We start from the raw sequence: 57,671 nt of genomic DNA on the forward strand, positions 1-57,671 counted from the left end.
AAAAGCAATNGATGGTCATACAATCACAAACCAAGGTAAANANAAAGTTTCTGATATTGCGAAAGACATCGATAAAGCCGCATCAGTTAAAGATAAATTAGATATCCTTAAAAACCACGGTGTTGATATACCAGAATCAAAAAATGGAACAACAGTTACTGGTGTTACTGTAACTGCAAAACCAGATGGAACATTAAAAATTGAAGTAACCACAAATACTCCAAACGCAACAAAAGCAGATCAACCTACATCAGGAACAGCAACTGGTAAATCGGATGCTGAGATTAATCAAATGGATAATATTGATTGATTTAAAAAACTATTTGAAAACGCTAGATTAATCCACCAAGGTAATAGAACTACCGCAAAAGTGGCTAAATCAATGAATAAAGGCTCACTAACTGATAAGATCAAAGCTATTGAAACAGAAACAGGTATTAAAGTTCCGACAACAGTTAATGGAACAAAAATAACAAGCATTCAAATAACAAAGAAAGCAGATGGTGTTATTAGAGTTGCTATAACCACAGAAACTCCTGGTGCACCAAAAGCACAAATAACATTTGATGTTGAAATTAATGGAAAGAAAAAAAGTAAAGTTAATAGCAAAGTTGTTCAACCAGCTAAGAAAACTCCAAAAAAACCAAAAAGAATTAAAGCGCACAAAAATGCAAGTGTAAAAAGTAAAGATGATAATAAAAAGCCAATGAAAACTATTTTAGCGGTATTATCTGGTTTAGGTGGGGGAATCGTAGCAGCCGTTGCACTCTTATTAGCTAAGAAATTCAAGAAATAGAATGAATACGAAACGAACCTATTTTAGGTTTGTTTTTTTTAAAAAATCATTTTTTACGCCCTTTATAAATGACAAAAAAGGTTTGAAATTAAAACCATTTTCAAGAGGGGTGTTCTTTAAAAAAACGTGGAATACTTGACTTTTTTAATGTTATTTTTAAATAACATATGCTATTACTTTTATTTTCTAAAAATAGTTATTAGTAACTATAATTGAATATATGAAAAGTAAATTTAAAAAATTAGTAGCAAGCTTTGCAGTTATGGGTTCAATAGCAGCGCCAGTCACTCTGTTGGTGGCGTGTTCTTCATTATTAGGTTCTAATGGAGCATATGATTCGATAGATGATAATAAGATTGTTATCCAAACAACTTGATCAGCTAGTGGGTCAGCGATAGATGCCTTAGAAGAAACTGTAGCTAAATATAATGAATCACAAAAATACACAACAGGATATATTCCTGTTGTTGTTGAGCATGTTGAAGGTGGTTATGGAACAATTCCTTCACAAGCGATTACTAAAATTCAATCACATGATACAAGAACTTTACCAAACCTATACATTGATTACCCGTCAGCAGTAGGGCAAATAGTTCCTTATAAAATGGCTTTCGACATGGGGGATATTGTTAAAAGAGAATGATTTGTTGACCAATTTGTTAAAGTTAACGACAAAATAGCTGGAATAAAACCAGGTAAACTATTTTCAGCACCTCTTTCAAAATCCACAGAAGCTTTAATTGTTGATAAACCATTAATGAAATATATATTCCAACAATTAAAAGATAATGGAGCAACCATAAAACAAACTTCTGGTTCAACAATTGAAAAAATAATGAATTCACCTTCAAATGATGAGTCTGCAATTAAATCACAATGAGGTGGCGTGAAATCAAGCATGAAAAACAAAGCTCATGCTATTGAAATAAATGATGATATTTTCACTTCTTATAAAGGTCTTTTTGAATTTGTAACGGAAGCTCAAAAATTCTTTGAAGCTCCTCAAAAACCCAATTTACTAGGATTAGATTCTCCATCAAATACAATATATGAATTATCAACACTATTAACTCAAAACCAAGATAAAGATTTCTTATTTACAAAGAATAAAAAAACTGGTTATGTTGATTTTAACTTTTTAGAAAAAGGTAAAAAACAAGCAAAAGTGTTCAAGGATTCTTATTCATATATCAAAAAAGCAATTGACACTAATTCTATTTGAATTGGTGGAGGTGGTGCTTATGGATCAACTAGACTTCAAAAGCATAAAATGGCCATTTCAATTTCTTCATCAGCAGGTTTAGATAAAGCTTACTCAAGAAAACCATCAAATTCAGAACTAGGTAAAGATGAAACAATGTTCTTATCTCCTATTAATAAATTGCAAAATTTCACTTCTCCAGCACCTTACGACCTTAATGGTAAAACAATTGATTTAAATAATGTTAGTGCAACCGTTGCACAAGGTCCATCATTCAATTCAATACATACCAATAAAAGAGAAGATGAAGGCGCAAAAGCCTTCTTAAAATGATTCTACACTGCAAAAGATTCTCAATCAAAAATGCAAGATGAACACAGCAATGAAAAAATGATACCTTCAGATTTCTTCGCACAGAAATCTTCATACATTGTTCCGCTTAAAGGTGCCTTTGATGCTAACTCAACAATCGGGAAGAAAGTTAGTGGTATGGATTATGATAAATTACCAGGGACATTACTTGGTGTAAAAGCTTCATTTGATGCTATTAATAGAGAAATTAAAGCTGTTGAACAACACCCTGAAACATCAGGTGTGGTTGACTTACCAGTTGATAACATGTCAGGATCAATCAGAAAAGTAATTGATTCAAATATACTTGCATCAAATAACTCGAAAAATAATGGAGCAAGTTCGTATAATGAACAGACTTTATGAGGTAATGTTCATAGACAAGCAATCATTGACCAAATAATTCCTGATGATGGTACACTGTCAACAAAATTCCATTACCCAAATATGATGAACAGAAACTTCTCAGATATTAATTGAGAGAAATTCTCATACGTAGATGCAAAAATTGCTAGTTGAATTGATGGAGATACTCCAAAGGTTATTGTAACTGGTACATCTGGCGCAGATGCGGTTAAATCAATTAAACCAGGTGATGAATTGAGTATTCGTATCCAAGGTATAGATACTCCTGAAGCACACGTTAAAATGGGTGAATTAAAATATCAAGATGCAGAAGGTAAAATGGTTGGTTTTACAGATGCTCAAATGGAAAAATTGATTAATAAATACAAAGCACAAAACAAACCTTTAGCTGTTTATTCTCATGGTCATTACAACGAACTTTCAATGGATAAAGATTCAAAATATACATACTGAAAAAATATATATGTAGACATTCAAACTGATGATAATGGGAATGCCTATGATCCTATTGAAAAAGATTCTGGACACCCTAATTCAACTTACAACTTAAGAAATGTAATGATTGAAGTTGCAAAAGGGAAGGAAGTTAAATTAGTTACAGATGAAGCTAAAAAAGAAGGATACTGAGGATTAAAAGCTGGGCAGTTTGCTAGACAACAAATGCCAGCAGGTACAAAAATAAGAATTGCAACAGATGGTAGAAAATCATACAACCGTGTTGTTGGTTCAATATTCTATGGCCCAAATGTTTCTAAGAACTGATCTGTAGAAATTCTTAAGAAGGGACTAACATTACCTTTCTTATCAAATCCAGCAGCAGTATTAGATGAAACATCAATACTTTATCATAATGGACTTGCAATTGCTGATGCATTTAACTATGCATTGGACAATAAATTAGGTTTATTTGATCCTGTAAATGGAAGAACACTTCAAGAACACCTTAAAAATACATTGGTAATTCATGGTGCAACAGATTTCGCACCCCTTATTAAATATGGTCCAAACAAACCAGTTGGATTACCAACAGATATTTATCAATACATTCAAACAAGAAGAGACAATAGAGCTCTTTATAGAGACCCAAGTGAAAGGATTAGATAATGGCAACATCAAAAACAACACAAATTAGAGTTAAAAAAGAAGTAGTGCAGTTTGCTAAAAAACACTACGAGGAAAAGAAAACCATACCAGCCATAGAAATTAAAAACCTTGTAATTGATTTCGGTGAATCAGTTGCAGTTAATAATGTTTCATGATCAATTCCACAAGGTGAATTAATCACTCTACTTGGACCTTCTGGATGTGGTAAAACTACAACACTTAATGCTATAGCGGGTTTATTAACACCAACATCTGGTCAAATTCTTTTCAACGGTAAAGATGTTACTAAATTATCTCCAAAAGAAAGAAATTTAGGGTTAGTCTTCCAAAACTATGCATTATATCCACACATGACAGTTTTCAAAAATATTGCTTTCCCGTTAGAAAATGATAAAGATTGAAAAAATGGTGTTAAAAAGAAAAACAAAATTTCAAAACTTAAAAACGATATGGTTTTATTCAAAGCCAACGGAGCTACAAAAAAAGAATTAGAAACTTATGAAGGGAAATTCTTTGATTATTATGATGTTGTTAGAGAAACAAGAAGTTTCTATGACACAACAGAAAGAGAAATATACACAAAACTAAGGGAATTAAAATCTGAATATGATTTTATTGGTCCTAAAGCAGATGCATTAATCTCAAAACTTGCGAAAGAAACTTTATTAAAACTTTCAAAACTAAGTGATGCCAAGAAAGATAAAGAAATCACAAAAGCAGAATATAAAACTTCTGTAAAAGAACTTGAAATTGAACATAAAGAAGCTGAAAAAGCAATTAAAGACGCTTCAAAAACACAAAGACAAGAATTAAAAACAGAAATTCAAGTTGAACAAGAAAACATCAAAAATAATCCTAAATTAAGCGATCTAGCATTAGCAAAAGAAAACATTAAAACACTTCCAAAAGTTTCTCTTGAAGATTTTGAAAGCTTTAAAAAAGAAATGTTTGAAAAATATGGTGATGAAAGTAAATTAACTGAAAAAGATAAAACTGAAATTGAAGAGAATAAAAAAACAATTCTTTCAATTAGAGAAGCTATCTTTAAAGAAGTTATGGCTGTTTCTGAAAAAGTTGACATCATTAAAAACCTTAAGAAAAAACCTACTAAACTTTCTGGGGGTCAACAACAACGTGTTGCAATTGCAAGGGCTATTGTAAGAAAACCAAAAGTTTTACTTATGGATGAACCTTTATCAAACCTTGATGCTAAATTAAGAATTTCAACAAGAGAATGAATTAAAAGAATTCAACAAGAATTAAATATAACAACTATTTTCGTGACTCATGATCAAGAAGAAGCGATGGCTATTTCTGACAAAGTAATTCTGATGGATGTTGGTAATCTGCAACAAATAGGATCTCCAATGGAGTTATATGACAAGCCAAAAAATGAATTCGTAGCAAAATTCCTGGGTATGCCAGAGATGAAAGTCTTTAAAGCAAATGTTAATAAAGATGGAGAAGTTGAATTCGAGAAAAAAACTCTTGGAAAACTTGAGTCGATTAAAAATACAGAAGTTCATTTTGGAGCTAGAGCTGAACACTTAATTGAAGTTAAAACTGGTGGTTTTGTTGGAGAAATCACACACGTTGACTATCTTGGAAGAGAAACTTTAGCAACAATTCAATATACTGAAGAAGATACGTTTAAAATGTTCCTATCTAAAAAAGATGTATATAAAGTTGGGGAAAAAGTTCACTTTAATTTCCCTAAAAACAAAACATACGTTTTCAATACTGAAGATGGCGAAAGAGTAGGTATTATCTAATGTTCTTTAAAAACAAATTAAAAGAAAGGGCAATGGAAAAACCAATAGATTTAGCAACAGTTAATAAAAAAACTCCATGATGGAAACCACTTTTATTAATGCTACCTGCATTAATCATAGTAATCTTATTTACTGTTATTCCATTTTTAGCTGCAGCAACAGACGCTTTTCAAGCACCAGCTGATAAGCACAAACCGTTAGAGAGGGTTGCAAGTCTTGATCAATTCAAATTCATGATGAGAGACCCTGCGTTCCATGATGCACTTTACAATTCATTGATGTACGCCTTAATATCAATTCCAATTATTATGATTCTTTCATTAGTGATTTCTGCAGCAGTTTCAAACGTTATTAGAAAAAGGTTAAGAGGTTTTTGACAAACATTATTCTTTTTACCTTATGTAACCTCAGCAATCGCTATTGGTTTAGCATTTGCATACTTATTTGATGCAGACACTGGATTACTGAATAAAATAACAGGACATAGAGTTCCTTGATTGACTGATCCGAATGGTCATTCAGCTCTTGGAGCGATGTTAATTTATGGAGTTTGAAGAGGTATTGCATTTAATGTATTAATATTCACATCAGCAATGCTAAGTGTTGATAAAAAATTATACAAGGCAGCTTCTATTGATGGAGCTTCACCAATCAAACAATTCTTTTCAATCACTTTACCATCTATTTCAAAAACAACAACATTCCTGCTTACCATGGGGATAATTGGCGCCATTAAAGTATTTCCTTTGGCACTATTCAAAAATGATGCTCAAGCAGCACTAGATAATAAGGGTTCCACACTTCTTATTTATATCTATGCCAAGCTTCAAGTTTCGCATAATTACATGCTTGCCGGAGCAGCTTCTGTAACACTGCTTATAATATCAATAATATTCTCCGCGTCTATACGTGGTGGAGTATCTATGGTTGTAAAAGCCATAACAAACATAAGGGAGAAACATGTTGAAAATAAAATTAAAAACTCAACAAAAATTAAGAACCGCAAAAGTTAAAAAGAATGCTGAAAACGTTGGTTCACAAGTTAGAACACAATCAATTATTTGAATCATTGTTTCGAACTTAATGAAAGTTTTCGCATTAGTTTTCTTTGGGGCTTTAATACTATTTCCGTTTTACTACATGATTGCAACTTCATTGATGACAAATGCAGAAGCAACAGATGCAGTTACAACGCATTTAGCGCCCGAGAAACCACAATGAGGTAACTTTGTTGATGCCTTTGCTGACGGTTATTGAATGGCGATATTATATTCATTCTTAATAGCCTCAATAACCATAATGGTTAAACTGGTTATTACGATTTTACTGGGTTATGCTTTTTCAATTAAAAAGTATAGAGGTAAAAAAATAGTTTGAGGTTTCTTCTTGTCATTAATGATGCTTCCAGAAGTTGCATTATTATCTGGTCAATATCAAATGATTGTTAGATTAGGATGATACTATGGAACAAATATCTTATTAGGATTATTCATTCCATTTGTTGCATCTGTATTTTCAGCAGTAATGTTTAAAAATGCATTTGAAGCAATTCCAGATCGTACAAAAGAAGCAGCTATGATTGATGGAGCAGGAAACGTTGGATACTTCTTTAAAGTTGCTTTACCAATGATTAAACCAACAACTTTAACAGTTATAATCCTAACTGCATTTGCTTCTTGAAACTCATATATGTGACCAGCATTATTACTACAAGGAAAAGATATACAAACTATCCCAACTTGAGTATTTACAACTGGTAAAGATTCGAATGGACAATTACTAATTCCAATTAGAATGGCGGGAACAACACTAGCCATTCTACCTATGTTACTTGTTTACTTTGTATTTAGAGGTAGAATTATGAAAGCTATTTCTAGACAAGGATCAGCGATTAAGGGATAAAAAAGCCGAGTGGCTTTTTTTATATAAATATTTATAATATTTATATTTTGGTTTATAATTTTCTTATGAAAATGATTTGAAAAGGGATAGGTATAACTTTAGGAGTAGGAGTAGTTGCCAGTGGTGTGACTGCTTTTGTACTACTCAACAAAAAAGAAGATATCAATACTGCCCCAGCAAATCAAGATATGTATCCCGTTAAAGGTTTTGAACCAGTAGCACCTATGAGTATAAATCTTAAAGATGTTAGAATTGCAAACTGAAACTTAAAAAACTTCATGGGTAATCACAACAGGGTTCAAGCAATGGCACAAATAATTGCCAACCAACAAATTTCATTACTTGGAGCTGAGGAAGTGGATAAAGCTTCTGCGCTTCATGATTTAGCAAAAGAACTAAACAGAATAACTCAATCAAATGCTTGAAGAGTAGTTGCCTCTAAATTAGCCAAAGATGGAAAAGATGGTTCTAAAACAATTCCAATGGGTGGAGTAGGAACATGAGAATATTATGGATTTTTATACAATTCAAAAGTAATGAATCCTAAAAAGTTCGAAGGTTCAAACAATAACATTGGTGAACTATACAACAACCCATATGAAGAAAATAACTATTTAGCAAATATGAAGGAAGCTGCTACAAATACAAAATCAGCTTATACAAGACCTCCATTTGGTGCGCAATTTGAAACTTCTAATGGTAAAGACTTTACGGCTGTAATTGCACACTTTGATTCTCCTAAAGCTGGTAAAGCTCATGTTGGTCATGCTGTTGAAAAAAATAAATCTTCAGGTGTTAGTGAAAAAACTTTTGAAGGTTCTATTTCTTCAAAAGATAATAAATATGAAACAACCATGGGTACGCAAGAATTATTTGAAGCTGAACACACTAAAGATGTTATGGATTATTTCAAAACTATAAATGGTGGTGATGAAGATATGATTTTCATGGGTGATACTAACATACCGTTAACAAAGAGTGGTATTTCTCCTTTTGAGAATCTAATGAATGCGGGATATAGAAAATTATTTGATCCAACTTCTCCAAATTCAAAAACATCAATGTCAATGTTTGCAAAAACAAATGACAAACTTTACTCAAATCCTTATGACAAAATTTTCACAAACTCAGAAATGATTGTTGGCGAAGGTAAAAGATTCGAAATGAGCAATGCTTGAACTCAAGAGAACAAAAAGTTATTTAAATTTTATAAATCTGGTGATTTAACTAGAATCTCAGATCATACAATGGTTTATGCTTCAATGGATACTACTAAGAAAGAAAAAGGTCATTCAAAAAGTAAGGTTGTTAAAGAATTACCTAAAACAGAGGTTGATATTAATAATGCCTCTTATTATGATCTTGTAACTCGTTTTGGTTTTTCTGAATCAGAAGCTATGAAAGTTCTGTACCACAGAGTTTTAGGTAAGGGTATTAAAGGTGATAAAGCTCTTGGTGAAATACTTGATTATCACGTAAAAGGCGGAAAACTATTTAATAGAGTTGAAGATTTATCGAAGAGATACAATATAAAAGTTACTTACGGAACTTTAAACAACAACACAAATAAAGAAATGATTAGAAACGCAAATGATTATAAAAATGGCTTAGGTCATGAAATCACTATTGAAAAAATAGATGTAAACACCTTAACTTACAAGGAGTTAATGAAAAAAGTAACTGAAGGCGTTATTTCACGTTCAACAGTTGAGAATATAATGAAGATGAGATCTAAAGGTGAAGCTATAGACGCTCCTGAAAAAATACCTAGTACATATCCTGTTTCATCTGCTGAATCTAATTTAATGAAATTTGGAAGTGCATCTAAAAAAATTGAAAATCCACTAGATTTAAATCATGCCTCTGCAAAATTGATGCTTGAAAATTTAGTTGGACCAACATATAAATTATCCCCTTATCATGTGTATGCAATTATTGCTTACAGAACAAGAAATGGTGGTATTCATGGTTTTGGAGATCTATCAAAAGCTGTTGGTAGTTATACAGCGAAAGCTTTAGGTTATAACGTGGACTATAAAGGTACACTTGTAGAAGATAAGAATTTCAAAGATAAAATAGATATCAACACTCTCAACAAAGCTGATTTTATTAAATATTTTGGAACATATCACGGACTTGGAGAAAAGATATATAACTTTATATACAATAAGGCTCTAAAAGATAGCAAACATATAGGGTTGACTTCATTAGATGAATTAGCTAAAGCGGATTACACATATAAATATTGAAAAGATCAAATTGGAATGTTATTCAAAGTTGGAACAGATACTACATTTAAAGATGCTGCAAACGCTTCTAAAAATACAATAAAGAAATATACATTTAATGAACTGAAAACAGAAGCTGCAAAAGTTGGTGTGTCAGCTACTAAATATGTCTCAAAAGATTTCTCTTCTAAAAAGGTGGAATTGAAAGTGTTTGCAAAATTTATCGCAGATCACTTAAGTCCAGTGGAAAGCAGTAATGCAGAAGCACAATATCACTTGAAATATGCATCAACATTCTTTAAACACTTTATTATCGCCTTAAATAATGCCACAACTATTCAGGAGTGAGATAAAGTAAAATCAAACCTTAAATATACAACGCATCATGCTATGGATGTACTTGAATTATTTAAACCAACAAAATAAAAACACTGGAATTCATCCTGTGTTTTTTTATGTCTTTTCAAGACTTGCTTTTATACCAAAGTGTTTTGATATTGTTGTCTTATTTAAAAGCTTAAATCTTGCTTCTAATGGCTATTCCCATTAAATACATAAATGTAATTGGAATATAAATAACGATTGCGATAGAAGTTAGGGGATTCACCCAACATGTAGCCAACATTGCAATTAAAGAAATGGTTAATGTTGCAAAAAGGCGATCTATTCAAACTAACTTCATTTTTAGAAAGGTTAGAACTGTCAATAAAGACGTGAAAACTCCTAATGAAACCCAAAGGATACCTATATATTTTGCATGCTGAAATGAGTTTAAAATATTTGCTATCATTAACCCACCAATAACCAGTTGTAAGGTTGACATTATTATTGAACATATTATGATTTTTTTATGCATTGATTATCCTATCTATTTCCGAGTGTTCGCCTTTAATTCTTTTGGCAATTAGTTTCCCTAATTTCAATAATATTCCCAATGCTAAAGGAGCTATTGTTGTTCATTGTAAACTGGAGAATAATGCTTTTGGTATAAAGTATGATTTAATGAATGTTGCTGTTAACGGAGAGAAGAATAAAAGGGTTGAAATAACACCGATTAAAATTAAGAATTTTTCAATATCTCATTGTTTTTTTCATTTGAAAGAAATGGCTAAATAAATTATCCCAAATGCAATTGCTATTCAATAGAGAACATACATTACTGTAGCAACCGTTTCAGAAGAACTCAAAGTATTTAAATAAGAGGTTTCTATCTTGAAACCGAATCATCAATCTGGCTCAGATTTTGATATTCAAATTGAAAATGAAACTATTACAAAAATAACAAATAACATTGGTACTCATCATCTTCTAAATTTGTAAATAAAGTTATCCATTGGTTCTTCAAAATTCTTGTTTCTTAATCATAGGAATAACCCACCAATAACAACAGCAACCACCATACCTATTGTTGAACCGATGTTTGTGAATCTATGAAGGATTGTTGCAAACATGAATCCAATGAATGTTAATGTGAAAAGAATTAAAAGTGTTGGTTTTGGTTTTTCTTTATAAATATATATACCAATAAATATACACATGTATGTTGAATATAATCAAAGTGCAGATCAATCAAAAGTTAGTAGCGTAAAACCTGTTGCTCCAGTTAATAACATATAACGAACTCTAGGTGTTCTGAATAACTCTCAGGACACAATCAACATTATTATTGAGGTTATAATAAACCCTATAACGTTGGAGTGGAATCCAAATACATTTGTAGATCTAAGAACAATAATACTTAAGATAAACATTGCTAACCCGAAAGCTATGAATCTTATTTTCTTTAGGGAAATTTTTAATAAAGAAAGTACTGTAGTGATAGAAATGGTAGAAACCATTATGGATTGCATTCATCAGACTTGGTAATCACCATTTAATTTAAATAATCCAATAATTACAGAATTGAACATATATCAAGAGTTATAAACCCTTGCATCTTTTCAAGGTTCGAACTTTGTTGAACCACCATATTTACGAAGGTATACATTGTAAGCTCTATCAAGATGAAAAGGGTAATCATTTTGGTCTTTAATAAGCGTGATAATGGCTGGAGCAATTGTTAATATAATTACCGAAATAAATATCAAAAACAATTTCTTTCAATCAAAATTAAGTTTTATATATTTTCTATGTAATCAAATAAGTACAAAAATAGCTAAATCTTTTAATGCTTCAAACACGATGAATACAACACCGGGTAAGTGAAGGATGATTAATGGGGTATATGTAATGATAGTTGCAGTACTAAAGAGTATAAACCCGATGGGCACTGACATATAGGGGTTTGTGTCGAATGCTTTATACTTAGTTTGGATTATTTTACCTGTCATAAAAAACATACAAATGAAGGTTGGAATTATTAAGAAGCTCATTAAAATTGAATAAATCATAATTTAATTATAAATGATTAAATATTCTATGTATAATATATAAGAAATTATCTTGGCACCATAGCCAAACGGCTAAGGCATGGGTCTGCAACACCCTGATTACGGGTTCGAATCCCGTTGGTGCCTCCAAAATGCGCTTGTAGCTCAGCTGGATAGAGCGTCTGGTTACGGCCCAGAAGGTCAGGGGTTCGACTCCTCTCAAGCGCGCCATATCAATGAAAATTGACGAAAAAGACAAAAATAAAATCACTATGAGTGATTTTTTTTATTTAATTATTACTTCTCCAGCGCTGATTTGTTTCATTTCTACACCACAAGAAGAAAGAATCTTCTCTGAGATATTAACTTCTAAAGTTCCTTTGTATTTGTTATCTTCGAATACAACTTTTTTTATTCCTGATTGAGCAATCATTTTTGCACAATCATTACATGGGAATAAAGATACATATATAGTTGAACCTTTTAAGTTCTTGATGGCATTAAGTATTGCATTAGCTTCAGCGTGGATAACGTATTTATATTTGTTGTCATCACCTTCTCTTGTTCATGGAAATTTGTCATCTATACCCTTAGGCATTCCATTGTAACCCATACCAATAATGATGTTATCTTCATTAATAATACATGCTCCCACTTGTGTGTTTGGGTCCTTTGATCTTTTAGCAGCTAGCTTAGCCATTGACATAAAGTATTCGTCTCAATTTAGTATTTTGTTCATATTCACATTATAACTTAATTGTTTAATGAAAAATACCTAATAAACGAATGTGAAGAAAACATTTTATTTTAAAAAAATATTCACGTTTCAATGTATCATTTATTAATATGAACTCAGCAACAGAAACTAAAATAAATAAAAAGAAATTTTGAAAGAAATCTCTTAAAATAATAATCCCAATTGTTTTATCGCAAATGTTGATAATCTCTGTTGGATTTGTCGATAACTTTATGATTACAGGATACGATGAAGCTCAACATCATTTAACGGCTGTTGGTGCTGGTGCCGAGATGTGATTTGCAACATCAAGTATATACATTGCGATCGGAATTTTGTTTAGTATTTTCTATGCTCAATTTAATGCAAAGGAAAATAAAAATAACTTCAAACAGGCATTTAAAATTAATATATATTTTACCTTTGTAATTTCTATATTTGTTTCAATACTTATGCTTGTATTAGCTCCTCAATTAATGAGTCTATTCTTCCTGAGTGATACACCTGCAGATGCATCAATTGCTAAAGACCTATCAATTACATATTTTAGGATACTTGCTTCAGCTAACATTTTTGCTTCAGTGGCCTTTTTACTATTGAATCCACTTGTTACTATTGGTAAGACAAAATACTTATTAATTGTTTCTGCCGTTTCATTAGTCACAAACGCTATCTTTGATTACATCTTTATATACCCATTAGATTTAGGTGCTACTGGAGCATCAATTTCAACAGCTATTTCATTCTTTGTTGAGATGGTTCTGGCATTTTATTTCTTTTATAAAAATAAACATATATTCAAGGGCATGGGAAACCTATTTAAGATAGATAAAAAGATATTAAAAATGTTTTTAAAACGTTCGTGAATGATTTTAACTTTCTCTTTAATGAGTTGGTCACTTGTAGCTATGACAATAGTGTGAGCAAACATGTTTGGATCAGAGTTGATAAAATCAATGTCAATTGCATATGCCGTTTCCTCAATAATGTTTACTATTTTCCCTGCAATAAATCAATCCATTAAAATAATAATAGGTAAAGAATTAGGTAAAGGTAATTTCACTTTGGCAAAACATTATTCAAAAATCTTAATCCTTCCCATTTTGGTGATAACCTTAATTATTTCTATAATAGGATTCTCGCTTGCATTTATACTTCCAATTCTTTTAATTAAAGATCCTGAATATCAAGATTATGCAAGATGAATGATTATAGTTTATTCAATAGCTATATTCTCATTCGTCGCTAATAGTTATTACACTGGAATGCTAGAAGCTGGTGGTAAACAACTTCAGGTGGCATTCCTTAACTACTTTTCACAAATATGAGCTGTTTTACCAATTGCAATAATTTGTGGTCCGTATGTATTGGGATATGACTTTAAAATAACCTTCATTTGTTCTCAAGCTGTAATGTTCATTGTGGCTGGAATATCATTTGTAATTTATAGTCGTTTTAAATGAATGACAAACCTAAATGATCATAAAGATTTACAATAAAAACAATAACACCCAACACACAATGTGAGGGTGTTATTTTGCTATAATGTTTATATGAAATTAAGACTAGATAAATACCTTGCGAATCAAGGTGTGGGAACAAGAAGTCAAGTTAAACTTTTTATAAAATCAAAAAGAGTTTTTGTTAATGGAATTCCCCAACAAGACATAGGATTTAAAATTGATCCTGAAAATGATGAAATTGAATTTAATCACCAAAAAATTGAATTCAAAGAACATGTTTATATTGCACTAAACAAACCAAAGGATTTTGTATGTGCGAATAAGGATAATTTACACCAAACAGTATTTGACATTGTGGATACATATAAACACAGAAATTTATTTGTTGTGGGAAGATTGGATAAGGATACAACTGGACTTGTTATTTTAACTGATGATGGTAAGTGAGCACATGAATTAAAATCACCAAAATCCAATACTGAAAAAGAGTATTTTGTTACCTTAAAAAACGATGTGAAACCGGAAGACGTTGTTGCCTTTAAAGGTCCTATGCATTTAGATGAAAAATTATTAAAACCAGCACTAATTAAAAACATCGAAAAAAATAAATGTAATGTAATTATTTCAGAAGGGAAATTCCACCAAGTTAAAAGAATGTTCCACAAAGTAAATAATGAAGTTTTAGAACTGCACAGAACTAGAATAAAAGATATTAAACTTCAAGATTTTGACCTAAAAATAGGTGAATTCACTGAATTCAATCCTAAATAGCATTCTTAATCCCTCGTTATTAACATTTAAAGCACTAAATAAGCACTTTTTTAAACTAATTAAAGTACTTTAACTGCAAAAAAATAAAAGAGCCTGAGGTGCTCTTTTTTAACTTCATTTTTTGAGTGATATGGTATAATTATATAGTATATATAATAGCGAAATGTGCGATTTTCAAAAGTGTATACGCCAAAATAAAAATAGGAGGAAAAATGGCAGAATATTCAGCAAGTAATATTCAGGTCTTAGAAGGTTTAGAAGCCGTTCGTAAAAGACCCGGAATGTACATTGGTTCCACAGGAAATAAAGGACTACATCACCTTGTATGAGAAATAGTCGATAACTCAATCGATGAGGCTATGGCTGGTTTCGCTTCACAAGTAGAAATCAAGATTACAAAAGACGGATCAATCGAAGTCACAGATGATGGTCGTGGTATTCCCGTTGCCAAACACCCTAAAACGGGAAAATCAACAGTAGAGACAGTTCTTACAGTTCTACATGCTGGTGGGAAGTTCGACTCAGATACATATAAAGTTTCTGGGGGACTACACGGAGTTGGTGCTTCAGTAGTTAATGCTCTTTCAGACAAGCTAGAAGTTTGAGTTTCAAGAGAAGGGAAAGTTTGATACCAAGAGTACTTAAACGGAGGTAAACCACAAGGTGAGTTAACTCCAATTGAAGATACAGAAGTAACAGGAACAAAAATTAAGTTCCACCCAGATAATGAAGTTATGGAAACAATTGAATTCCATTTCGATTTAATCAATGATAGAGCAAGACAAATTGCTTATCTAAACAAAGGTCTAAGAATCTCAGTTGAAGATGAAAGATCAGGACAAAGAAAGGACTATCACTTTGAAGGTGGAATTCTACAATATGTTGAAGAATTAAACAAATCAAAAGAAGTTCTTAATACAGATGTTATTTATGCAGAAAACCAAGTTGATGGAATCATCGTTGAAGTTGCAATGCAATACAACACAGGATACCAATCAAATATTGTTTCTTATGCAAATAATATTGCAACAGTTGAACACGGAACACACGAGCAAGGATTCTCAGATGCGCTTACACGTATCTTTAACCAATATGCTGGTGAAAACAAATTATTCAAAACTGAAAAAGAGAAATTAACACGTGATGATGTTAAAGAAGGTTTAACAGCAGTTATTTCCGTTAAACACCCAGACCCAATTTTTGAAGGTCAAACAAAAGGTAAACTAGGAAATACAGATGCTCGTAAAGCAACAAACAAAGCACTTTCAATTTCTCTTGAAAGATTCTTAGCAGAAAACCCAGGTCAAGCGAAAACAATCGTTGAAAAATCTCTATTAGCTCAAAGAGCAAGATTTGCAGCAGCAAATGCTAGAGAAGCTACACGTAGAAAATCAGTATTTGATATCGCTTCACTTCCAGGAAAATTATCAGATTGTTCATCAAAAGATGCATCGCAATCAGAAATTTATATTGTCGAGGGTGATTCAGCTGGTGGATCAGCAAAAATGGGTAGAGATAGAGAAACACAAGCTATCTTACCTCTACGGGGTAAAGTAATCAATACTGAAAAAGCGAGAATTGATAAAGTATTCGCTAATGAAGAAATTGGTTCATTAATTACTGCCTTAGGAACAGGTATTGGTGAAGAGTTTGATTTAAACAAACTAAGATATCACAAAATTGTTATCATGACCGATGCCGATGTCGATGGTGCTCACATTAGAACATTACTATTGACATTCTTCTACAGATATTTAAGAAAATTAGTGGAGTATGGATTTGTGTATATTGCACAACCACCTCTATACAAAATTTCTCACGGTAAAGTTGCGAGATATGCATATACTGACTCTGAGAAAGAAACTTACTTAGCAACTCTTGACGAAGCTACACGTTACACAATTCAACGTTACAAAGGGCTTGGAGAGATGGATGCTGAACAATTATGAGATACAACAATGGATCCAGAACAAAGAAAGATGCTTCAAGTTCAAGTATCTGACCTAGCAACTGCAGACCTTACATTCTCAACACTTATGGGTGATGACGTAGCACCTCGTCGTGATTTCATTAATGAAAACGCAAAATACGTTAAAAATATAGATTTATAAAATCAAAACAAAAGGAGAATATATGAACGCAAAAACAAAATCAATAATTAATATAGTTGTTGCTTCATTGGGTGTTCTTGCCTTTATTCTATTTATAATTGCAGTTGTAAAAACAATGGGTTTTTTCGAAAACAATGCATTTATTATGGAAACTGGTAAAGATGGCTCAATTAAAGATGTTTCACCAGAAGCATGAAAAGTTATACATGACGGTGGAAAGATTAAAGGTGCAGGAGCTGAATGAACTGGTATTAAAACTGGTACTGAAGTAGAACAAGTTGCCGCATTCAAGGATTGATTAGCACATAATGTTAAAGATATAGCTAAAGTCCTTAAAAAAGGTGATTTAAAACCTTATCAAATCGATGGATTGGTACTTCAAAATGGTGAATACCAAGGTACAGTAGGAATTTTAGAAATTTTCTTAATTGCATTTAACTCATCAACAGTTTCAGCATTATTTAAAGCTATGATTGTGATTTCATTAATTTCATGAATTGCAGGTATTGTTACTTCAATTCTTGTTAAGAAAGAAAGAAAATCACTTGGAATCGTTAGTGGTGGAGCAAACGTTGTGTTTGCCATCGTAAGAGTTACAGCAATCCCATTCTTAGTAACATCAATAATGTCACACATCGCAATTACAAAAGCACTTAAAAACAAATAAAAACAAAAGAAGAATTAAAAAGTAAAGGAGACTTAAATGTTCATTAATGACGACGAAGAAGACAAAAAATACGAAGTTCATGAAGAAGAAGTAAAAACTGTCTTTGATGAAGAAAAATCAGAGTCTAAAGGTAAAAAACAAAAAGAAATAGTAGAAGTAACTTCTCAAGTAATTGAAGAAGCTACTGATTCACTAACACCAATTTACATTTCTACAGAGATGAGAACATCATTCTTAGAATATGCAATGTCAGTTATTGTTTCTCGTGCTTTACCAGATGCTCGTGATGGTCTAAAACCAGTTCATAGACGTATTATTTACGCTATGTCAGAACTTGGATTAGAATCTTCAAAACCACACAAAAAATCTGCACGTATTGTCGGGGAAGTTCTTGGTAAGTACCACCCACATGGTGATACGGCAGCATACGAAGCAATGGTTCGTATGGCACAAGATTTCTCAATGAGATATCCACTAGTTGATGGTCACGGTAACTTCGGTTCTGTTGATGGTGATTCAGCTGCGGCTATGAGATATACAGAAGCAAGAATGTCAAAAATTTCTTCACTTCTTGTATCAGGAATTAAAAAAGATACAGTTAACTTTGTAGATAACTATGATGGTTCAGAAAGAGAACCTGAAGTATTACCTGCAAGATTCCCTAACCTACTAATTACAGGGGCTACAGGTATCGCTGTTGGTATGGCAACAAACATACCACCTCACAACCTTACTGAGGTTATAAATGGTGTTATTGCATTAGCAAGAAACCCAGAGATTACAATTGAAGAACTAAATGAATACATCACAGGTCCTGACTTCCCAACGGCTGCAACAATCCTTGGAAATGCAGGTATTAGAAAAGCTTATAAAACAGGTAATGGATCAATAACTATTCGTTCAGTTTCAAGAATTGAAGAAATGAAAAATGGTAAAGCAAGAATAATATTCACTGAACTACCATTCATGGTTAACAAGGCTAGATTAATTGAAAAAATTGCTCACCTTGTTAAAGATAAACACATTGAAGGTATTACTGATTTACGTGATGAATCTTCAAGAAAAGGTATTAGAGTTGTTGTTGAATTAAGAAGAGATGTAGTTCCTGAAGTAGTTCTAAACAAACTATTTAAACTAACACCACTTCAAACAAACTTTGGTATCAATATGCTTGCTCTAGTTAAGGGTGAACCAAAAATTCTTAACCTTAAATTAGCATTAAGCACTTATTTAGAACACCAAATTGAAGTTGTTACAAGAAGAACACAATTTGAATTAGAAAAAGCAGAAGCAAGAGCACACGTTCTTGAGGGATTACAAATCGCTCTTGATAACATTGATGCAATAATCACAATGATTAGATCATCAAAAAATGATGCTGAAGCACAAGCTAAAATGATGGAAGCGTTTAGTCTTTCAGAAATTCAAGCGAAAGCTATTACTGATATGAGACTTGGACGTCTTACAGGACTTGCTCGTGAAAAAATGCAAGCTGAGCTTGATGAATTACACGAACAAATTGCTTACCACAAAAATATCCTAAACAACCGTGAAGCACTTATTGACTTAATCGTTGATGAACTTAACGTTGTTAGAGATAAATTTGGAGATGACAGAAGAACAGAGATTCTTGAAGGTGCATTTGGAAACATCGATGATGAAGACCTAATCCCAAGAAAAGATATTGCTATTACAATGTCATCAAGAGGATATGTAAAACGTATTCCATTAGAAGAATATAAAGCTCAAAATCGTGGTGGAGTTGGTACAAAATCAATGACTACATACGAAGATGATAATGTTGAATCAATTCTTGTTGCTACAACACATACTGACTTATTAATATTCTCTACAAAAGGTAAAGTTTACAGAATTAGGGCACACCAAATACCTGAACTTTCTAAACAAGCAAAAGGTATTCCATTCGTAAACATTATTGGTATTGATAAAAAAGAGAAAGTTGTTTCAATGCTTACTCTTGATAACTATGACGAAGGACAATTCCTACTAACAGTTACAAAAAATGGTGTTGTTAAGAAAACTGACATCAAAGAATACGAAAGAATTAACAAAAACGGAAAAATCGCACTTGGACTTAAAGAAAATGACGAACTTGTTAAAGCAATGATCGTTAAAGATGATACAGAAATCATTATTGGTGCAGCACATGGTAAAGTTGTTAGATTCCCAGCTACTGAAGTTAGAAAAATGGGTAGAACAGCTAGTGGTGTTAAAGGTATTGATCTTTCTGGAGAAGCTAAAACAGAAGTTGTTGGAGCATCATCATCACTTGAAGGAGATAAAATTCTTTCAATCGGTAAAGATGGATTTGGTAAAATGACTAACATCGAAGAATATAGAGCTACAAAACGTGGAGCTAAAGGTGTTAAATCAATCAATGTATCTAAAGCCGGAAAACTTGTTTCATTACGTGTAGTAACTGGTGATGAAGACATGATGGTTGTTACAAAACAAGGGATTACTATTAGACTTGATCTTTCTCAAGTTGCAATCTCTTCAAGAGCAACTAAAGGTGTTAAAGTTATTAAACTAAATGATAAAAACACAATTAAATCAATCGCTATTATTAAAACTAAAGAAATTGAAGAGCAAGTTGAACAAGCAATAATCAAAACTCAAGAAATTTCATTAGCAGAACTTAAAAAAACACAATCAGAAGATAATGAAAAATCTGAAGACAACGAATAATTAAGTTATAAAAACGACAACAAATGTTGGCGTTTTTTTATTTGCTTTCTTAATGCAAATTGAGTGATGGGTGCTTTTTAAGGTATTAATACTATTTCATAGTATATTTTCCTTGCTTTTCTCTCTAAATGTTGTAAAATTACTTTATGTTTAAAAAATCATGAAAAGATACAAAAAAAGTAGTGTCACGTGGAAACATGTTTATGCTTGCTATTGGTATGTTATTAGGAACAGCATTTGGTCTAGTTGTTAAATCACTAGCTAATGATGTTATTATGGGTGCCATCGCCAAAGCCTTTGGATACAAAGGTGTTGCTTACATGTCTGCGGGAACAAGTAAATGAGCTACAGTTAGAGTTTTAGATTCTTCAGCACAAGGATTCCACTTCGAACACGGACTTCCTTTAAATGGTGTTATGTATGGTAAATTCCTTGCAGCACTTATCGGATTTGTTGTTGTTTCATTCTTTATTATTGTTGCGTTAATGACTGTTTACTTAATCATTAACTATAGACATAGAAATGATCCAGCACCAGCTGCTGCTGCACCAACAGTGGATGAACAAATTCTAGAAGAACTTAAAAAACTAAACTCATCAAAAACTACTTCAAAAGTAAAAGAAGAAAAATCAGTAGAAGAAAAAGCTCCAGCTAAAAAGGTAACCAAAAAAGCTCCAGCTAAAAAAACTGCTACTAAAAAAACAACTGCCAAAAAAGCTCCAGCTAAAAAAGCTCCAGCCAAAAAAACAGTTGCTAAAAAAACAACTAAGAAATAATTTTTTCTAGTTATCGAAAATAAAACGCTATTGGTGTTTTATTTTTTTCATCCAAAAGTTAAAAGTATATATAATTTAAATATGTTAGATTTAAGAAAAATATTAGAAAACCCACAAGAGGTTAAAAATAAACTCGAAACAAGAGGTTTCGACACAAAAAAAATAGACGAACTTGTTGAATTAGGAGAACAACGTTCAGAGTTAATGACAAAACTAGAAACACTACAAGCACAAAGAAATGCTACATCTAAAAAAATTGGATTAGCTAAAAGAAATAAAGAAGATGTAACTGGAATTATGAATGAAGTTGCAAGCATCAAAGCGGAAATTGAAGCTCTTGAAGAAAAAACAAGAGAAGTTAATCAAAATGTTGAAGATTTACTTCTTTCAATTCCAAACTTGCCTTCAAATGATTCACCAATTGGTTCGGATGAAGAAGCAAATGTAGTTATGGAAACAAATCCAAAACTTGGTAGAGGACATGTAACAGGAGTTAAACCTCACTATGAAATTGCTGAAGAATTGGATTTAGTTGATTTTGAAAGAGCTGTAAAAATTTCAGGTACAAGATTTGTTGCTTATAAAGGATATGGTGCTAGATTGGTTAGAGCATTAAAAGACTTTATGTTAGACACACATACAGAAAAAAATGGTTATACTGAATTCGTTCCACCTGTGATCGTTAATACAAAATCACTAATTGGTACGGGGCAACTTCCTAAGTTTTCTGAAGATCTATTCAAAATTGATAAAGAGGACAAATGATTAATCCCAACAGCAGAGGTTCCTTTAACAAATATTTATTCAGGAGAAATTATTAATCTTGACACTCCTAAAGCAGTTACCGCTTATACACTTTGCTTCCGTTCAGAAGCTGGTTCAACTGGTAGAGATACAAGGGGTTTAATCAGAATGCACCAATTCAACAAGGTTGAACTTGTTAAGTTCGTTAAACCAGAAGATGAGGAAAGAGAGTTCAATAAATTGCTTAAAGATGCTGAAGGTATTTTAAGAGCACTAGAACTACCTTACCAAACACTTTCATTATGTACTGGTGACATTGGTTTCTCAGCAAAAAGAACAATTGACTTAGAAGTGTGAATGCCTTCTGAAAACAAATATAGAGAAATCTCTTCAGTATCTAATTTTGGTGATTACCAAGCACGTAGAGCTATGATTAGGTATAAAGATGAGAATAACAAAACACAATATGCATCTACATTAAATGGATCAGGTATTGCTATTGATAGATGTATCGCAGCAATCCTTGAAAACTATCAAAATGAAGATGGAACAATCACAGTTCCAACAGTTCTTCAAAAATACATGGGCATTGAGATAATTAAATAACATAAAGAGGCACTTGTCCTCTTTTTTTATATTATGAGATATAATAAAAGCACAATTAAAATATTATTAATACAATTGCCACAAGAAAACATTTATAGTTTTTGAGCGTTGTATGGAAAGCGGTTTAAATGGCTACTCAAGAAGAAATAGAAAAACTTAAACAAGAGATAGAACAAACTAAGAGAGAGATAGAGCAAAATAAAAAAGGGAAGGGGCAACCTGAAAAAAGTGTTGACCTTAAAGAAGAAAAACCTAAACTTGTAAAAAAATCATTCCCTAAAAAAGAAGGTATAGATTATTCAAAACCTTCTTTAGAAGTTAAAAGATTTACAAAAAGATATAAGGGTTCTAAAATTCCCGCTGTTGAAAATGTAAACTTTACAGTTATGCCTGGAGAATTCCATGGTTTCATCGGTGCTAATGGTGCAGGTAAAACAACCACAATTAAATCTTTAATTGGAGCTTATGCAAAATTTGAGGGTTCAGTTGAAATGTTTGGTCACAAACATTCAACATTGGAAGCTAAAAAACACATAGGATATATTCCTGAATCTGCTAAATTCCCAAAAGGAATGACAACATTAAGTTACATTACATACATGTCATATCTATCAGGTATGAGTATGAGAGATTCTAAGAAATATGCAAAAGAAAAATTAATTGAACTTGGATTAGAAAAAGTTATGAAACGTTCACCCAATACTTTTTCATCAGGACAAAAGAAGAAGGTTTTATTAGCTCAAGCGCTAGTGCATAATCCAGATATTATCATCATGGATGAACCTGCAGCTAACTTAGATCCAAAAGCAAGATTTGAATTCTTCCAAGATTTAAAAGAACTTCAACAACAAGGGAAATCAATATTTATTTCTTCACATATTCTTGCTGAATTAGATAAATTCGTTGATTCATTAACAATTGTTGATGGTGGTAAAATTGTATTTACTGGCTCAATGAAAAATGCGACGGAAAACCCTGAATTAGAATATTTTATTAAAGGCGAAACAGAAAAAGATAATAAAATAATTATCGCTGTTGCTGAAAAACTTGAAATTAAATATAAACCAGAAGACGAAGGCTTTATATTCTTTATGATTGAAAGAAAAAACATTATCAAAGTTATGGAATATTTTGCAAAAGCAAAAATAGCAATAGATACGTTTAAAAACAGGAAAATGTCACTTGAAGAAGTTTATAAAAAATATGTTGTTCTCGGTTCACGAGAAACAGGTGTAGGAAAGGTTGGTAAATAATGATTAAATATATGAGATTACAATTATTTTTAATGAGTAAAAAAGTATCAACTTATCTAATCCCGGTAATATTTGCAATATCATTCTTTTTAATGGTGGGTCTTCCTGCTTTATTGACACAAACGCCAAAACCAATGATTAACACTGTTTTAAGAAATCCATTGACGTTAATCTTGCCTTTTATAATTTCAGCAATTTTTGTTGCAGTTAAGGCTTTAAATATTTTTAAAGATTCTGAAGATGATGGTACAGAACTTCTAATTGTTTCAAAACCAATAACAAGATTCAAATTAGTCTTAGGGAAATTTGCTTCTCTATATACAATGATGTTCTTTTTCTCAATATTTACATTTGTGTTCGCCGCTTTGATCGGAACAGCAGATAAATATGCTTCATCAAAACAAATTATTGAGTTCGCTGCTTCTGCGGCATTTGGTACATTTATAATACAATTATTATTATCATCAATCATAGTATTCTTCGCTTCTGTGTTTGGTAAAGTTGGTACAATAATTGTTTCAATTCTTGTACCGCTGATTTTAACAATATCATCATTGATATTAGTTCCTTTTTCACATTCACAAATTTCATCAGATTATACTAAAACATATGTAGTTCAATCAAAAGAAGGAAAGTTTGTACAAAAAGATATTTATGGATTTGAAGAAGATGATAAAAGTGCAAGGAGAGATATAGCTGATCATGAAAAATCATGATATAAAACTGCTGCTTACTTTGATGTCTGAACACAACTTTCTTCATTTTATTCAATATTCCAACCAGAAAAAATAGTTCCAGGTTCATTGGGTAAATGAAGCATTGCTGAAGGTAAAACAAATAACCTTTCAAAATTAATAGATTCAAAATTAATTTATAAAAACAAAGCAACAAATAAAGAATTTTACTTAAACCCTATTAATCAAAATTTATTCTCAGAAGATACTGTTGATTTAGGTTCGCTAAATAAAGCTAAACAGATTTATGATGAACACTCAGATCAAATAGCTACTGAAATAAATAAAACAACAAAACCAATCAGCGATAAATATGAATGAGGTGATAAAATCTTCGATATTCTTAAAGGCGATTTTAAAGTAGATACTTCATCACTTAATAAAGAAATTGTTTCGGGGTATATTCTTATCAATTTATTGAATGATGGGAAGATGTCAATAGCAAAATTAGACTCAGAAGACCTCTCTTTATTCTCAGGTGATATTAAAAATCTTGATAATATTTCAAAAGATGTTCAAATCATTGAAGGAAAACCATATATTCCAAGAGCGCTACTATATACAATGTGATTAATCATTACATTTGGTATTGGTGGATTGGTTATGGTTAGATACATGAGACGTGATTTTAAATAGAAATAACGGCGAAAGCTGTTTTTTTATTTGCTCATAAAGAATGGTAGAAATTCCTAACCAATAAATTAATATTTTAAAGCATGAAATATGCAATAATTTTAATGCACAACTAAATACAAATTTTAAATGTACAAGGAATGACCAAGTCAGCTGTCCTAGCAACCGTAAAGCCGGAAAACTTATTTAAAACTATCAAAGAACTTTACTATGGATGAGGTTGACGACTTCTTTTAATAATAGATTCCGCCAACACTCTTTTTGTAGAGTGTTGTGCTTTTTTTGAAAGGAAAATAATGCGAAAAAATTATAGGTATTTGTTGTTTATGACTACAAAAAGATGAACGACATATTTATTTCCTATATTATTTTTATTTGTTTTCACCATATTGATAGCAATCAAAGCAAGTGCTAACAATACTGATAATGGGATATTGTGAAGATTAGGGTTTTATTATTATATAATCCCGTTCGCATGTTCCATTATATTCTCAACACTTAAGTCGATAAATATATTTAAGGAAAATGAAGAAAATAATACGGAATTAATCATAGTTTCAAAACCATTTAAAAGGTGACAGATTATTTCAGCTAAATTTTTTGTTTTATATACACTATTTATTTTATATAGCTTAATGGTTTTGTTATGAATGTTTGCAATTTCGTTCATTGATAAACCATCAACCAACATGGAAAAAATAAGGTTTGCAGCATCATTATCAATAGGTGGTTTAATAATAATGTTTTTAACGTCATCGATAGTTGTTTTACTTTCTCAACTTTTGAATTCATTGATAACAATCTCTGTTATGGGTCTTGTTGTAATCTCGCCATTAGCAACTTCAATAATCGCACCTTTAACTCACGCTCAACATCTTGAGTTCGTAGGAACCCCACACTATATGGTTTCTAAGGAAAATGTTAAAGCATCTCATGTAAAAGGTGATCAAATGTTTTTCTTTAATCCAAGTGGAATAAAAACTTCGGAGAAGTTAGACAAACCTTTATATAAAAGGATGAAGAGTAAATATGAAGAACATCAAAAGAGTGCGTATAAATATGTATCTTACCTAGATATATATGGGCAATTAAGTGGCTTTTTAAGCATATTCCAAGATAGACAATGGAATTATGAGTCTATTGGAAAATGGCACGAATCAACACGTATTGTTCATTCAGATTATCAATTTACAATAAATGGTTGAAAATACATCTATATGTATTGAAACGATTCCAAAATTAACGAATTAACTGCAAGTAAAGTTAACGAAGTTTCCATAAAAGCGGCAAGATACGTTGTAGAACATAAAGATGAACCCAAGTGAAAAAATTTTTCAAATGAAGGATTTTTAAAGAGATATAAATCAAAAGAATGAAAAGAACTGGTTTCTTCTTATTTAACAAGTGATAAAGAAAGCTTTGGTGATAATGCATTACAACTTTCTATATTGATGGCTGAAAAAGAGAATAATAAATTTAAACAATTAATGTACAGACCAATAGAAATACAAGATTTAATGTATATAAAAGGGATACTAGCTGATGGTGGTAAAATACCTGTCTATGTTCCAGAAAAATATATACCCAAGATAAATATATTCCTAGGTTGAGGATCTTTGATGATCATACTAGGTATGGCAGTTACATTAATTTATTACAAAAAAGATTTTAAATAAAGGAGCATAAAATGCGTAAATCAAAAAAAATAATGGCAACATTCGGTACGTTGGGAATTATTTCCATGCCTATTGTTGCTGCGGTATCATGTGGAGCATCAAAAGATGCTGATAATAAAGATATAACAAAATCATTATCTTATATGAAAAATGGAATGTTCGTTGATTCAGATGACTACCAACCAATCAAGCAAACATCTTCAACTCCATTAAAGGAGTTCTTGCAACAAAATAGAAAAATCAAAGAAGGTGAAAAAATAGAAGTAAAGGATGATGTTGTTGTTTTAGCTGATGCATACTACTCAGGTAAAATTCAAGATATATCAACCATTTACAATAAGGTAAAGCCCGATGCATATAACAAGATGGTTCAACAACAAACCTTATCTGAATTTCAATACATAAATGGGTCTGCAGTAATACCAAGAATGAAAGGTGGATGAGGTACTCACAAACCTGTTGTTGAATTAGGAGAAAACGATTCATTAATTTATATATTTGATGATGATAATAAAGATGGAAGAAGTGTTGAAGGATTTAAAAAACAAATTATGTTCGAAGATACTTCAATCGCTGGAGATAAAGAAATAAAGGACCTAAACAAAATGATCGGATTAAAAGAAGGAAAATGAGGATCAATGAGGGTTCCATTTATCGGAAATAAAAATCAAGGTGTTCTAACATCATATTTTGGTTCTCAAAACAACCACCCTTCTTCAAAAGTGAAAGCTAAGAAAGTTGAGACACCAAAAGAAATGGGTGAACGTCTTATTAAGATATTCCCTAAAGCTGTTGTTGACAAAATCGTTAATTACTACAAAACAGCAAGTAAGGCGTTTGTTCCAACTGAAGTACCATTTGGATTTATTAAATATCAATTAATAGGCCCAAATGCCATTAAAGTTGATTTCTCAGGAAGACCTAATGTTACAGCGTCACATATTGGTAAAGTTTCTGAAGATGGTAAAAAGCATGAATGAGATGCTGAATTATCAATTGGTCAAGAGTCAGAGTGAGACGCATACAACAAAAAAGAAGTTTCAAAAACTCATGACAATTATTTAATAATTGGTAAACACGAACATAAATAAAAACGGAGAATAATGACGATAAATTTAAAGGAAAAAATATTTGGCAATAGAATAACACCGGCAAGAGTAGCAATCCTAGGGATGCTGCTTGCTTTACTTATAACCTTTAAGTTTATTTTGGGTTTTGTGCCAGGGGTAGAAATTGTTTCATTTACATTCATCTTTGTTGCATTATTTTTACCTTTGTTTGACTTGGTTCTTCTAGTATCTGCATTTAATTTTTTAATATTGGCAGTATATGGATTTGGAACATGGTGATTTGGTTACTGACCTATATTCTTTATTGATGTTTTGGTTTCTTTTTCACTTAAGAAATTCTCCAAGAATATATTCTTCTTTGCATTCGTTTGTTTTTTAGGTGGTATTAATGTTGGGTTTTGATACTTCATCATGGATATTGCATTTTATGATTCAACATTCGCAACCCTTAATTTGATAACTGCTATACCAATCAACTTAGCAGAATCATTTACCTCCATGTTCATGGCGATACTTTTCGGACCTGCACTATCCAAGATATTCCAAATTAATTATCACAAGTTTTGAAGTCATGGAGAAGTATTCAAGTTCAACCCCATCAAACATAAGATTATTGGGTATTTAACATCCTTTACATTAGTTATAGGGTCTATAACCGGAATAGTTTTGTTGGGTGTTTATAATCAAAGGTTCATCGATTTAAGGCAAGGTCAACAAGGCGGAAATAAATTATTACCTAACAATTATCGAAGAGATGAAAGGTTGATTCCAACTGAAGATTACAATGATATTTATAAACAACTTAATCAAGGTGATAATGCTGTCGTTCTTGTTGTCGGTAAAAAGCATTGAACATTTATTGCTAGAAGTTCAGAAAAGGAAGTCCTTAAAACTGAACTTTCAAACAATGAATTTTACGTAGCTTACCTAAAACACCCTGATCCTAATTTAGGTATATTCTTGAAGCAAGCTTTTTCAAGAAAAACAAACAAGCAAATATCTCCAGATAATTCAACTGGAGCAAAAGGAACAAAAAGCGACTTTGATGCTTCACCATTTATTTTTGTTAATGGTGAATTATCTAATGCAGGTGCTGAAACTTTAAAGTTAAGATCAAAAGACATCATTGAAATTTCTTACAATGATTATGGTGGCCAGTTCAATACAGCTGGATCAACTTCTATCGTTGGTAAATATTATCTAAATAAAGAATATGATGAGACAAAAGAAGTTAACCAAATTTGAATCCCTATCACAGCTGGTATTGGTGTATTTGGAATTATTATATTAATCATATGAACACCAAATATAATTAAAAAAATCAAAAACAGAAGAAATCAGGATTTAAAAAATAATTAGTGAAAATCATAGTACATTTTATATGTTGATTTTGAGTAATGAATTAAGAAAAAATAACATTGCATAATGTTATTTTTATATCTCATTTTTAAAAGATTTTTTTTAGTTAAAAGTATTAAAATTATAAAGAACACACAAAAGGGCCTAGTACCAATTTTCTATGAAATAGCACAAAAAAAGTTATTTTATAGCAAAGAAAAGTGTGTTTATTATTGAAGCAAAGACTTCAACATAAAGAAAGAGAGAATATGAGATATACAAAAGAACACATAAAACAACTGAATGAGCAAATTAGAGCCCATTTCCCAAGGGTAACACCAATTAATGATTCAATGGTAATGGAAAGAGAATCCGTATCTAGAATGGTTATGATAGATAGATATGCTCAAAAGGATTTAAAATTAGTTTCATTGGCAAAAGGAGATTTAGTTATCGCCAAAATTAAACCCGATCCAAAATTCCCTACATTGGGAACTGGATTCGTTCAAGAAATTAATCAAAAAAATAAAACAGTAACAATTAAAGTTGAGGAAGAGTACATAGCTCAAATTTCTGAAGAATTAAACCCAACAGAGGATGGTATCATCACTATTCCGATGGGAACAATTAATAAACCACTAGAAATTTTCTATGAACAAATCGCAAGTCGTGTTGGTTCAGCACTTGCTAAATCAGAAAATGATCAAGCGTGAGGAACAAGATTCTCAAATGAAATTAAAGATGGGAATGTAGTTCCTGCTGGACGTGTTCTTTATGGAGCTGGTTCAGAATCAAAAGTTACATACTTCAACTGTTATGTAATGCCTATGCCAAAAGATTCAAGAGAAGGTATAGCAGAACACCGTAAAGAAGTTATGGAAATAATGTCTCGTGGTGGTGGTGTTGGAACTAATGGTTCAACATTAAGACCGAAAGATGCAGTTGCTATTTCTGTTGGAGGTAAATCTTCAGGTTCAGTTTCTTGATTAAATGATTTAGCTTCTTTAACAGATTTAGTTCAACAAGGTGGTTCAAGACGTGGAGCACAAATGATTATGTTAGCTTCATGACACCCAGATATTTTAGAATTCATTATTTCTAAAATGCAAAAACCATCAGTTCTTAACTTCATTAAAGAAAAATTCAATAATCCTATGATTAAAGAATTAGCAACAAACAAACTTAAATTCAGACCACTTTCAGATGAAAGAAGACAAATTTTAGAAGCTGTTGTTGAATGTTCAAAATCAGTTAAACCTGAGGTACTTAAAAATGCAAAAGCTAAATTAACTGCTGGTGGAGAATACGAAGTTGTATGACCAGAATTCTTAACAGGAGCAAACATATCAGTTGCAATTTCAGATGATTTTATGACTGCTGTTAAAAATGATGAAGAATATAACTTAAGATTCCCAGATCTAGAAGCTCTTACAAAAGAACAAAAAGAATTCTATGACGCGCATTGACATGAAATTGGTGATGTTAACGAATGAGAAAAGATGGGTTACCCAGTTAAAATTTACAACACAATAAGAGCTAAAGAATTATGAGACCTTATTAACTTCTGTGCGACATATTCTGCAGAACCAGGTGTATTCTTCTTAGACGTTGCGAACAAGATGACAAATGCTACTTCTTATGATCAAAAAGTAGTTTGTACAAACCCTTGTGGTGAACAACCACTTGCTCCATATTCAGTATGTAACCTTGCAGCGATCAACTTAGCTAACTTTATTACTCATGATAAGAATGGTGACATTCTTTGAGAAAAGCTAGACAAAACAGTTGCTACAATGGCAAGAATGCAAGATAACGTTATTGATGAAACGCCTTATTTCCTTGCTGCTAACGAAAAACAAGCAAAAGGAGAAAGACGTGTTGGTATGGGTGTTATGGGACTACACGATTTCCTAATTTGAGCTGGATTAAGATATGGTTCAGAAGAAGGTAATAAATTAGTTGATAAATTATTCGAAAGAATCGCAAGAGTGGCATATACAACATCAGCAAAACTAGCAGATGAAAAAGGTGTATTCCCATTCTTAAAAGATGTTGAAAAATTACTGAATACTGGTTTTGTTAAGAAAATGCCAGAAGATGTTAGAGAGCAAATTAGGAAATCAGGTGGAATGCGTAATTCACACATGTTAACAATCGCCCCAACTGGTTCAACTGGAACAATGATGGGTGTATCAACTGGTCTAGAACCATACTTTGCATTCAAATATTACCGTTCTGGAAGACTTGGTAAGTTTATGGAAGTTGACCAACAAATTGTTGCTGAGTGAAAACAAGTATTCAACCACCCTGAAGGTAAAGAATTACCAGATATCTTTGTTTCTGCGATGGAACTTTCACCAGAAGCTCACGCTGACGTTCAAGCGATTATTCAACGTTGAGTAGATTCTTCAATTTCAAAAACAGTTAATGCTCCAAAAGGATACACTGTTGAACAAGTTGAAAAAATTTATACAAGACTATATGATAAAGGTGCAAAAGGTGGAACTGTATATGTAGATGGTTCAAGAGATTCTCAAGTGTTATCATTAACTAATGATGATGACAATTCAGAAACACAAAATGTTGAAGACATCAAAATGTTACAAACAGAAACATCACAACGTGAAGTTGAGAAAATCAATGAAAACCATGCAGATATCCCAGGTATTAAACTTGATAAGAACTTAGGTACAAAACCAGGAGACACTTGTCCTGTATGTAAAGAGGGAACTGTTGAAGATCTTGGTGGATGTAATTCATGTACAAACTGTGGTGCACAACTTAAATGTGGACTTTAAAACATACTAATGTATGTTTTTTTATATAAAAAAACACCTGTAATAAAGGTGTTTTTATTTTGCAGAATTAATCTTTTTCTTTTCTTTATATTTAAGTATTAATATCGTTTGTGAAAGATATATAATCACACCGATAAAAGATAATAAACAAGGCATTAATCATTGACCAAGAGTTTTATCTACACTTAACATTCCTCAATATATTGTTCAAAGAAGGTTAACAATAGTACCCATTATAAATGAACCCACTGAAAGATTTTCAACATCCTTCTCCTTGAAAGTTTTTATAGTTTGAGGGAAGAATGCGAATGTTGTACACATCCCCGCTAGTAGTGAAAACATAATTGATCCAGCTTCATTTATGTGTCAAGATTTTAGTTCCCCAATAGTCATTATTGTTATTGCAAAAACAACATAAGAATAGTTTATAACTCCAACGAATTTTCATTTTTTACTCTTTTTATACTTAAACAATAATGTTATTAATGTTGCAAATACAAATAAAGAACAAGCGTTGGCTATCCCTGGTTGAAATCCTTCGCTACCCAATGTTCCAGAAAACATAACTCACATTCCGGCACCAAGTCCAAATGTAAACATTGAATAAAAATTAACTCCAGACACTTCCTTAACCCTGAAGGTCTTTATTAATTGTGGAATACCTAATCCAACAGTTAAAACTGCTGCGATTCATCCAATTGTAATTGTTGATACGTGCATTTCTCTCCTTGCTAAAGTTTTCTATAAGTTACTATATCGAAATTATCGTGTGTAACTACACCTTCTTTAGAATAATTTTTTGGCTTTAAATTTAAATACACATTCCCAGTGTAAACACCTCATATGTATGAAATGATTCATTCATCTGCGTACTCTGCATATTTTTCATAAACAGATTTACCGCCAGCTATAAATAAAATTTCTTCTGAATCTTTATATTTAGCAAATAATTCCATTAGTTCTTTTTCATTGTGAATTGTTTGATCTGCCCCTTCAACCGTCTTAGAAGAAAGTACATAATGTTTTCTTCCTGGTAGTTTTTTTGGTAACCCTTCAAAAGTAGTTCTTCCAAATAATAATGAGTGTCCCATTGTAGTTGCTTTGAAGTGTTTGAATTCAGCGGGTATTTTTCATGGTAATTTATCACCATTACCTATTAGTCTTTCACCCGTCATCGCCACGATTAATTTAATCATAGTAATACCTCTTTTCTTGTAATTCAATTATAAATAAAAAAGATACATAAGTACCTTTATTATTAAATGCTATAAATGCTTAGTATTCTCCGTCTTTTGTTTTTTCTCCAGAAATTAATTTAACTCCTGATGAAGTACCAATACGTGAAGCACCAATTGTAATCATTTCATCTAAATCAGCAGGAGTTTTAACACCACCAGCTGCTTTGATTAAGATTTTATCTCCAACAACTTTTTTCATTAGTTTAACATCTTCTGGTGTTGCTCCGTGGTATGAGAAACCTGTTGATGTTTTAACAAATTCTGCTCCTGAATTCATTGTGATTTCAGTTGCTTTGATTTTTTCTTCTTCTGTAAGAAGTGCTGTTTCAATAATTACTTTAAGAACGTGTGTTCCGATTGCTTTTTTGATATCTTTGATTTCATTTAAAACGTAATCAAATTGCCCATCTTTTAATCTACCGATATTAATAACCATATCGATTTCATCTGCACCGTGATCAACAGCTAATTTAGCTTCGAAAACTTTTGCTTGTGTAGCCATAGCTCCAAGTGGGAAACCAATTACTGATGTAATCCCAATTCCTGTACCTTCTAGTTTTGTTTTTGCGTATTTAATTCATGAAGAGTTAACACATATAGTTTTAAAACCATATTCGATTGCTTCTTCGATTAATTTATCAATATTTTTTGTTGTACCCTCAGCTTTTAAATAAGTGTGGTCAATGTATTTTGCGTAATTCATTTCTTAATTCTCCTTGTTATGAAAGTTTTCCTAAAATAATAGGATTGTTTATCTTTTCTTTATTAATTGTATATGATTCCTTAACTTGTTTAATAATTTCATCTTTGATTTCAATGTTTGATGAAATTGTAATTAAAGCATCTCCAACCTTAACTTCTTCATTTGTCTTCTTATTAATGTAAATACCGGCAGTATTGTCGATGATATCACTTTTTTCAGCTCTACCAGCTCCTAGTTTCATAGCTGCTAAACCTAAATCAATAGCTGAAGTAATGTTCATGAATCCATTTTCCTCTGCTTTGATTTCTAATGTGATTTTTGAAGATAAGAAATCTTCTGCTTTCATCGCTTCTAGATCTCCACCTTGTGCTTCTACCATATCGTAGAATTTTTGAAGTGCTGATCCATCTTCTATTACTTTTTTAACCATTTCTTCTGCACTACCTTCGATAGCGATTTTTGATTGGTTAATTATTGTAGATGCTGAAGAAAGAATAAGTTCTTGGAAATCAGCTGGACCATTGCCTTGTAATGTTTCAACTGCTTCAATAACTTCGTTTCTATTTCCGATAGCTCTACCAAGAGGTTTATCCATGTTAGTGATTTCAACTTTAACATCACGATTAAGTAATTTACCAATTGAGATCATTGTAGAACCTAATTTTTCGGCTTCTTCATATGTTTTCATAAATGCACCATTACCAACTTTAACATCAAGTAAGATTGCATCAGAACCTGTTGCAAGTTTTTTTGACATTATTGATGCAGCAATTAATGGAATTGATTGCACTGTTGCTGTAACATCTCTTAATGCATATAGTTTTTTATCTGCAGGAACAATATTTCCTGATTGTGAAATAATGGCGACTCCGTGTGTTTTGACTTGATTTATAAAATCCTCGGTTGTTTGTTCAACTTGGAATCCTGGTATTGATTCTAGTTTATCGATTGTTCCACCAGTGTGTCCCAATCCTCTTCCTGACATTTTAGCAACTGGAATTCCTAAAGCAGCAATTATTGGACATAGAACAAGTGATGTTTTATCTCCGATTCCTCCAGTAGAGTGTTTATCAACTTTAACTCCAGCAATTGAAGAAAGATCAATAACATCTCCTGAGTTCATCATAATTAATGTTAGGTCCGCCACTTCTTGGTCACTCATACCATTTAGTACGATTGCCATAGCGAATGCAGCCATTTGATAATCAGGAATTTCATTGTTAACGTAACCTTGGACTAAAAAAGAAATTTCTTCTTTTGAAAGTTCTTCTTTCTTTCTCTTTTTATCTATTAAATCAACAGCTCTCATTATAGAATACCTAAAGCAACTTTCATCATGTCTGAAAATGCTGTTTGACGTTCTTCTGGCGATGTTTCTGTTTTACTTACTAAGTTATCTGAAATTGTAACTAGACAAGCAGCTTTCTTACCTGTTTTTTCTGCGTTTGCAAATAATGCAGCAGATTCCATTTCAACACAGTCAGCTCCTGTTTCTTTAATTGTGTCTTCTAGAGAACGTGAATTATAGAATACGTCTGATGAGTGAATTCTAGCGTGGTGTAATTGAATATCTTGTTTTTTAGCAGATTCGATGATTGCATCATTTAATTCTTTTGATGGTTCCATAACGTGTCTACCTTCTCCAAGTACTAATCTTGAGAAAGCATCTGAATCTGTATATGCTGATGTAGCAAGTACAACATCGTATAGTTTTAAGTCTTCTTTATATGAACCAGCTGAACCAATTCTAATAATATTGTCAACATCATAGAATTCAAATAATTCATATGAGTAAATTCCGATTGATGGTTGTCCCATACCTGAACCACAGATTGAAACTTCTTTTCCTTCGAATTTTCCTGTGAACATAAGCATGTTTCTAATTGAGTTTACTTGTTTAACATCAGTTAAGAAAGTCTCAGCAATATATTTTGCTCTTAGAGGATCTCCTGGCATTAAAACTGTCTTAGCGATTTCGCCTTTTTTTGCATTTATGTGTGGTGTCATTTTTAAACCTCCTACAGTGTGTAATAACACTTTTATTTTAACACATGTTTAATATATGAAACACACTTTGTAAACCTGCATTTCAACCTAAAATCATTGATTTTTGTAAAAAGTTTAGAAATATGTGGTTTTTTGGACTTCTTTATGATAAAACTCACATTTAATGGGTATAATTATATAAATAATTAACTAATTTAGGAGTTTCGATGCAAAAATTCAAGAAAGTATTATTAGGTGGTTTTAGTGCAACGCTTGCACTTTCAGCTCCAATAGCTGTTGCAGTATCATGTGGAGACTGAGCAGGTAAATTTGAGTTAAGACTTAACGGAGAAACAAATGAAGAATTATCAGATAAACTAGCATTTGTTACCGATGGTGGTTCAGCTGATGATAAATCATTTAACGAACAAGGTTATGATGCGTATCATGCACTATCTGGTCATACCAAAGAAAGTGTGTTGCGTCCCGATGGCGGAACATCATTCGAAATTAAAAAGAGATATGAGACAGCGGCTAAGTATGGTTCAAGAGTAATCATTGCACCTGGATTCCACCATGTGTCAGCAATAGAATCATTCAATAAATCTTTCGGAGAAAAGAAAGTTGGATTTATTTTAGTTGATGGTGAAATGAAATATAAAGATGGAAAAGACAAAGACAAAGGAATTTCAAATGTTGCTTCAATAGTATTTGAAACAAAATATTCAGGGTTCCTTGCAGGTTATTTAGCAGCTGAATATTTAACAGAAATTAAAAAGGATGAAACACCTAAAGTTGGTATGTTTGGTGGGGCTAACTTCCCTGGTGTTACAAACTTTATGGTTGGATTCATTTCTGGTATTCATTATTACAACAATTTTAAGAAACCTACTCATGAAGTTGAATTCAGTAAATTTGCGAGTGATGAAGAATATACAAACTCTGGATTTTCTGCTGGACAAGGTACACCTTATGCAAACAAATTACTTCAAAACGGTGCTGATATCATTCTTCCAGTTGCTGGTCCACAAACTGGTGATGTAATTTCTGCAATTAATCAAAACCAAAAATACAGCGATGTAAAAATTATTGGAGTCGATACTGATCAAGCCTTACAATACGAGAATAATCAAAATAAATTCTTAACTTCAATCGAGAAAAAACTTTCCCTTGCTATTCAAAAAGTGTGAAAAAAAGCAATAGATCCAAAAAATCACCAAGATGCAACATACGATGGTGTTAATGGTTTTGGAGAAACAACTGTAGGTACACTAAAAAATGAGTTAACAAGTATATCTAAACCACACGTTAGTGGTGTGGAAGACATTTACAATAAAGTGGTTAATGATGCTACTTTGAAAACTAAAGCAGTTGAAATCACAGAAAAAATGGATTGAAACGCAGCTTTAAGTATATTAAAACAGATGTATTAAGGGAGATATAAATGAACGCAATTGAATTAAATAACATAACTATGCAGTTTGGTAATTTCAAAGCAAACGATGATGTTACTATGCACGTAAAACAAAATGAGATTTATGCAATCATCGGTGAAAACGGTGCTGGTAAATCTACTTTGATGTCAGTTTTATTTGGATTATATAAACAAACATCAGGAACAATTAGGATTAATGGTAAAACAGAGGAAATTAATTCTCCTTTAAAAGCTAACCAACTTGGAGTTGGTATGGTTCACCAACACTTTAAACTAGTTGAAGACTTTACTGTATTAGAAAATATTATTTTAAATATTGAAAACACTAATAAAATGGGATTACTTTCTAGTAAAGAAGCAAGGAAGAAAATTACTAATTTAATGGAGAAGTATAAATTCCAAGTTGATTTAGATAAAAAGATTGCGAAATGTACAGTTGCTGAACAACAAAGAACAGAAATTTTAAAAATGCTTTACAGAAATGCAAATATTTTAATTTTTGATGAACCAACAGCTGTTTTAACACCTCTTCAAATTGAGGAATTCTTAAAAGCGTTAAAAAACCTTAAAGAACAAGGTAAAACAATAATTCTTATTACACACAAATTAGATGAGATTAAAGCTGTTGCAGATTCAGGAACAGTTATTCGTGCAGGGAAAGTTATCGGAACATTTGATGTTAAGAAAACTTCTACTAAAAAGATGGCAAAGATGATGGTTGGTACTGAGGTTGTTGCTGCAAGTAATGATTACAAAATTAAAGCTGGTCATACAATCTTAGATGTAAAAAATATATCTGTAAACGATTCTTCACAATCAAGACACGTGAAAATTAAAGATATGTCATTCCAAGTTAAATCTGGTGAAATTGTAGCGATTGCTGGTGTGTCTGGAAATGGACAAACAGAAATAATAAATGCTATTACTGGACTTCAAAAAGTTCGTAAAGGTAAAATAGAGTTAACTTCACGTGCAATTGAAACAATACAAAAAACTAAAGAAGAAAAACTAGCTCTTGATCCACAAGAACAAAAAGAATACAAATATAATCGTTCAACTAAAATGTATGAAAAACGAGAGTATTCAACTGTTGACATAAGTCATAAATCAATTTCTAAAAGATTTAAGCAAGGTATATCTCACATTCCTGAAGATCGTCATAAATACGGAATGGTATTAGATATGGCTCTTTGAGAAAATGCAGCTATTCAAGATATCAGAACTAATAGATTTTCAAGATTTGGTTTCATTAAATTCAATAACTTAAAAAAACATGCAGATGTTCTTATTAGAAAATTTGATGTTAGATCATCGAAGGGTAGAGATTCAATTTCTAGAACTTTATCTGGTGGTAATCAACAAAAATTTATTGTTGCTAGAGAATTAATAAGGGAATCATCATTAGTTGTAACTGCTCAACCTACACGTGGTTTAGATGTTGGTGCAATTCAAAACATCCACGAACAATTACTGAGATCTAAAAAATATGGAAAAGGAATTTTATTGATTTCTTATGAATTAGATGAAGTTATGTCATTGGCAGACAGAATCATTGTTGTAAATGATGGAGCTATTGTCGGGGAAGTACCAGGTAAAGGAGCTACAAGAGCATCAATAGGTAATCTTATGGCCGGAAAGGTGGATAATGTTTAAAAAATTAAATCTAAAAGCGAATGGCTTTTCAAATAATTTAACAAGAATATTCACTGGACAAGGTAAAGGCGTATTCCATAAAATTAAAGCTTCATTATTAGCTATAGTAATTGGTTTACTTATTGGTATGATTCCAATCATCGCTTCTGGTGGTAACCCAATCCACGCTTATTCAGAATTATTAACTTCTGGATTCAATGAATTTAAAGTGGATACGTTCTTCTCTAATTCAGCGATATTTATAATTTTGGCTATAGGAATTGGTATTTCATTTAAAACAGGATTATTCAACATTGGTGCTGCTGGACAATTTATTCTAGCTGGTGCTGTAACTGTTGTTATGGGTATAAGAATACATGATATGAATAGATCAATATCAATCCCTGTCTTAATGCTTGTTTCTATGATTATTGGAGCATTAGCTGCATCTCTTGCGGGGATATTAAAAGCATTCTTTAATGTTCATGAAGTTGTTTCAACAATTCTACTTAACTGAGTATTCTTCTTCTTAGTAAAATACATCTTTACTGCCCCAGACCTAATGGCAGCAACAGGTAATGGTTCAAACCCAGTGCCTGATAATATGAGATTATTCTTTAGTCCGACTACTGCAGATACTTGAATAGTATTTTCTGTAGCAATTATCTTAGGATTAATGACTTGAGCTTTATTTAAATTCACCACTTTTGGATATTCTCTAAAAGTAAATGGTATGAATGGTGATGCTGCTAAATATTCAGGTATCAACATTAAAATGACAACAGTAGCATCAATGATGTTATCTGGAGCATTTTGTGGATTAGCAGGTTTCATATTCTATAGTTGTTCAATGGGTAATATGCCTTTATTAAATGATGACATACTTCCAACTATGCCATTTGAAGCGATTGCTATAACATTATTAGCATTCTCATCACCTCTTGGAGCAATTCCTGCGGGAATGTTCTACGCTATGATTAGTACATCAAGTGGTGATGCCAGTCTTGCTGGTCATGTTACAGCCGAAACAATTGGTATTGTATTAGCAATCATAATCATGTTTGCCGCACTTGCACCATTGTTTGAAAATGCAAGATGAGGTAAAAAAATATATGAAGAAATTATTTGTTTAATCGACCCTTCTCAAAAAGAAGAACGTAAGAAATACAAAGAAAAAGTTTCACAATATAAACAAGAACACCATGCAGAATTATTAAAACTAAAAAGTGATTCTTTAGAAGAACGTAAAAAACGTAAAGAATTACAAAACGAGTGAACTGCAACCCTTAGAAAAATAGATGATGATACTTTGATTCAAGAAATGAACGAGAAGCACAAAAAAGAAATCAGTTCTCTAACAAAATTAAATAAGTATGAAGGAATGAGAAATATTTATCAAGCAGAACTTCAAAAATTTAAAGTTAATTTTAAAGAGCAAAAGATTGAATTCTTAGAACAAAGAAAAACAGTCGCAAAGGGAGGTAAATAATGATCGTAGTATTCGCAGCAATAATTTCAATGATTATGATTATCTCAATTGCATCAGTTGGTGGACACTTCTCAGAACGTAGTGGTGTAATAAACCTTTCTATTGAAGCGTTTATGACTATTGGAGCAATTTCTTATTCTTTAATTGCAGGTCAACATTCTTTAATTAAAACATTAGGGCATCAATTTTGAATTATGCCAATGGCTGGTATTGCAGCAGCAGCATTCGCTGTTATCTATGCTGTTATAACCGTTAAATTAAAAGCAAACCAAACAATTGCTGGTATTGCTTTAAACATTCTTGCATTAGCTATTTCAGTTTATATAATTCACTCTAAAGCTAATCCAGAAGGTATCTCAGATACTATTAAATTACAAAATTCATTATTCGCAGTTGCTAAGTCAAACGATAAAGCTGGATGATTATTCAACATAACTCTATTTATAGGTATTCCTTTATTAATAGGGGCTTGAATATTAATGAATAAAACGAAGTTTGGTAATCGTATTAAAGCTTGTGGTGAGCAACCGCATGCAGCAGCCTCTCTAGGTATTAATGTTGAAAGAGTTCAAATGAGAGCAATTCTTATTTCAGGATTTATTTCAGGTATTGCTGGAGCAATGTTTGCACAGGGTATGGGAAGTATTTTCCGTGGTTCAACACAAGGTATTGGATTCTTAGCTGTCGCAATTGTTATCTTCGGTCAATGAAGAACATCTCTAATAATTGCCAGTGCTGTGTTATTCGGTACACTATACGGATTAGCACAACAAAAAATTCTTATTTCAGCATTTGATTCAATTCCAAAAGAACTGTTCCAAATGATTCCATTCCTACTATCACTGATAGTTCTGGTTGGTACTCAGAAGAATTCCAAAGTACCCAAAGCACTCGGTATACCTTATCGAAATGTTGGGCGTTAAAAAAATAAAAACACTGCTTAAAAGCGGTGTTTTCTTTATCTATTTTCACTCTCTATAATAGGTATTCTTTTAAGAATAAAATATTTTTTCGATAATTTTTTAAAAAATATGTTTCCGCCCCTCTTTTTTTTGATAAAATAATTAAGCAATATCATATCGCGGAATAGAGCAGCTGGTAGCTCGTCGGGCTCATAACCCGGAGGTCGTAGGTTCGAGTCCTGCTTCCGCAACCAATGGTCCAGTGGTAAAGTGGTTTAATACGCCTCCCTGTCACGGAGGAGATCGCGGGTTCGATCCCCGTCTGGACCGCCATATGGCTTTGTAGCTCAGTCGGTAGAGCAACGGATTGAAGCTCCGTGTGTCGCTGGTTCGATTCCTGCCGAAGCCACCATATCATCCAAAAGGATGTTTTTTTTCGCAAAAATAAGACTAAAAGTCTTCTTTTTTATTCTGTTTTATCAGTAAAAATTACAAGAAATATTAAGTATTTCCTTGCTTATTCTCACTTTTTTAATATAATTAACACAATATGGAAAAATCAATGTACGAATCACTATTATCAATTAAAACAAAAGCGGAAGAGCTGATGGCTCAACTAAACACACCAGAAGTAGCGGGAGATATAAAAAAATATACAAAGGTGACAAGAGAATTCAAATCAATAGAGGATGTTTATAATGCATTTAATGTATTTTTAGAACTTGAATCTACAGTAAAAGACTCAAAAGAAATGTTAGGTATGGAAACAGATCCTGAAATGATTGAGTTTGCAAAAGCAGAAATCAAAGAAGCAGAATCAAAAATGCCAGCACTAGCTGACGAATTAAAAATACTTTTACTTCCTAAAGATGAAAACGATGACAAGAATGTTATTGTTGAAATCCGTGGAGCTGCTGGTGGAGATGAAGCCAACATCTTTGCAGGAGATCTATTTAGAATGTATTCAAAATGAGCGGATGCAAATTCAATGAAATGAAAAGTTCTTGATTCAAATGCTGCTGACGCTGGTGGTTTCTCACAAGTGACATTCCAAGTGAATGGTGAAAAAGCATATTCTAAACTTAAATACGAATCAGGTGTGCACCGTGTTCAACGTATACCGACAACAGAAACACAAGGTAGAGTTCATACTTCAACTGTTACTGTAATGGTTATGCCAGAAGCTGATGCTTCAGTTCCAATTGAAATTAAAGCTGCTGATATTAAAGTTGATACATATCGTTCTTCAGGAGCCGGTGGTCAATCAGTTAATACAACAGATTCAGCTGTTCGTATTACTCACTTAGAAACAAATATTGTTGTTACTTGTCAAGATGGTCGTTCACAAATTGAAAATAAAGAAATGGCTTTACAAGTTCTTAAAACAAAACTATTTGATAAACAAGTTAAAGAGAAACAAGAAGCAGAAGGTCAATTCCGTAAATTAGCTGGATCAGGAGCAAGGTCTGAAAAAATCAGAACTTACAACTATCCACAAAATAGAGTTACAGATCACCGTGTGGGATTTAACTCTTCATCATTAAATAAAATTATAGAGGGTGATTTAAACCCAGTTATCGATGCTTTACTAGCAGAGGAACAAGCGGAGAAAATAAAAGAAGCAGGTATTTAAAAGTATTGCTTTTTTAATTTGTAAAAGGAGGTATTATGAAACAACATATAAATGGAATTATGGCGGTTATTATTTGTATAACTGTTATAACACTTCTATTATTCTTTAGAAAAAAACTAAGGAAGGTCTTAGAAAAACAAATGTTCTGAGTTATTTTTAGTACAACATGATTAATCTATTTCCTTGGAGCAAGATATATACCATATATAATTCAATCTTCAAATGGATTTGACGGGGGTATTGCCCATAGAATGCTTTATCAAAATATATTTATGACAAACGTCTGTCCTATGGTTACTGTAACTATTATTATTGGTTCTTATTTTAGAAGATTCAGAACTAACTTTGGACCAAGTATAGCAATGATCGCTCTTTTCGGTGGAACACTAAACATGATTGCTATTATAATGAACTCCAATACAGAGAACTTCTTCTCATTCATTTTCTTTAAGACAACAGTTGAATATAAAAACCCAGATGAAACAATAAATAACTACTTATGATTCATGACTCACTTAATTCTAATTGTCCAAGGTATTTTATTATTAATGACATGTAGAAAATTAACAATGAAAAATGTTGGATTATTATATGTATGAGCCTTCTCATTCATGGCTTACGTTGGAATCATTATGTTATCAACAGGAGTAAGAAATGATGTTGGTGGTTTATGAATTAATGACTGAATTAAAAACGGAAACTATAAAGGTGTCTTCTACCAAATCGGTTCTGTATTGTGACCTTCAGAAACAAGGGGTTGAACTTCTGTGGCAAAAGCTATTTCTGGATTAGCATTACTTTATGCTTGTGGAGGCATAATTATTATGTTAAGTTGATATTTCGTTAACTATGAAGATAAACACTATAAATGACAAAAATTAATCTCTAAAATTAAAGGAGATAAAAAGTCAAATACTCCAAAAGAAGAAGAAATTAAAAAAAACTAAAAAGTAATTAAACTTAATAACATGCAATGATGCATGTTTTTTTATATAAAATATAAATATAAAGGAGAGTATATTTTGTATAAACTAATCGCATTCGATATTGATGGAACAATCCTTCCGCACGGAGATGTTGAATTATCGCCAGAAATTTTAAAGATGTTTGAGGATCTAAAGAAAGCTGGTTATGTAACAGCATTCGTAACAGGGAGAGAATTTATCACTATCAATAAAATGATAGATACTCCAAATGTTGATTATTTTCTTGGAGCTAACGGAACATTCATTTATGACATGAAGAAGAAGGAAACACTTTGAGAAAAAGTCGTTCCATTTTATGAATATAAAAACCTTGAAAAATATTGTGAAGAAAACAATATAAATTTAAGTGTTATTACACAACACTCAGTTTTCTTTAGAGATAAGGGTAGTTATCAAGGGAATTGATTTTGAGATCAATTCTATGATTTAATAAAACCATTAGATGATGACAAGATTCAAAAAGAAGATATACATCAAATAACAGTTAGAACAACAGATACTGATGAACAAAAACAAGTTCTTGAATTTGTGAAAACACTTTCTGAAATAGAAGTTAACACAACATGACCACAAGGTATGTTCGTAGGACCTACTGGAGTTAACAAAGCATCAGGGCTTAAAAGGCTTGGGGATAGAATCAATATTAAGCTTGAAGAAATGGTGGCTTTTGGAGATGGTTCTAATGACTTTGAGATGCTTAAAGAAGTTGGATATGGTGTTGCAATGGAGATTGCTGATGATGACTTAAAAGCCGTTGCAAATGATACGTGTGGTAAAGCAGCTGACTTTGGACCATTAAACAAATTAAAAGAAATGAAAATTCTTTAAAAATTAATATAAAAAAAGAACCAATTAAGGTTCATTTTTTAATTCTTATTTATATTGAATTGAAGAATATGCTTCTTCGTTGAATGCTTTAACGAATTCAACAAGTAAATCAATACCTGCTTTAATATCTGTTAAGTGACACATACCATGTGGTGAGTGTAGGTAACGTTGAGGGATTGAAAGAGTAATTGTAGCAACTCCACCTTCTCCGTATTGTAATTCAGCAGCATCTGTTCCACCACCTTGAGCTACAAATTTGTAACAAGGGATGTTGTGTTTTTTAGAAAGGTCGTAAATGAATTTAACAAGTTTTGGATCCATCATTGTTCCACCATCTTTAACACGAATAGCAATTCCTTTTCCTAGTTCTTGAATACCAGCGATTGCACCATATGTATCGTGTGAAGCACATGTATCGATAGCAATAGCAACATCTGGTTTAATTTGTGAAACTGATGTTTTAGCACCACGTGTTCCAACTTCTTCTTGAACTGTTCCAACTACATAAAGGTCATTTTGGTTATCAAAATCTTTTAATCTATTAACAACTTGGTCAATGATTGTAACACCAGCACGGTTATCCATTGCTTTACCAACAACGAAGTCTTTACCCATTCTGAAGTTGTTTGCTTCCATGTAAACTCTATCTCCAGGTTCAATTCCTGCTTCTTCTACTTCTTTTTTAGAAGTGAAACCACAGTCAACAAACATTTCTTTAAGTTTCATTGTTTTTTCAACTTTAGCTCTATCTAAAATGTGGATTGATGTGTGTCCAAAGATTCCTCTGAATACATCTCCATTTGAGTTGATAAGTCTTGCTGATTGTCCAACAACTGTATGTGATCAAACACCACCAACCATTGATAATCTAATTTGTCCATTTTTTTGGATATCTTGTACTAAGTAACCAACTTCATCCATGTGTGCAGCAATCATAACTTTTGGTCCGTTTGCATTACCTTTTTTGTTCATAATTAATGAACCCATTCCATCTCTTGAATAATCAAATCCAGCAGCTTCAGTATTTTTTCTTAATGCAGCAGCAACTTGATCTTCGTATCTAGACATTCCTTCGATTGAAAGGTATGATTCTAGTAATTCTCATAATTCTTTATCGTTCTTTTTAACGCTCATCTTATTCTCCTTAAGTAGTTTCTTTTTTAACTTCCTTAATTATAAAACTTTTTCATGATTTCTCATTTATTTTTAAGTGTTGAGATGCTAAAAAAATCTCATAATAAATATTGCTTGTGAACTTAGTTGAATTTTAATGAGTAATGTATATAATAAATATATGAAAATATTAGGAATAGAAACATCACATGATGATACATCAATAGCAGTTATTAATAATGGAACTATTGAAGCTATGGTAACTTACTCACAAATTGAAGAACACGCTAAATTTGGTGGGGTTGTCCCAGAAATTGCTTCAAGAGAACATGCTATGAATGTCGCAACAGTTTTAGAAGAAGTTAGAAAACAAGTTAGCATTGAAGATATAGATATGGTTGCATATACAAAAGAACCTGGTTTAATAGGTGCATTACACATGGGTTCATTATTGGCACATGGTATTGCTTTTGCATTAGATGTAGAAATAAAACCAATTAACCATTTAACTGGTCACATATTCTCAAGTGCTATTGATCATGAAATCTCATTCCCCGCTATTGCATTGGTAGTCTCAGGAGGACATTCACAGATTATGTTAGCGAACTCACCTGAAGATATTCAAATAGTTGGACAAACACAAGATGATGCTGTTGGAGAAACATATGATAAGGTTGCTAGAAAATTAGAACTTGGATACCCTGGTGGTCCACACATCGACAAACTTGCTAAGGGTTACGAACCAACTCTGAAATTCCCTATTCCAATGAATGACAATACATTGGACTTGTCATTCTCTGGTCTTAAATCACATGTAATTAATTACATCCATAACAATACACAAAAAGGTAATGAAATTAATAAACAAGAAGTTGCAGCAGCATTCCAAATTGCAGCAGTTACTTCATTAATGAACAAAACAAAAATGGCTATCGAAAGATATAATCCGAAATGCATCGTTCTTGCAGGTGGAGTATCAGCAAATTCAAAAGTTAGAGAAGAATTCCTAAAACTACACGAAAATGCAATAATACCTAATCTAAAATATGCAACAGATAATGGTGGGATGATTGCAAAGACAGCTGAAATTTTATATGGAAAATAGTATTCTTAGTGAATGCTATTTTATTATTCTTTTTTGAAATAAAATAGATGTTAAAATTAGTATATGAAAATCTCAGAAAGAATAATATCAATCACATTAATAATCATCATGGTTATCATTCCTATATTTTTAATAATTGCATTAATAATTGCTTTCTTAACAGCAAAAAATATGGCGAACCCTAAAAAATATAATAAAGAAGATATCTTAAAAGAAGATATTGAGGGTGTTGGGAAATTATTTGATCTTAAAAAATATATTCAAAAAGGTCCTTTGAAAACAGAAACATTAATTACTATTGAAAATAAAAAAATAGAATATGAAATTTGAGGGAAAGAAACTAATAAGAAATATGTCATTCTTGTACACGGTATGTACAACACCAGAGAAAGAATGTATAAGTATGCAAAAGTTTGAAATGATGCAGGATACAATGCGATTGCATTTGATGGTAGGGGTTGAGGTACCAATGCAATTTTAGGTAGATGTACTATGGGTTATAAAGAACCGGATGTAATTCAAGAAATTTATCTTGATGTTGTTGAGAAATATAAAACTAGAAATATTGGATTGCATGGCGAATCTATGGGTGGAGCAACAGTTTTTAATTGAATTAAGAAATATAGAAAATTTACACCTGTTCAGTTTGTAGTTGCTGAAGCTGGATATATGGATTTCAGAAAACCAGCATTATTGGGTATTAAAAAATATAAGGTTCCAACTGTGATGGCTATAGCTATTTATCCATTGGTTAAATTATGATTATTAACATTCGGGATTAATTTATGAAAAGTGAATGTCAAACAAAAACATATTAAACAATGATTCGATATACCAATGTTACTAATACATTCAAAAACTGATTCAGTAGTACCTTGAGAAGAGTACGAAAGAATTAAAGAAATGTTGCAAAAATCAAAAGTGGATTTTGAAACATTAGAACTTGAAGAAGGGAATCACGTAAGAATATTAACTAATAAAGATATTCAAAAAGAATGAGTAGAAGAAATTAATAAATTTATAAAGGAGGTCGAAAATGAAAAGTAAAATGTTTAAATTCACAAAAAAACATATTTATGTATTTGGAATACTTGCAAACATCATTCCATTAATTGGTTTAGCTGTTATGGGTTGAAATGGATTCTCATATCTAAATAAATATCAATTATGAGCGTGAGTTGCTGGAGCTGTTTATTATGTATTTATGTGAACTGTTGCATTAGCAATGTGAAAAAAAGTTGATTCATCAACAAAAGAAGTTAACGCAACAAATGCAAAAATTGAAGCGTTAGAAAAAAGAATTAAAGAATTAGAAGAAAAATAGCCAAGGAGGTAATATGCCAGAAATGCCAGAAGTAAGAACAATGATAAAAGGATTGAATGCTGTTTCTTATAATAAAACAATTAGAGAAGTTGAGTTTATTGTTCCTAAATTACTTAAAGAAATAACTGAAGAAGAATTTTCTAATGCGGTTATTGGTAAAACTATCGAAAGATTTAAAAATCTTGGTAAATGAATTATTTTTGAACTTTCAGAAGATATTATTATTCTTTCTCATTTAAGGATGACTGGAACATATTACTTTTATGAAACTAAACCAGAAGAAAACCCTAAACATGTTGGGGTAATATTTAGGTTTGATGATGGTTCTGAATTGCATTTTATTGATTCCAGAAAATTTGGGACAATGCATTTAAGAGAAAAAGAGACTTATTTGGGGTTGAAACCCCTTCACAAGCTTGCTAAGGAACCTCAAGACACAAATCCTAAAGAGTTCTTAGAAACACTCAAAAGGACTTCTAGAGCCATTAAAACAGTTGTTTTAGATCAATATCATGTTATTGGGTTTGGAAATATTTATGTTGACGAGACTCTATGAAAGGCAAAAATCCATCCAGAAACACCCGCTTCTAAAATAACGTTGAAAGAAGCAAAGGATATTTTGAATATAGGAGCTTCAATAATGGATCATGCTACTGAGTTGGGTGGTTCATCAATTAGAACTTATGGTTCTGTCAATGGTAAACCTGGAGAATACCAAAAACATTTAAAGGTATTTGATCAAGCTGGACAAGAATGCCCAAGGTGTAAAACAACTTTAGAAAAAAGCAGAGTTAATGGTCGTGGTACGGTTACATGTCCAAAATGTCAAACAAAAAGATAGGGAATTCCCTATCTTTTCATTTTTCTCAATGTCTTCGCGATACCTTCAACCTTTTTGCTTTTCATTTGTTCGCCAATTTCTTCTATAGCAGGTATGAAGTTTTTTACGTATACTCTCTCAAAATATTCGTTAATCATTTTGATGTATTTTGAGTAAAACTTTTTACTCAATGAAAGAACCCTAACTTCTTTCCCATCAATTTCAAGAAAATCTTTCTTAATTATTCCTAATTCAACAAGTTCATCGATAGATCTTGAAATATTTCCAGGATCTTTCTTTAGATAATCAGAGACACTTTTCTTTGTGACTAGTTCTCCAAATACCATAGCGTTAATTATATAAAGCTTATTTTTGTTTAATTTCGGATTAATTTCTTTCGCCTCGAGAATAAATTCATCTTGAAACGTCTTTTTTGATTTTAAATGCATCGTCTCCATTTTTCACATGAAGAGAGCTGAGTAAGACATTTCATTGCTAAAATAGTCTTTTTTCATATTCCTCTTTTCTCGTTTATTGCCAAGTTGTGTAAAAGATAAAATTACACTCCAAAACAATAACACATTGCTTATTTGATGAATGTAAATAACAAAACACCACACAACAGAAAATGTTTCATATTATTACTATCATACAAAAAAATAGTGATTTAGTAAATATAAAAAAATGTCCATTTATCTTTTGAGGATAAAAAAATACAACGATAATGTTGTACTATAAACGATCATTTTATAAATGATATGGCGAGAGTAGTAGGAATCGAACCCACATCAACGGGTTTGGAATCCGTTGTTCTACCACTAAACTATACTCCCAAGTTTATATTAATAATGATAAAACAATAAGTGACCTTTGAAACATTAAAACTTAACTTAGTTTAAATGCCATTCTTGATTTTCCGTTGATATCTTTAATGATTTCAAAATCTTTACTTTTTAAGAATGCAACATTGTCTTCTGAAATCTCAAACAAAATAACTCCTCTAGGATTTAAGAATGTTTTATATTCATTTACAATCCTTTTGTATAAGTCATTTCCATCTGCACCACCAAATAAAGCTAAATGAGGTTCATAATCTAAAACTGAATTACTTAAAGTTGTTTCTTCTGGGATGTATGGTGGATTTGAAATGATGACATCAAACTTTCCATTTATATTTTCAAATAAATCAGATTCGACAACTTCAATTTCTAAATTATTAATTTCTTTATTGATGTTTATTTGCTCGATTGCTTCTTTAGAAATGTCAGAAGCAACAATATTTGCATTTGTCATCTTTTTAACAGCTAAACCTATATATCCACTACCTGAACACAAGTCAAGAACTCTAGAATCTTCTTTTATATATTTCTTAGCTAATAAAATAAGTTCTTCAGTTTCATATCTTGGAATCAATACATCTTTTGAAAGATCTATTTTCACATCAGTCATTTCTATATGACCTAATACTTTGTGTAAGGGTACACCTTGATTAATTTTCTCTAATTCTTTTCTTGATTCTTCGATCATTTCTGCTTGAGATTTTCTATAGTAATCTTCTTTGTATTTAAGTTTTAAGTATTTGCTATTCATGTTGAAATTATAAATGAAAGGTAGGATTGAATGAATATAAAAAATACTATTCAATATTGGAGCAATAAGAAATAAAAAAAGTATTTAAGTTATAATTAAATTGTTATGAAAAAATATGAAGAACTTTTTATCGCCACAACAGATACAGTAGTAGGAATTGGAGCTCCAATTTCTGAGACTAACCGAAAAAAAATTATGCAACTTAAAGAAAGACCTGAGGAGAAAAAGTTGTTAGTAATGGTTAGCTCTATCGCCGAAGCTAGAACATTTGCCGGTTGAAACGCCAACGCCGAAGCAATTGCTCAAAAATATTGACCAGGACAAGTAACAATCGTGCTTGATGAAGTTGGTCTAAGAATACCCGACAACAAAGGGTTAATAAACCTTATGGATGAGATTGGTCCAATTTATATGACGAGTGCAAACAAAAGTGGTAGCACAACGTTAAAATTAAAAGAAGCAATCGTAACTTTCCCAGAAATACATAAACACTATGACTTTGGACACGGAACAAACATTAGCTCCACAATAGTTAGAGCAAGTAACATGTCTATTATTAGACGGGGAAGTGTTAGAATAGAAATAGATTAACAAACAATTAAGGAGTAAATATGAAAATATTGATGGCATCAGACCACGCTGGATTTAAATTAAAAAAAGCTGTTGAAAAACACTTACTAGAAAACGGACATGAAGTAATCGATTTAGGTTGCGATTCACCAGAAAGAGCGAACTACGCTTCATTTGGATTAAAAATGGGTGAAGAAATGTCAAATGGTAAAGCACCTTTTGGGGTTCTAGTTTGTGGTTCTGGAATTGGTATATCAATTGCAGCAAACAGATTCAAAGGTGTAAGAGCCGCTAGAGTTTTTGATGTAGAAGACGCAAAACTAACTAGACAACACAATGATGCAAATGTTATTGCATTAGGTGAAAGAATGATTAAAGAAGATCAAGCTATTAAAATGGTAGATGCATTCCTTGCTGAACCTTTTGAAGGTGGAAGACACCAAGAAAGAGTTGAAACTTTAGATAAGTGCTAATAAGCACTTTTTTTATTTTCTAAATTTATTTTAAAAAAAGTTGAAAAAACCTTAAATATTTATGTATAATACTTTTGGTGATTATAGCAACGGGGCGCACCTGAATCCATTCCGAACTCAGCAGTTAAGCCCGTTAACGTCGACGATAGCCGTAAGGTGAAAATAGAAAGTCGCTTTTTTTTCGCCATTTTTGACTATGCTATAACAAAGTACAAATGTGAATAAAACCTAATATTAAATGAAAAACAAACCTAGTATAATTCTTTCAATGAAAAATTTAAACAAGGCAAAACAAACTTTATTAAAGAGAGATGCGAATCTTGTTGTTTTGTATTTATATAATATATAACCATTCGTGGTTATATATTTTTTTGTAAATTTTCATTCATAAAAAAACTAAAGGGAGAATAAACATATGACTATTAACTACAAGGGATTCTGAACTATGCTTGCGCTTATGTTCGGATTTACAATATTTTCAGCATCGGTAATGTCTGGTGCACAAATCGGTAATGATATCAAGGTGTGACAAGGTGCACTTGCTATTATTATTGGTAACTTCTTGCTTGCAGCATACGGTGCTTTATTAGCTTGGATATCAAAAAGACAAAATAAAAACTTAGATGAAACATTAAAGAAATCATTCGGGAAAAAGGGAGCTATTATTCCTTCAATGATTATGGTTATCACACAGGTAGGATGATTTGGAGTTGGTATTGCCATGATTGCGAAACCAATTTCAGCAGAATTAGGTATTTCGCCATGATACATAGTATTCATTGCAACAGCACTTATTATTTCAACAGCGTTCTTTGGGATTAAATCTCTAACAATAATTTCAATGATCGCAGTTCCACTAGTAATACTTCTAGGATTTATCAGTATGGGTACAAATGTTCATATCGGACATTATCATGAACCTGCAGAGAAACACAGTATGACAAACATCATACAAGCAATTGCAGTTGTTATAGGGACATTTATTTCAGGTGCAACATTTGTTCCAAACTTCGCAAAAGAAGCTAAGAATTCAAAGATAGCATGACAAACAACAGCATTAGCATTTTTCGTTGGTAACGGAATAATGATTACATTCGGATTTGTTTCTCAAATATATTCAGAAACAAAAATATTTGACTTCATTTCAATCACAAAAGCACACGGTGGTATGGGTCTTGTTGTAATTGGATACATAATCCTAATACTAAATATTTGAACAACAAATGACTCGGGTATGTTCTCGATATCTCTGGCATTTGAACACTGATTTAAATTACCTAAAAAGTTAGGTGTAGTAATCTTCGGATTGATCGGTGCAGGAGCATCACTATGATTATTTGATAACTTCATCGAATTCTTAAATTACATGAATAGATTTGTACCAGCAATTGGAGCAATCATTATATTAAATTACTTCTTAGTTGATGAGGAAAAGATTTCTCAAAAACTAAAACCAGCATTACCAATAGCAGCAATCGCCATTTTAGCATTATCAACAGGAATTACATTCATTCCAGCTGTTACACCATATGCACCATTCGTATCATTTTCAATTGCAATAGTTGCATACTCAATACTGGTGTTAATAATTAAAAAAATCGGAGGAAAAAGTGAAGATACTTTACAAACAAGCGAAGTTAAATAATCAAAATATTGATATTTTAGTTGAAGATGGAAACATCAATAAAATCGCCAAAAACATAGCAATAGAGGTTGATAAGACCATTGATTGTAAAGGTGGGTTGGTCTTAAATCCATTCAATGATCCTCATGTACATATTGATTCTGCATTTACAGCGGGAGAACCAAGATTCAACGAGTCTGGTTCATTATTTGAAGGTATTGAAATTTGAAGAGAAAGAAAAGAATCTTTAACTGAAGAAGACTTTGTAAAAAGAACAGATCAACTTTTTGAAAGATATGTAAAAAACGGAGCTCAAAATATAAGGGCGCACTTAGACATAACTGGTAATGGTGTTGAAATTGTTAAGTGAGCTTCAAAACAAAAGCAAAAATGAGCTAATAAATTAAACATACAACTAGTTGGATTTCCTCAAGACGGTATTTTAACAAAACCGGAATTTAAAGAAAACCTTAAAAAGGGTATTGAATATGGATTGGATGTTGTGGGAGGAATACCTCACTATGAAATATCAACTAAACATGGTTGAGAATCTATTGATTTCCTTTTAGAAGTTGCTAAAGAAAATAATCTATTAGTAGACATGCACTGTGATGAAATCGATGATCCAAATTCAAAATTCTTAGAATATCTTGCTGCTAAAACATATGAAATGGGTATGCAAGGAAGAGTGACTGCATCTCATACAACTGCATTTGCTAGATATAATAATGCATATGTAAGAAAACTTTGAGGAGTGCTTGAGAAAGCACAAATGAACTTCATAGCAAACCCTCTTGTTAATGTGCATCTTGGAGGAAGATTTGATGAAGTTAATCCAGGTAGAGGAATTACAAGGGTAAAAGAAATATTAGAACATGAACAACTTACTGTTGCTTACGGTCACGATGACGTAAGAGACCCTTGATATTCATTGGGTGATGCAAACATGATGCAAGTGCTCTTTATGGGACTACACCTAAACCACTTAACTGGGCATAATGAGATCAAAGAATCAATTAATTTAATAACAAAAAATTCAGCAAAAATAATGAACTTGAAAAATTATGAAATCAAAGAAGGTAATCCTGCAAACTTCCTAATAATGAATGAAGGAAATATATTTGACGTTATTTGTATGATTGATAAGGTTAAATACAACGTTCGTAATGGACAAGTTATTAATATTGATTAAAAATAATACTACTATGATTTATCATAGTTTTATATTACCCCCAATTTTTTCTCTTTAATCTTGTGTTATAATAAATTTAAATAATTAAATCTTTCACCTTCCTTTTATTAATTTAACTACATAGCAATTAATAGAACAGAAAGTATACAAGCAGAAAAAGGAGGCCAAAATGGCTAATATTAATATATTCGCTCTTGGAGGACAAGACGAAAATGGTAAAAACTGTTACGCAATTGAAGTTAATAACGATACTTTTATTGTAGATGCAGGTATAAAATTACCCGTAGTGTCAAAATTAGGTGTTGATACAATCATCCCTACATTTGATTACATTACAAAAAACGCAAAGAAAATTAAAGGTGTGTTTATCTCACACGGTCATGATGAAGTGTTCGCCGCACTACCATGATTATTAATGTCTACAAAAGGACTAAAAATTTACGGTTCAAAATTTACAGTTGACGTAATTAAAGAACGTGTTTCTAAATACAAAATAGGACACAACGATTTTTCAATCAACATAATTGATAAAGATACAAAATTCGGAGATGTAGTTGTTAAACCATTTGAGTTAGCACACTCAATCCCTGGAACACTAGGTTACAACTTCTCAACAGAAGATGGTGACATCCTTTACATGACTAACTATGTTGTTGGAGATTTAGGTAAATATGGAAAAACTGATTTAGAAGCAATCAAAAAATCAACATCAGAAAAAGGTATTCTTGCACTTCTTGCTGAATCAGCGAGATCATCATACATTGGTTCTGCATTTGATAAATCATCAGTAAAACCAGTTGTTACTGAAACATTCAAATCAACACCAGATGACCAAAGAATTATTGTTGGTGCATATGATGAAGAAATGTACACACTACAAGAAATTCTGGATTTAGCAATTGAAGCTAATAGACCAGTTATTACTTACGGTAGAGCATATTCAACATTAATCAAAACATTCATCAAACAAAACCCAGATGCAAAATTACCAAAATTCATCGATTACAAACTTGCAGAAAAAACTAATAATGCAGTAATCCTTGTTACTGGTACAGGAGAAAGACTTTACCAAAGATTTATCAGAATCTGTGAAGGTAACGATGTATTCTTAAAATTTAGAAAAGAAGATACAGTTATTATGATAGCTCCTCCAATTAATGGATTAGAAAAAACAGCAGCAAGAACATTAGACCTAATCTCAAGAAACCTTAGAAGAATCTACGATGTTTCTGAAAAAGATTACTACAAATTCAACCCTGCGAAAGAAGATATCTTTAACACAATTCAAATTCTTAAACCAAGACACTTCATTCCTATCTCAGGTCTTTTCAGATACCTAAAGAACGCTGAAAGAATTGCTGAAGAAGCCAACAAATTTACAAAATCAATCACACTACAAAATGGTAAGATTGCATTATTTAAAGAAGGTAAACTTGCTTCAACAAATGGTAAGATCAAAGAACATGGAGACACAATCATTGATGGATTTGGTGTTGGTGACTTATCATATGGAGTTATTGCAGAGCGTGAAGAATTAGCTCGTGAAGGTGTTCTTACTGTAGCGATTCTAATTGATTACAAAACTAAAAAAGTGTTATCAGATATTAATATCAATACTGTTGGAATCATGATTCCAAAAGGTGGAGATACAGATATTATGGATCTAATTAAATCTAGAATTATTCAAACTATTGAAGAACAAGATAGATTTGATTACAAATTAATTCAAAACAGAATTAGAAACAGAATTAAAAAATCACTATTTAGAGCTATCAATAAAGAACCAATGGTAGTTGTTACATTTTACGAAGTTTAGAACCGAATGGTTCTTTTTTCTTTATAATTTATCTAAATGAATAATCCAAACAATAATCCCAAAAATCAATACAACCCCTTGAGAGACAAAAAGATACTTGGAATGATACTGTTAATGACAGCTGTATCATTGCAAATTTTTGCTTTTCTTGAAGTTCCATTTTTAAGTAGTATACATGCCTACACTGTCGGTATGCTTTTTGGTGTGTTCAATCCATTTTTCTACTTATTCGTATGTTTTCATGCAATTAAGATGATTTTGCCAAGTAAATGAAAACTACCTAATTGATTTAAATTAACAACATTTAATTATTGATTTATTGCACTATCAATAATATTCACCGTACATGCGTGAGGCGCTTTCCCAAAAGAACACTTTAAAGAAAAAGATAACTTAAATACTTTTGGTGCAAATGCTTGAGATAGAGCAATCAGACAAGACTGATGAGAACACTTTAAAGATGCGGGTAAAAATGACATGTATTGAAAACCAAATAGTACTTGAGGTGGTTTAGTTGGTTATTCAATTTGAGCATTCTTTGCAATGTTCAGTTCTCCAATTGGTGCCGGAATAATAGCTGCAATCTTATTAATCTTCTCTGTTTCATTCTTGGTAACTGGTTCAATGTTTGGACTTTACAAATTCAACAAGAATAAGAAAAGACAAATCCTTAAAGAAAAAGAAGCACATGGTGAAGAGTTGATTGAAGTGAAGGAAGAGCAAGAACCAATCACTAAAACAGAACATCTAACAAACACATCAGAATTTGATTTACCATTTGATGATCCGTTCGCAGATGAGGTGCAACTAGAGACGGAGCAAGTGGCTGAGCAAACAACTAATGCACAACCGCAACCGCAAGTGGCACAAGCTGCTGTTGCAGCACCAGTTAAAAAGGTAGTTGCGAAACCAAAAAGAAGAGTGCCTTATATTCACCCAGAATATCCAATTATTAAATCTGAAGAAGTATTAAATACTCCAAAAGATTCTGATACTTCACAATTGAAGGAAGAAATAAAAGAGAAAGCTAAAAAACTT

Annotated in this window: 45 protein-coding genes, 6 tRNA genes and 1 rRNA gene (1 of these 52 running past the window's edge); 41 read left to right on the forward strand and 11 right to left on the reverse strand. The window is 31.8% G+C overall.

Annotation, left to right across the window (positions count from 1 at the left end; all coding sequences use genetic code 4):
* Positions 1 to 1,016: 1,016 nt before the first annotated feature.
* The 5 genes from ACOMC1_RS00005 to ACOMC1_RS00025 all read left to right on the forward strand — a co-directional run bounded on the left by ACOMC1_RS00005 (position 1,017) and on the right by ACOMC1_RS00025 (position 10,146).
* Entirely contained in the window at positions 1,017 to 3,818 is a 2,802-nt protein-coding gene (locus ACOMC1_RS00005; protein WP_420330612.1) for a P68 family surface lipoprotein, read from the forward strand.
* The gene (locus tag ACOMC1_RS00010) at positions 3,818 to 5,590 is read left to right on the forward strand and encodes an ATP-binding cassette domain-containing protein (protein ID WP_420330613.1); all 1,773 of its coding nucleotides are present in this window, start codon (positions 3,818 to 3,820) and stop codon (positions 5,588 to 5,590) included. The genes ACOMC1_RS00005 and ACOMC1_RS00010 overlap by 1 nt, the downstream gene beginning before the upstream one ends.
* Positions 5,590 to 6,603 carry a carbohydrate ABC transporter permease gene (locus tag ACOMC1_RS00015; protein ID WP_420330614.1) on the forward strand — a complete coding sequence of 338 codons (1,014 nt, stop codon included), beginning with the start codon at positions 5,590 to 5,592 and terminating at the stop codon, positions 6,601 to 6,603. Before ACOMC1_RS00010 ends, ACOMC1_RS00015 begins: the two co-directional genes overlap by 1 nt.
* Positions 6,551 to 7,492: a carbohydrate ABC transporter permease gene (locus ACOMC1_RS00020; protein ID WP_420330615.1), complete on the forward strand. Its 942-nt coding sequence runs from the start codon at positions 6,551 to 6,553 to the stop codon at positions 7,490 to 7,492. Before ACOMC1_RS00015 ends, ACOMC1_RS00020 begins: the two co-directional genes overlap by 53 nt.
* 65 nt (positions 7,493 to 7,557) lie before the next feature.
* A complete protein-coding gene (locus ACOMC1_RS00025; protein ID WP_420330616.1) occupies positions 7,558 to 10,146 on the forward strand; it encodes an MnuA family membrane nuclease in 2,589 nt (862 codons plus the stop codon).
* Positions 10,147 to 10,568: 422 nt separating this feature from the next.
* Here ACOMC1_RS00025 and ACOMC1_RS00030 read toward each other — a convergent pair whose 3' ends face one another.
* A complete protein-coding gene (locus ACOMC1_RS00030) occupies positions 10,569 to 12,050 on the reverse strand; it encodes a hypothetical protein (protein WP_420330617.1) in 1,482 nt (493 codons plus the stop codon).
* 114 nt (positions 12,051 to 12,164) lie between these two features.
* Between ACOMC1_RS00030 and ACOMC1_RS00035 the strand changes: the two genes are divergently transcribed.
* Both ACOMC1_RS00035 and ACOMC1_RS00040 read left to right on the forward strand, forming a co-directional pair.
* Positions 12,165 to 12,239: transfer RNA gene (locus ACOMC1_RS00035), tRNA-Cys, on the forward strand.
* Positions 12,240 to 12,243: 4 nt separating this feature from the next.
* Positions 12,244 to 12,320: transfer RNA gene (locus ACOMC1_RS00040), tRNA-Arg, on the forward strand.
* A gap of 55 nt (positions 12,321 to 12,375) precedes the next feature.
* Here ACOMC1_RS00040 and ACOMC1_RS00045 read toward each other — a convergent pair.
* Positions 12,376 to 12,828 (reverse strand): deoxycytidylate deaminase, encoded by a 453-nt coding sequence (locus tag ACOMC1_RS00045; protein WP_420330618.1) that lies wholly within the window; start codon positions 12,826 to 12,828, stop codon positions 12,376 to 12,378.
* A gap of 107 nt (positions 12,829 to 12,935) precedes the next feature.
* Between ACOMC1_RS00045 and ACOMC1_RS00050 the strand changes: the two genes are divergently transcribed.
* The 13 genes from ACOMC1_RS00050 (at position 12,936) to ACOMC1_RS00110 (ending at position 32,174) form a co-directional block, all read left to right on the forward strand.
* Positions 12,936 to 14,324, forward strand: a complete 1,389-nt coding sequence (locus tag ACOMC1_RS00050) for an MATE family efflux transporter (RefSeq protein WP_420330619.1) — start codon at positions 12,936 to 12,938, stop codon at positions 14,322 to 14,324.
* A gap of 54 nt (positions 14,325 to 14,378) precedes the next feature.
* Positions 14,379 to 15,059, forward strand: a complete 681-nt coding sequence (locus ACOMC1_RS00055; RefSeq protein WP_420330620.1) for a pseudouridine synthase — start codon at positions 14,379 to 14,381, stop codon at positions 15,057 to 15,059.
* A 212-nt stretch (positions 15,060 to 15,271) separates the two neighbouring features.
* Positions 15,272 to 17,170, forward strand: coding sequence for a DNA topoisomerase (ATP-hydrolyzing) subunit B (gene gyrB, locus ACOMC1_RS00060; RefSeq protein ID WP_420330621.1), 1,899 nt, complete (start codon positions 15,272 to 15,274; stop codon positions 17,168 to 17,170).
* A 22-nt stretch (positions 17,171 to 17,192) separates the two neighbouring features.
* On the forward strand, positions 17,193 to 17,837 hold the full coding sequence (locus ACOMC1_RS00065; protein ID WP_420330622.1) for a hypothetical protein: 645 nt from the start codon (positions 17,193 to 17,195) through the stop codon (positions 17,835 to 17,837).
* Positions 17,838 to 17,873: 36 nt separating this feature from the next.
* The gene (gene gyrA / locus ACOMC1_RS00070) at positions 17,874 to 20,546 is read left to right on the forward strand and encodes a DNA gyrase subunit A (protein WP_420330623.1); all 2,673 of its coding nucleotides are present in this window, start codon (positions 17,874 to 17,876) and stop codon (positions 20,544 to 20,546) included.
* A 146-nt stretch (positions 20,547 to 20,692) separates the two neighbouring features.
* Positions 20,693 to 21,322 carry an MscL family protein gene (locus tag ACOMC1_RS00075; protein ID WP_420330624.1) on the forward strand — a complete coding sequence of 210 codons (630 nt, stop codon included), beginning with the start codon at positions 20,693 to 20,695 and terminating at the stop codon, positions 21,320 to 21,322.
* Positions 21,323 to 21,403: 81 nt separating this feature from the next.
* Positions 21,404 to 22,672, forward strand: a complete 1,269-nt coding sequence (serS, locus tag ACOMC1_RS00080; RefSeq protein ID WP_420330625.1) for a serine--tRNA ligase — start codon at positions 21,404 to 21,406, stop codon at positions 22,670 to 22,672.
* Positions 22,673 to 22,800: 128 nt separating this feature from the next.
* Positions 22,801 to 23,925 (forward strand): ATP-binding cassette domain-containing protein, encoded by a 1,125-nt coding sequence (locus ACOMC1_RS00085; protein WP_420330626.1) that lies wholly within the window; start codon positions 22,801 to 22,803, stop codon positions 23,923 to 23,925.
* A gap of 32 nt (positions 23,926 to 23,957) precedes the next feature.
* Positions 23,958 to 25,295 (forward strand): ABC transporter permease, encoded by a 1,338-nt coding sequence (locus ACOMC1_RS00090; protein ID WP_420330627.1) that lies wholly within the window; start codon positions 23,958 to 23,960, stop codon positions 25,293 to 25,295.
* 737 nt (positions 25,296 to 26,032) lie between these two features.
* Positions 26,033 to 26,968, forward strand: coding sequence for a hypothetical protein (locus ACOMC1_RS00095; RefSeq protein WP_420330628.1), 936 nt, complete (start codon positions 26,033 to 26,035; stop codon positions 26,966 to 26,968).
* Positions 26,969 to 26,979: 11 nt separating this feature from the next.
* Entirely contained in the window at positions 26,980 to 28,059 is a 1,080-nt protein-coding gene (locus ACOMC1_RS00100; protein ID WP_420330629.1) for a hypothetical protein, read from the forward strand.
* 12 nt (positions 28,060 to 28,071) lie between these two features.
* Entirely contained in the window at positions 28,072 to 29,397 is a 1,326-nt protein-coding gene (locus ACOMC1_RS00105; protein WP_420330630.1) for a hypothetical protein, read from the forward strand.
* Between the two features lie 248 nt (positions 29,398 to 29,645).
* Positions 29,646 to 32,174, forward strand: a complete 2,529-nt coding sequence (locus tag ACOMC1_RS00110; protein ID WP_420330631.1) for a vitamin B12-dependent ribonucleotide reductase — start codon at positions 29,646 to 29,648, stop codon at positions 32,172 to 32,174.
* Between the two features lie 54 nt (positions 32,175 to 32,228).
* Here ACOMC1_RS00110 and ACOMC1_RS00115 read toward each other — a convergent pair whose 3' ends face one another.
* The 5 genes from ACOMC1_RS00115 to deoD all read right to left on the reverse strand — a co-directional run bounded on the left by ACOMC1_RS00115 (position 32,229) and on the right by deoD (position 36,122).
* A complete protein-coding gene (locus ACOMC1_RS00115; protein WP_420330632.1) occupies positions 32,229 to 32,894 on the reverse strand; it encodes a SemiSWEET family transporter in 666 nt (221 codons plus the stop codon).
* 11 nt (positions 32,895 to 32,905) lie between these two features.
* Positions 32,906 to 33,370 carry a dihydrofolate reductase gene (locus ACOMC1_RS00120; protein WP_420330633.1) on the reverse strand — a complete coding sequence of 155 codons (465 nt, stop codon included), beginning with the start codon at positions 33,368 to 33,370 and terminating at the stop codon, positions 32,906 to 32,908.
* Between the two features lie 79 nt (positions 33,371 to 33,449).
* Positions 33,450 to 34,115: a deoxyribose-phosphate aldolase gene (gene deoC / locus ACOMC1_RS00125; protein ID WP_420330634.1), complete on the reverse strand. Its 666-nt coding sequence runs from the start codon at positions 34,113 to 34,115 to the stop codon at positions 33,450 to 33,452.
* A 16-nt stretch (positions 34,116 to 34,131) separates the two neighbouring features.
* Positions 34,132 to 35,424 carry a pyrimidine-nucleoside phosphorylase gene (locus ACOMC1_RS00130; RefSeq protein ID WP_420330635.1) on the reverse strand — a complete coding sequence of 431 codons (1,293 nt, stop codon included), beginning with the start codon at positions 35,422 to 35,424 and terminating at the stop codon, positions 34,132 to 34,134.
* Positions 35,424 to 36,122 carry a purine-nucleoside phosphorylase gene (deoD, locus tag ACOMC1_RS00135; RefSeq protein ID WP_420330636.1) on the reverse strand — a complete coding sequence of 233 codons (699 nt, stop codon included), beginning with the start codon at positions 36,120 to 36,122 and terminating at the stop codon, positions 35,424 to 35,426. Before deoD ends, ACOMC1_RS00130 begins: the two co-directional genes overlap by 1 nt.
* A 206-nt stretch (positions 36,123 to 36,328) precedes the next feature.
* Between deoD and ACOMC1_RS00140 the strand changes: the two genes are divergently transcribed.
* The 10 genes from ACOMC1_RS00140 to ACOMC1_RS00185 all read left to right on the forward strand — a co-directional run bounded on the left by ACOMC1_RS00140 (position 36,329) and on the right by ACOMC1_RS00185 (position 45,006).
* A complete protein-coding gene (locus tag ACOMC1_RS00140) occupies positions 36,329 to 37,534 on the forward strand; it encodes a BMP family ABC transporter substrate-binding protein (RefSeq protein ID WP_420330637.1) in 1,206 nt (401 codons plus the stop codon).
* Positions 37,535 to 37,545: 11 nt separating this feature from the next.
* Positions 37,546 to 39,189, forward strand: coding sequence for an ABC transporter ATP-binding protein (locus tag ACOMC1_RS00145; RefSeq protein ID WP_420330638.1), 1,644 nt, complete (start codon positions 37,546 to 37,548; stop codon positions 39,187 to 39,189).
* Positions 39,182 to 40,657, forward strand: a complete 1,476-nt coding sequence (locus tag ACOMC1_RS00150; protein WP_420330639.1) for an ABC transporter permease subunit — start codon at positions 39,182 to 39,184, stop codon at positions 40,655 to 40,657. Before ACOMC1_RS00145 ends, ACOMC1_RS00150 begins: the two co-directional genes overlap by 8 nt.
* Positions 40,657 to 41,580 carry an ABC transporter permease gene (locus tag ACOMC1_RS00155; RefSeq protein WP_420330640.1) on the forward strand — a complete coding sequence of 308 codons (924 nt, stop codon included), beginning with the start codon at positions 40,657 to 40,659 and terminating at the stop codon, positions 41,578 to 41,580. The genes ACOMC1_RS00150 and ACOMC1_RS00155 overlap by 1 nt, the downstream gene beginning before the upstream one ends.
* Before the next feature lie 157 nt (positions 41,581 to 41,737).
* Positions 41,738 to 41,813 (forward strand) — tRNA-Met (locus ACOMC1_RS00160).
* A 2-nt stretch (positions 41,814 to 41,815) separates the two neighbouring features.
* A tRNA-Asp gene (locus ACOMC1_RS00165) sits at positions 41,816 to 41,892 on the forward strand.
* 3 nt (positions 41,893 to 41,895) lie between these two features.
* Positions 41,896 to 41,971: transfer RNA gene (locus ACOMC1_RS00170), tRNA-Phe, on the forward strand.
* Positions 41,972 to 42,121: 150 nt separating this feature from the next.
* Positions 42,122 to 43,192: a peptide chain release factor 1 gene (gene prfA, locus ACOMC1_RS00175; protein WP_420330867.1), complete on the forward strand. Its 1,071-nt coding sequence runs from the start codon at positions 42,122 to 42,124 to the stop codon at positions 43,190 to 43,192.
* Between the two features lie 35 nt (positions 43,193 to 43,227).
* Positions 43,228 to 44,139, forward strand: coding sequence for a DUF5378 family protein (locus ACOMC1_RS00180; RefSeq protein WP_420330641.1), 912 nt, complete (start codon positions 43,228 to 43,230; stop codon positions 44,137 to 44,139).
* A 75-nt stretch (positions 44,140 to 44,214) separates the two neighbouring features.
* On the forward strand, positions 44,215 to 45,006 hold the full coding sequence (locus tag ACOMC1_RS00185; protein ID WP_420330642.1) for a YcsE-related riboflavin metabolism phosphatase: 792 nt from the start codon (positions 44,215 to 44,217) through the stop codon (positions 45,004 to 45,006).
* 45 nt (positions 45,007 to 45,051) lie between these two features.
* Here the strand turns inward: ACOMC1_RS00185 and ACOMC1_RS00190 are convergent, their stop codons facing one another.
* Entirely contained in the window at positions 45,052 to 46,140 is a 1,089-nt protein-coding gene (locus tag ACOMC1_RS00190; protein WP_420330643.1) for a M42 family metallopeptidase, read from the reverse strand.
* 160 nt (positions 46,141 to 46,300) lie between these two features.
* Here ACOMC1_RS00190 and tsaD point away from each other — a divergent pair, with 160 nt between their 5' ends.
* The 4 genes from tsaD (at position 46,301) to mutM (ending at position 49,389) form a co-directional block, all read left to right on the forward strand.
* A complete protein-coding gene (tsaD, locus tag ACOMC1_RS00195) occupies positions 46,301 to 47,224 on the forward strand; it encodes a tRNA (adenosine(37)-N6)-threonylcarbamoyltransferase complex transferase subunit TsaD (protein WP_420330644.1) in 924 nt (307 codons plus the stop codon).
* Positions 47,225 to 47,287: 63 nt separating this feature from the next.
* On the forward strand, positions 47,288 to 48,271 hold the full coding sequence (locus ACOMC1_RS00200) for an alpha/beta hydrolase (RefSeq protein WP_420330645.1): 984 nt from the start codon (positions 47,288 to 47,290) through the stop codon (positions 48,269 to 48,271).
* Entirely contained in the window at positions 48,261 to 48,548 is a 288-nt protein-coding gene (locus tag ACOMC1_RS00205; protein ID WP_420330646.1) for a hypothetical protein, read from the forward strand. The genes ACOMC1_RS00200 and ACOMC1_RS00205 overlap by 11 nt, the downstream gene beginning before the upstream one ends.
* Positions 48,549 to 48,561: 13 nt before the next feature.
* Complete coding sequence (gene mutM, locus ACOMC1_RS00210; RefSeq protein ID WP_420330647.1) at positions 48,562 to 49,389, forward strand: DNA-formamidopyrimidine glycosylase; 828 nt, start codon at positions 48,562 to 48,564, stop codon at positions 49,387 to 49,389.
* Between the two features lie 8 nt (positions 49,390 to 49,397).
* On the opposite strand, the gene ACOMC1_RS00215 is transcribed toward mutM, so the two are convergent.
* The 3 genes from ACOMC1_RS00215 to prmC form a co-directional block, all read right to left on the reverse strand.
* The gene (locus ACOMC1_RS00215) at positions 49,398 to 49,883 is read right to left on the reverse strand and encodes a hypothetical protein (protein ID WP_420330648.1); all 486 of its coding nucleotides are present in this window, start codon (positions 49,881 to 49,883) and stop codon (positions 49,398 to 49,400) included.
* Positions 49,884 to 50,127: 244 nt separating this feature from the next.
* Positions 50,128 to 50,201, reverse strand: a tRNA-Trp gene (locus tag ACOMC1_RS00220).
* A 52-nt stretch (positions 50,202 to 50,253) separates the two neighbouring features.
* Positions 50,254 to 50,958, reverse strand: coding sequence for a peptide chain release factor N(5)-glutamine methyltransferase (prmC, locus tag ACOMC1_RS00225; RefSeq protein ID WP_420330649.1), 705 nt, complete (start codon positions 50,956 to 50,958; stop codon positions 50,254 to 50,256).
* A 105-nt stretch (positions 50,959 to 51,063) separates the two neighbouring features.
* Here prmC and ACOMC1_RS00230 point away from each other — a divergent pair, with 105 nt between their 5' ends.
* From ACOMC1_RS00230 to ACOMC1_RS00260, 7 genes are all read left to right on the forward strand, one after another.
* Entirely contained in the window at positions 51,064 to 51,549 is a 486-nt protein-coding gene (locus ACOMC1_RS00230) for an L-threonylcarbamoyladenylate synthase (protein ID WP_420330650.1), read from the forward strand.
* Between the two features lie 20 nt (positions 51,550 to 51,569).
* The gene (gene rpiB / locus ACOMC1_RS00235; RefSeq protein WP_420330651.1) at positions 51,570 to 52,001 is read left to right on the forward strand and encodes a ribose 5-phosphate isomerase B; all 432 of its coding nucleotides are present in this window, start codon (positions 51,570 to 51,572) and stop codon (positions 51,999 to 52,001) included.
* A 73-nt stretch (positions 52,002 to 52,074) separates the two neighbouring features.
* Positions 52,075 to 52,180 (forward strand): 5S ribosomal RNA (gene rrf, locus ACOMC1_RS00240).
* A gap of 236 nt (positions 52,181 to 52,416) precedes the next feature.
* Positions 52,417 to 53,646: a cytosine permease gene (locus tag ACOMC1_RS00245; RefSeq protein ID WP_420330652.1), complete on the forward strand. Its 1,230-nt coding sequence runs from the start codon at positions 52,417 to 52,419 to the stop codon at positions 53,644 to 53,646.
* Positions 53,612 to 54,817 carry an amidohydrolase family protein gene (locus tag ACOMC1_RS00250; RefSeq protein ID WP_420330653.1) on the forward strand — a complete coding sequence of 402 codons (1,206 nt, stop codon included), beginning with the start codon at positions 53,612 to 53,614 and terminating at the stop codon, positions 54,815 to 54,817. Before ACOMC1_RS00245 ends, ACOMC1_RS00250 begins: the two co-directional genes overlap by 35 nt.
* 169 nt (positions 54,818 to 54,986) lie before the next feature.
* Positions 54,987 to 56,633 carry a ribonuclease J gene (locus tag ACOMC1_RS00255; protein ID WP_420330654.1) on the forward strand — a complete coding sequence of 549 codons (1,647 nt, stop codon included), beginning with the start codon at positions 54,987 to 54,989 and terminating at the stop codon, positions 56,631 to 56,633.
* Positions 56,634 to 56,669: 36 nt separating this feature from the next.
* Positions 56,670 to 57,671: the start of a DNA translocase FtsK gene (locus ACOMC1_RS00260; protein ID WP_420330655.1), read on the forward strand. It continues 1,164 nt past the right edge of the window; only the first 1,002 of its 2,166 coding nucleotides appear in the window; the start codon lies at positions 56,670 to 56,672; the stop codon falls past the right edge of the window.

Source organism: Mycoplasma todarodis, assembly GCF_965212735.1.
GTDB lineage: Bacteria > Bacillota_I > Bacilli_A > Mycoplasmatales > Metamycoplasmataceae > Mycoplasma_K > Mycoplasma_K todarodis_A.